This is a genomic window from Simiduia sp. (assembly GCF_058345725.1).
On sequence record NZ_JBTUOC010000013.1, the window covers coordinates 1 to 57,671 of the forward strand.

Here is a 57,671-nt window from a genome sequence, read left to right on the forward strand (position 1 = left end):
CATCGCGGTTTGATCGTAGGAATACTTCTTGAAGTTTGGCATAGCTGAATTCCCTTTAGCGATGCCGAATTCTATCAAAAAACGGCGTTTTTTGGGAGATTTTCTACAGCCTCAACGCCTCAAGCAGGGGCGCGCGTTAGCGCGTCCCGGCCGTAGGCCCTTGCTGCTTTGATTTGTTATGCATTGACTTTGTTAGAATCAGCCATGCCATAGCATATGAGCCTAAAACTAGCAGCGCGGTCTTAATGAAGATGCCAATTAATCTTATTAAAATTACCTTATCTTGAGTGACTGCCGGATCTACAGGTTGCGCACCAGTTTTAGCTGAATATGTTGAAAGATTTTTGATGCATTCGTTAACACCACTCTCTTCAAACGCCTTATTGAAGGAGGCGACGACAACATGCTGCGTTTTATCTACAAAAAACCCTTCAATTTTTGCTACAACAACCAACAGTAGCACTAGCGCAATAAAGGATACAAAGTAGTAGGCCGCTAATTTATGTATATTCATGCTCAAAACTTATGCATAACGCTTCAAGAAGAGGCGCGCGTTGTTTGCGCGTCCTTCTTGCTTGACTTGTTACGTTCTGGGCCTTGCAACAAGCTAAGGCCAAACATAAAGACCACTACTGCAGGGAACCCCAGTATTACACCGAAGAACTGCTGATAGTCCGATGACGATGGGCAGCAACCGTAGGGCTCAGCGACCCACAGGAAACTAAGGCAGCATAATGCCCAGCCCGAGCATACAACAACAAAAGACATTAATTTATGCATGCTTAGCAAGGTAGCTTCTTCGACTGGTGCGCCTTTATGAAAACCTAAATACCCAATACTAAGAAGCGCACACACGGCACTAACTATTCCTGTTATTCCGTTTATTAATTCCCAGTCCATTCAATTTTCTGACTCATGTGTGAACGTAACAGTTTTATTCTACAGCGGTCGCTTGCTTTCACATTTATCATTTGGTGAAACGCATTATTGTAAACCACTGAAAATACTATGATTTTTTAAAAGTGCGACCAGCCAGCATACTCTCACTCTCGTTTTTCTTCCATTTTATGCAGTATAACCATTCAAGAAACATTCTCTAAATCTGCTATATGTTATTGAAAAATATAGATTTTTGTCACGACTTCGCCTGCTAGAGCCAGCGCAGAGTCAAGCGGGCGCTGCTGAACTCAGACTTTTTAACAGGCAATTGTACGGATATCTGCTTGCCGTACACAATCTTGGAGTTAGAAACCATTAATTCTCACCTAGGATTTCGATCAAAGAATTTGGTCACTTTTCCCTCCTAGATTCTGGACTAGATACTAGACTAGTGTTGGATTAGATATTTTTATCGCACTGAGGCTATTCCCCTTAAGGCGTGCGCGTCAACTCAGCGATTTAACGCACTCCGGCCCCTTTCTATTTCATGCATTATCTATTTCTTCATTCCACACATCTTCGTACCCAATCCTTTCCAAATAGCCACCAATAGGGTTGTATAATTTTTCTGTCCAATAATGTGAGTTACTTTCACACGGCAGCGTAATTTCGCATTGCGAGGAGCGACTCACCATAGTCCAAAAAAACTTACTCAAATGTACTGCCTCATGCTTGAAGAATATGTTGCCCGACGCCATTATTTGCCTCGCTATAGAACCTCCCAACTCGTCCGTAAATTACAGCGCAACCATACGCTCTTCCTTACATTTGTATTCAATCATAGGGCTCGCCCAGAATCACATATAACAAACATTTTTCCAGCTATCCACACACAAAAATGGCCACCCAAGGTGGCCATCTAACATGCACGTTATTTCAAAATTACCCTATCTCACAGGCACAGTTTAAACTGCCGGCAGGTGAAGCCGTAGCTCACCGCTTGGCCGGCCTTTTCGAAGTCTGCAGCTGTTTTGCGCGCTGCGCTGCGCTCAAACTTGGCGATGCGCTTGTCTAAGTCGGCCAGCAGTTTTTGTTTGATGTCGTCTTCCACAAAACCGTAGGCGATGGAGTTGCGGCTGAGCAGTTTCACTTCCTCCCATGAGAGGTTGTAGGACTTTACTGCCACAAAAAACTCATCGGTGTAGTTTGAATCCCACATGCCGCGGTCGTCGGTTGACAGGGCCACGGGAATGCCCAGACGCAGAAATTCCGGGAAGGGGTGTTGATCAAAATTCTGGTAGTAATCCAACAGTAGATTGGAGATAAGATTGATCTCTATCAGATAGGGCCCGTGGCGCATTTGGCGCAGTAGATCGCGATCGGTGATCAGGTTCAAGCCGTGGCCAATGCGATCGGCGCCGAGGGCCAGGGTATCGCGCACGTGGGTATTGGGTTCATCCACTTCGCCCGCGTGAATGGCCAAGCGCACGTTGGGATATTGTTTACGGGCGGTGCGGAAAGCTTCGTTAAAGCGCAGCGGGTGGCCAAAGGCATTGTCTTCGCGCCCCACCATATTCACGCCTACCATGATATCGCGGTTGCGGTACACCAAGCCGTGCGAGTCGATCACTTGTTGTTCGGCACTGGGCAAAAAGCGCAGCACATAATCTTGCAGGCGCACGGTCACGCCGGTGGCGCGCGCATCTTTTTGCTGCAGCCGCTGGCGGTATACATCCACCACCTGGTCGGGTGACAGGGGCTCGCCCTTGGCGTTTACAAAACCGCGGGTTTCCACCATCGTTTCCAGGTAGACCAAGCCTTCGGCCTGGTAGGCCTTCATATTGCGCACTAACACCTCAGCCAATAGATGGGGGTTGGCGAGCAGTGCACCCAAGCGCGACCAGTGGGTTTGAAAAAATTCATCGCGGCCCTCGTGGGGTTTATCCAGACGAATACTGTCGAACCAGGCAGCTTTTTCTTTGTCGTTTAATTCGCCCAGTGCTTTGTACTCGCCCTGCTCGCATTTGGGCAACGCATTAAACTGTGCGCGCGAAATATTTTGAAACAGGAGATGGTAAGGCTGAAAGCTAAAGCCGTTTTCGCCATAGTCGCGGCAGTTATCTATGCGCACTTTGGTGTAGTAGTGGTAACCGCGCTCGGCTTGCGCCAGCGCCAGCTCGTACCACCAGTCTGAAAAACCTGCACCGCTCAGGTGATGATGCAGATCGCCACCTTTGGGCATGGCGTAAAGCATTTCGTAGAGTGCTTTATCGTTGCCGCTGGCCTTAAGTTTTTCAAACCACTCGGCGGCATGGGTTACCGGTGCCATCAATATCGACAGCACTCCCAGCAACAGGATGCGCGACAGTACCGTCGCCTTTGGGCCTTGGACATTCAGAGCCATGGGTATCTTCCTCTCTCGCTGTTAATTGTTATTGTTTGAAGCCTATTTAATTCACGCACACTGTGATCTTGTACCATTCTTTTCAGGACGTACGCAGGGCGTTTGCGGGGCGCACGCGTGGCATCAAACTTAATGCCGCTTAACCGTTAACTTAAAAACGACACCGCTTGGCAGTGCTTTCTGGGCGAATGATTCCGTATTTTCTATCCACGAAATCTTGCGCGAAACCTGGGCACTGCTGCAATAAAAAATCCCAGCTGGCAGTAATGCCCGCTGGGATCTGAGTGTACCACTGTTGTGCGATGCGCTTGCAGTAGCTGGCCGGCAAGGGTCTAGCCGGCCTTACGTTTTATCGCACAGCATTAAGCCGTTAGCGACGGCCGCCGCGCTGAGCGCCGGTGCGCGGGTCGTGCCCGGGCGGCATGCGGCCACGGAAGTACAGCTCAACAATTACCGGGTCGTGATCCGAGGCGCGATAGGCGTGCGCGCCGTAGAGGCTGTCTAGGTAGTTGTCGGGCTTGTATTCGCCGTTGTAATCAAACAGTGGCAGCTCGTCGGCATTAATGTGCCAGTGATGCACGCGGCGCACGAAGGGCTGTATGGAGCGGCTGCCCAGGGCGTGGTCGAGATAGCCCAGTTGGCCGTCGTAGGTGTAGCTGTAGCCCTCGTCGCCAAAGCGGCGGTTGAGATCGGTAATGCCGGCGCTGCGGAAGGCCGCAATGGGATCTTCGTAGCGGTAGGCGTTCAGATCTCCCATCACCAACAGGTGTGGGCTAACGGTACCTGTGGGGCGACCCTTGAGCCACTCCAGCGCTACCTTGACCGCCGCCGTGCGCGTGCCATTACAGGTGCCCTGGCCGCGCGCCACATCGTCATCGCCTTCGCCGCAGGAGGAACTCTTGGCCTTCAAGTGCGCCATGGCCAGGGTGAATTCCTTGCCGGTGCGCAGATCGCGGAAGCTTTGCGCCAGCATAGGCCGATGCTTGCCGCGCCCGGTGTTCATCGGGTCTACATAGTCGGGCGTATCCAGCACCGCGTGCTCACCCACCACCAGCGCGCTGGCGGGCTTGTACATAATGCCAACGGTGGCGGCATCGGTGCCCAGGGTGCCGGTATGGATGGCGGCGTAGCCACCGCAGCTGTCGTTAACAGCGCTCACCAACGTATCCAAAGGCGTGGGCGCACTGCTGCCCAAGTTTGGATTTTCCAGCTCGATCAAACCGACAATGTCGGCGTCCATTTCACACAGCGCAGCCACCAATTTGGCCTGCTGGCGGGCCAGCTCGTCGGCGTTATCGGCACCGCGGCAGCCCATGTTGGCATCCGGGCCGCACACGTCTGGGCCCAAGTCCAAGGTGGTGAAATAGTTGAGCAGGTTAAAGCTGGCCACCGACAGCGAATCGCGCCACACCTGGGGCGCTTCGGTGCGCGGGTTATTTGCCAGCAGGGTGTAGCTGAACTGTTCGGGTACGGGCTGTACCGTCCAGTTGCTAAAGCTGTAGTGCAACGGCCCCGTCAGCCCGGCAATGGCATCGCCGGCGCGCAGGTAGTTGGCACCGGTTAAGCCGGGCATGGGGTGCGGCGCAATATCGGGGTTTTGCGCACTGCTGCCGTCATCCAGCATTAAGGTGCGCGCCGCCGTGGCGATTTGGTGGGCTTCAAATCCCTCGGCACTGGGCGGGTTTAAATGGGTAAACTGGTACAGGCGCTGATCGGCCAGCTGCAAAGTGCCGTAGCGGCCCAGGTTGTAGTGCGCCACCACTGTCAACGGTTTTTGCCAGTGCACCAGCATGCCTTCGCGGGCCTCGTAATAGGCGTCGATTTCGGCCTTGGCATCGGCCAGATTGGTGGCCGTCACCGGTACCGGCAGCGTCATAGTCACCGGCGTGGGCAGAGCTTGGCCCGTAGACAAGAGCGTTACATCGCTACTGCGGCTGATGTTGAGCTGGCTCATGCCGAAATATTCCTTTGGCGTACCGGTCACTTGCACCAGGTCGCCCACCGACACATCCACATCGCAGCGGTTGCCGCAGTAGACGTAAATGCCCTCAGAGGTGGCTGGGTTGGCATCGGCATCGGCATCTTCTTCCTGCACGAAGAATGCGCGCAGCTGGTCGTCGCGCTGGTAGTCGCCCACAACAATGCCTTCAATTTGCACGGGGGTGGTAATCGCTATGCTGTCACCGGCGCCCTGCACCTCGTGAATTTTTACCAGCGGCGCTGGCTCTTCGGAACCTGGGTTGGCGCAGCTGCCAAAGTGGCTTTCGGCCGGGCCAGACCAGCTGGTGCCGGTGCGACTGAGCGAAAAACCCGCCGGCGTGGAACCAGACTCGGCCACGCCAATATCGGTACTCATTACCCCGTCGGCCACACCGGTCACGCCCACAAAGCTGCCTTCGTAGCTGATGAACTCCACCAGCGCGCCACTGTCGTCTACCAAGGCAACGCCGTCTGGCGAACCGTTCTGAATGCCGGCGATTTCTGCCACGGCGTAGCCTTCGCCGTCGCAATCGCCACTGCTTTGCAAGGTACCGGCAAAGGTGTGGGTTTTATAGGGCTTACCGGAACTGGACGAGCCGTTGTACAGCACCAGGCTCCAGCCGGTGACATCGGTACCCAGGGGGCCGGCAATTTCGATGGCCTCGCCGGTATCGGCACCGCTGTTATCGTAGTGAATTTCACTGATGCTAACCTGTGCTAAAGCTTCTAGCCCGAAGCCCGCCAGGAGAGCGCCCACACTGAGTGCGCGCAGTGGATGAGAAATCTTCATGATTAGGATGAGCTCCTGCATTATTGTTCTGGATTCTGAGAGTCATGCACGGCAATCGATTGCCATAGCAGAACCTAACGGAAATGGCTTTAGGCGCCAACCATTATCTGTCCAGACAGTTATGTTTTGAATTTAAAAAGTGTGTGAAATGTGATTACATTCTATTTATTGTTTGGCGTTTACGACTTAAGTCTTAACTTAAAAACCTGAGTAGACACCCAACATTTATCAACTCTAACGGCGCCGCATGACGATTGTGTGGCAGGCAGACCCCATAGGCAGACTATGACTGAAGATTATCCACGCGACCTTATCGGCTACGGCGCCCAACCTCCTCTGGTGCAATGGCCCGGCAACGCGCGCCTAGCGCTGCAATTTGTGGTCAATTATGAAGAGGGGGCAGAGAATTGCGTCTTACACGGCGACGCTAACTCGGAGACGTTTTTGTCGGAAATTATTGGCGCCAAACCCTACCCCGCGCGCCACATGAGCATGGAATCTTTGTACGAATACGGCAGCCGCGCCGGCTTCTGGCGCCTGCACCGCCTATTTGAACAATTTCACATGCCCGTGACGGTCTTTGGTGTGGCCATGGCGCTGGCGCGCAACCCGGAAGCCGTGGCCGCCATGCAGGCGGCCAACTGGGAAATTGCCAGCCACGGCTACCGCTGGATAGACCACCAGTTTATGTCGGCCGAAGATGAGCGGCGCCACATTCGCCAGGCCATCGACATTCACACAGAGGTGACCGGCGCCCGCCCACTGGGCTGGTACACCGGTCGCGACAGCCCCAACACTCGCGCACTGGTGCGCGCCGAGGGCGGCTTTTTATACGATGCAGACTCCTACGCCGACGACCTGCCCTACTGGGCGCCGGCCACAGACACGCTGGCGCCCCATTTAATCGTGCCCTACACCCTCGATTGCAACGACATGCGCTTTGCCAGCCCCCAGGGTTTTAACTGCGGCGATCAATTTTACAGTTACCTGAAAGACAGCTTTGATGCGCTCTATGCCGAGGGCGAACACAGCCCCAAAATGTTAAGTGTGGGTTTGCACTGTCGCATTGTGGGCCGGCCCGGTCGCATTATGGCGCTGCAGCGATTCCTGGCATACGTTCAGCAATTTGACGACGTGTGGGTCTGCCGGCGAGCGGACATCGCCCGCCACTGGCACCAACATCACGCGCCGAGCGGTGACAGTTGCTAGCTGTCATCTGCAAGTCACATTAACCGGCAAGGCTTACGGGCACCCACGACAGCTGTTGGAATTATCATGCACACGCTAAAAAATCTGTTTGCACTTTTGTGTATCGCCACCTGTGCCAGTGCCCTGCACGCCGGGACGCCCAGCTCCGATGTTCAAGCCATCAACAAGGCGCCGCAGCGCCTGCTGCTCATTTCTATCGACGGCTACCGCCACGATTACACCGACCTGCACCAGCCGCCGTTTTTAACTAACTTTCGCCAACAGGGCGCCTCGCTGGTGTCTTTGCGGCCGGCCTTTCCCTCGCTGACCTTTCCCAATCACCTCACCTTGGTGACCGGCATGCGGCCCGCTCGGCACGGCATTGTATTTAACAGTTTTTACGCGCCCGATCTGGGCCTTGAATACACCAAGAGTCAACCTGCCTCGGTGTTGAATCCGGATTTTTATTTGGCGCCACCTCTGTGGGTATTGTTGGAGCGGGCGGGCATTAAAACTGCCACCTATTTTTGGCCGGGCTCGGAAGCTGCCATTGGCGGCCACACGCCCAGCACCTACCTGCGTTTTAACAAGGCCACACCGGTGCGTGCGCGCATTGATACGGTGCTCGAGTGGATAGCGCAAACCGGCCCCAAGGCGCCGCGCTTTATGACACTGTATTTTTCACAGGTGGATGATGCCGGTCACGACTTTGGCCCCACCCACCCAAAGACGCGCGCAGCCGTACATGCACTGGACGCCGAACTTGCCCGCCTTTGGCAACAAGCGCAAACCCTGGACCCAGAATTGAACCTGGTCATCGTGTCGGACCACGGCATGTATGCCCGCGTTGATGGGCAACAAGAACCGCTATTTACCAAAGCCACCGAGCACTTAAAAGCGCACTACCGATACCTGGGCTTTGGCCCCACGGCACAGCTGTATCGCGCACACAACCACAACAGAAACTTGCAAGCCGATGCCGAGCTGTTAAATCGCCACAGCCAACACCGCACCTGTTACACCCAGGCCAGCGCGCCCGCGGCGCTCGATTTAGGCGCGCAGGGGCGCATGGGCGATATTGTATGTGTTGCGCGGGCGCGCTGGAATATTGCACTGCCCGGCAAAGATCGCTTTCCCGCAGGCAATCACGGATGGCCGCCCTTTGAAGCAGAAGAACCGGCAGCAAAAGATTTGCACGCCATTTTTTACGCACGAGGCCCGGCGTTTAAAGCCGGTGTCGTACATTCAACCCAGGACAATGTGCATGTGATGCCACTGCTGGCCAAGATTGTGGGTATAGAAGTACCGGAAGATTTAGATGGCCAGCTAAGTGCTATGAGCGAATTGCTCGCCGCACCTTAGTGCTGGAACTCGCACGCAATACTTGCTGTACAGGTAAGTCACGCGCCCCAAGCGAGTCAGGGCGCAATCGCCCTGCTCACTGAGCAGCGGATAGCCAGCGCACCAGTTGCGCGCGCTCTTCCTCGGTCAAACCTGCAAAATTGCCCAGCGGCATATAGTTGGACTGAATGGCCGGCAGCGCCCGCGCCTTTAGCGCGCGCAGTTGCGCTGGCGTTTCGATAATTAAACCGCCGGGCGCCACAGCAAAACCCGCCTGGGTGGGCGCAACACCGTGGCAATTACCGCAGTGGGTTTGCACCAACGCGGCAATAGCTGGCGCACTATCTTCCGCGTGCTTCGCATCCTGTGTTGCATGGGCGGCCGTAGTGGCTGTTTCTGATTTTGGATCTTTGGTAGGTGTTTCTATGGGCGCCGTCGCGTTTGTTGGCGCGGTTGGCGTGGCGCGCAGCAGGTGCGCGTGCGCCATGGCGGCGGCCAACACGACCACGCCGAGCGCTGCGCTGACCAATATCCAAGGCTTGCTGTGGCCCTGGTGTTTTAAATTAAAAAAGTGACGCCCCCAGGCCAACAGCGCCGACAGTATCGCAACGCTCAGCCACGCCTGTGGGTGGCCGTATAAAAATGGCGAGTGATTGCCAATCATGCACAACAACACCGGTAACGTGAGATAGTTGTTGTGCGTTGACCGCAACTTGGCAAATGCCATGGCCGCTTCCGGCAGTGGCTCGCCGGCATCCACGGCGGCAATAAATTTGCGCTGTGCGGGCATAATGCCGAACAACACATTGCCCGCCATTACGCTGCCCATAAAGGCACCCAGGTGCACTAAGGCTGCACGCGCGGCGAACAACTCGAAAGCCAGATAGCTGGCGGCACCGAACAAAACCACCAACAGCGCGGCAAATAATACGCCTTTGTTGACCAGCGGGCTGCGCACCATGGCCTCGTAAATCAACACACCCGAGCCGATAAACAGCACACTGGCGACAATGGATTGGCTACCCGATAAGGGCCCACCCATTTTCATGAGCATTACATCGGCCTGCGCATAGTAAAACAGCACCATTAACGCCGAGCCGCTGATCCAGGTGCTATAGGCCTCCCACTTAAACCAGTGCAAGGTGCCGGGCATCACCTGCGGGCGGGTGTGGTATTTGCTGACCTCGTAAATGCCGCCACCGTGGATCGCCCACAAATCACCTTTAATGCCGCGCTCGGCTTTTTCAGCGGGCGGTTGGCGCAAACTTAAATCCAGCCAAATGAAATAAAACGAGGCGCCGATCCAGGCGATACCGGCCACCAAGTGAAACCAGCGCACAGCCAGATTTAGCCATTCCAACATCAGGGCTTCCATGAAATTCTCCGCTATTTTTTATTGTGGTGCAGGCAACGGCCCAGGGCGTAGGTGCGCGCGATGTTGCGCTCGTCGCCAAGGATCATGAGCGCAAACAGTTGTTCGGCCAAGTTGCTGGTTTGACTTTGGCGCCGCGCCTGCAGGGGCTCGGGGCTTAAATCCAGCACCACAAAGTCGGCCTCTTTGCCCACCGCAAAATTTCCGATGCAGTCGTCGAGCTGCAGACTGCGGGCATTGCCCAGCGTCAAGGCGTAAAACGCGCTGAACGGATGCAGCGACTGCCCTTGCAGTTGCAACACCCGGTAGGCATCGGCCAGTGTGCGCAGCTGTGAAAAGCTGGTGCCGCCGCCCACGTCGGTGGCGATGCTCATAGCCACCCCGGCTTGCGTCAGGCGCGCCATATCCAACAGACCACTGCCCAAAAATAAATTCGAACTGGGACAAAACGCGACGCTGGAACCCGTATCGGCCAGGCGCTGAATTTCGTCGTCACACAGGTGAATGCCGTGGCCAAATACACTGCGCGGCCCCAGCAGGCCGGCGCGATCGTAAACATCCAAATAGTGCTTGGCGTCGGGGTAGAGCGATTTAATCCACGCCAGCTCCGCCAGATTTTCCGACAGATGCGTCTGCATGAACAAACCTTCGTAGTCGCCATACAGGCGACCGGCGGCGGCCAATTGTTCGGGCGTGCTGGTGGGCGCAAAGCGCGGCGTCAATGCATAGTGCAAGCGCGCCCTGCCATGCCACTGCTCAATTAGCCGTCGGTCGTCGCGCTCGCCACTGGCGGCGGTATCCGACAGCGCCGCAGGCGCATTGCGATCCATCATGACGCGCCCGGCGATCATGCGCATGCCGCGCTGCTCGGCCGCGCGAAACAGTGCATCGGCCGAGTGCGCGTGCACCGTAGCGTAGGCCAATGCCGTGGTGGTACCCGCCGCCACCAGGCGATCCAAAAACAGTTCGGACATTTGGGCCGCGTAATCTGGATCGGCAAATTTCATTTCTGCCGGAAAGGTGTAGCGGTTTAACCAGTCGAGTAATTGTTCTCCATAGGAAGCCATAACATCCAGCTGCGGGCAGTGGATGTGGCTGTCGATAAAGCCGGGCATAATCAACTGGTCAGGCAAATGCTCGCAGCGATCGAGATTAAAGCCCTGGGCCCGTATGGCCTCCGCCGAAGCCACCGCGGCAATGCGGCCCTGCTCTACCAGCAGCACACCGTCGTCAAAATATTCCAGGCCCGCGCCCTCGGCAGTGGGCGTGTCGGTAAAATGTAAAATGCGTGCGCGCAGCGCCAGGTCACCGGAAGTCTTAGCGGTTGTGGTCATAGCGAACTCAGCTGCCTCGGTAGGTTGAGTAGCCGTGGGCATTTAACAGCAGCGGCACATGGTAGTGCTGATCGGTGGCCGCCACAGTAAAACTGATGCTGACCTCGGGATAAAAACTTGTGCGCCCCTGGGAGGCAAACCAGGCTGCCACCTCAAACACTAAGCAATAGTCGCCGGCGCTGAGCGTTACGGGTTGCTCCCATTGGGCGATGCGCCCATCGGCATCGGTGGCGCCCTTGGCTAGCAGTGCCTCGCCCTGCCATAGGCTGACGGAGAGGTTGGCCGCTGGGCGGCCGGCATCAAGATCCAATACATGGGTGGTTATGGGCGCTTTCATGGGGGCTTCACTTCCTGCGTTTTTAGTTTTGTTCACGGTCAATGATTTACGACAGGCTGCGCGTTAAACGCAACCGGGTAATGGCCGCCTGTTCGGCGGCGGCATTGCGAAGTTCTTGCTCGCGGCTGTTGTTCAAGCGGGTTTTCAAAATATCCAGCAGTGCCTGGGGTGCACGGCCAGCAGCGCACACCAGATAGATAAACCCAAACCGCTGTTCGTATTCAACGTTTAAACGCGCCAGCTCCGCGAGCGTGTCGGTATCGGCATGCGCAACCTGGCCCTGCTCGCGGGCGGTTTTACCCCCTTTGGCGATGGCCTGGGTATCGCCTATTTTGGCGTGGCCCTGGCAGGCTTCCAGCAGTTGGGCCTCGTCGCCCAGCCAGCATTCTTCAGCGGCCAGCAGTAACTCGGTGCGATCGCGAAACGGCCGGCGCGCCACCATGGCCTCGGCCCAGGCCCGACAGTGGCAGATGCCGTGCAGCCAGGCATAGGCCTGTGCCGCCGGCAGCTGATTAAATTCGGCCACAGTTAGACTGGCTTCCTGGCTCATCGGGATTGCGCCGCCGGATCGGATTGCGCCGCTGGGTCGGATTGTGCCGCTGGGTCGGATTGCTCCACCTGCGGCTGTTGCTCGCGCAGCATTTTTTTAATGGTTTTCCAGCTCTCTGTGGGCGCCTTCGGGCGCGCGACGCCTTGGTAGTAAAGTGATTGTAATTGCGCGGCAATGGACACCGCCACCTCCATGGGGCGCTTGCCCTGCACCTCGGCAAGGCCCACCGGACACACCAGGCGACTCAGGGTGTGTGTATCTATGCCATCGTGCTGCAACCGGCGCCGAAAACGCGCAGCCTTGGTTTGCGAACCAATTAACCCCAAAAAACGCCAGCGCGGTTCGCGCAGCAAGGATAGACACAATTGGTAATCTAATTGATGGTCGTGGGTGAGAATCAATACCCAGCCGTTTTCCGGCAAATTCGCAACCTCCGCCACCGGCGCCTCGCACACATCAAAGCGACAGTTGGCGGGCAGCGGGCCCGTTAGCATGTCCGGGCGCGAGTCGATCACGCGCACCTGCATGGGCAATTCACCCACGATAGCGAGCAGGGCTTTGGCGACGTGGCCAGCGCCAAAAATCGTCAACTGCCAATCGCAGGCGGGAAAGCATTCGAGCATGACAGTCACTGCGCCGCCGCAACATTGGTTGGTTTGCGCGGCAAGGTGAAAAGGCTGCAACACCTGGCTGGCCACATTGCGCGCCAACATCTCGCGCGCCGCCTGCTGCACCAAAAACTCCAGCTGACCGCCGCCCAAGGTATCGTAACTTTGCTCGGTGTCGATCACCATTTTGCTGCCGCCGTCGCGCGGCGTAGAGCCCTGGGCTTGTACTACCGTTGCGATCACATAGGCGCGGCCAGCTTGCTGGCAGTGGTTAATGGCCTGCGCCCAGTTCAGTTTGTTCATTGAGCGCCACCTGTTTGCTTAAAGGCGCGCGCCTGTTGCACGGCCCAATAGACCTGCTCGGGCGTGGCCGGTGCATTCAAGCGCGGGCTCATTTTGTAGTCGGCCACCGACGCACAGGCGTCGCGCAGGGCTGCCCACACAGAGATGGCGAGCATTAACGGCGGCTCACCCACGGCTTTCGAGCGGTGTACAGTGGCCTCGCGATTGGCCTGATCAAACAGCTGCACATTGAATTGCGTGGGTACGTCGTGGGCGGTGGGAATTTTGTAGTTGGCGGGGCTATTGGATATCACCCGGCCCTGGTCGTCCCACAATAATTCTTCAGTTGTTAGCCAACCCATGCCCTGCACAAAGCCGCCCTCAATTTGACCGATATCGATGGCCGGGTTCAGCGAGCTGCCCACGTCGTGCAGAATGTCCACTTGCAGCACCCGGTATTCACCGGTTTCTGTATCGATCATTACCTCGCTAACGGCGGCGCCGTTGGCAAAATATAAAAACGGCCGGCCCTTGGCCGTGGCGCGGTCGTAGTGAATTTTTGGCGTGCGATAAAAGCCGGTGGCCGACAGGGGCACGCGATTGAGGTAGGCCAGCTGAATAAACTCGGCAAAGGCCATACTCTGCTCGCCCAACTTAACTTGGCCTTCTAAGAACTGAATATCGGTGGAGGCAAGTCTGAAATGTTCCACGGCGAAGGCGCGCAAATCTGCCTTCACTTTTTCGCAGGCGTTGAGCGCGGCCATACCGTTCAGGTCGGTGCCAGAGGAGGCCGCCGTGGGCGAGGTGTTGGGTACCTTGTCGGTGCGGGTAGACACCACCGCCACCTGCGACAAGGGCTGACCAAAGGCATGGGCGACAATTTGCTGAATTTTAGTGTATAAGCCCTGGCCCATTTCCGTGCCACCGTGGCTGATTTGCATGCTGCCATCTGTGTATATATGCAGCAGTGCGCCGGCTTGGTTTAAATGCTTGGCGGTAAAAGAAATACCAAATTTTACCGGTGTAAGCGCCAGGCCCCGCTTGGTGATTTGGTGCTCGGCATTGTAGGCGCTGATTTGTGCGCGCCGCTCGCGGTAGCGCGCACTTTTCTCCAGGGTGTCGATTATGGCCGGCAACTGGTGCTGCTCGATGGTTTGGCCGTAAGGCGTTTCGTCGCGCCCGGGTTGGTACAGATTTTCTTTGCGCACATCGAGCGGGTCTAGGCCCAGGTGACGCGCCACATCATCCATCATGCTTTCGACCGCAAGCACACCTTTGGGGCCACCAAAACCCCGAAATGCCGTGTTGGAAACCGTGTGGGTTTTGCAGCGCAAGCCCAAAATGCTGGCGTTATTTAAGAAGTAGGCGTTGTCGGCGTGAAACATGGCGCGATCCACAATGCCGTCGGACAGATCGGCGGAGTAACCGCACTTGCCCGCCAATATCATATCCACACCCTGCAGGCGGCCCCGGTTATCAAAACCCACGTTATAGCGATTGTAGAAATCGTGCCGTTTACCGGTTTGCACCATGTCGTCGCGGCGCGCCATGCGGTAGCGCACGGGCCGGCCGGTGCGCTGGGCAAACAAGGCAGCCAAGCACGCCAGCGGCGCCGCCTGGGTTTCTTTGCCACCAAAACCGCCGCCCATTCGCCGCACCTCGGCCACCACCTTGTGAAAGGGCAAGTCGAGCACTTCGGCCACCAACTTTTGCACTTCGGTGGGGTGCTGCGACGAACTCAAAATGTGCAGCGCGCCATCTTCCAGCGGTGTCGCCTGGCTGATTTGCCCTTCCAAATAAAAATGTTCCTGCCCGCGCACGTAAATTTCACCCGCGAGCTGATGGGCCGCGCCCTCTATCGCAGCCTGGGGGTCGCCCATTAACAATCGGTGTTGCGGCAGCACAAAACTGTCTTGCTCGAGCGCGTCTTTAATTTCCAGCACGGCGGGCAAAACATCGTAGGTAATTTTGGCGCACTTTACCGCCCGCTGTGCCGCGCTAAAACTGGTGGCGGCTACAGCAAAAATAGGTTGGCCCACATGCTGCACTTCGTCGCCGGCCAATAGCGGATCGCCGGAATACACGGGCGCCACATCCACCTTGCCGGGAATATCGGCTTGCACCACCACATCCACTACGCCGGGGCTGTTGCGAACCGCCGACAAATCCACCGACACAATGCGCGCGTGCGCGTGCGCCGACTGGCCCGTGGCCACATAGAGAAGATTTTGCGCCACAGGCGCGTCATCCACATACTGGGCTTGGCCGGTCACGTGTAAATGCGCCGACTCGTGCGGGGTTTGCTTGCCAAGCGACGCCGAACCTTCGTGCGGCCTGCCGGGGCTGGGCTGGCGATCAGCGGGCTTACTTTCAACCAATTTACGCATAGAGCCCGGCCTCCACCTCTGTGCCCAAAACAAATTCTCGACAGGCCTTGCGCAACAAGCTGTGCGCCATGGCTAGGCGGTAATCGCTGGATGCGCGCACGTCGGTCATGGGGGTAAAGTCCTGCGCGAGGTAATCGGCGGCCTGCTCAATAATCGAAGCCCAGGCAGCGGGTTGCTGCCACGCTTGCTGATTAATAAAGGCCTCGGTTTTACGCGCGCGCTTGGGTACCGCCGCCATACCGCCAAAGGCGATGCGCAGCTGGCCATTGGGGTTGATTAAAAAGGCCCCACACACCGCCGAAATATCGTCTTCAAAACGCTTGCTAACCTTGTACAATTTTGCCGGGCACTTCAGCCGCGCGCGACTCAGGCGCACATCGGCCAGGTATTCGCCCGCGGCCAAGGTCGTCTTTTTATAGTCCACGTAAAAATCTTCTAACCGCTCGTAGCGAAAACCCCCTTCGGGTTTGCCGATGATCAGCTCGGCTTCCTGCACCAGTAGCCAAGGGGGCGTATCGGCGATGGGCGAGGCGTTACATATATTGCCCCCCAAGGTGCCGCGATTGCGAATCTGGCGCGAGCCCAGGCGCTGCAAAAAGGCCACGTACTCCGGCGCCAACTCGCCCAGGGCCGCTTCCTGCGCGGTATAGGTGGCAGCGGCACCAATACACAAAGTATCCCCGGCGCTGTCGATTCGGGTCAGGCTGGCGACGCGGTTCACATCTATCAATACCGGCAGCGATTGGTAGTTTTGCGTGACCTCCAACATCAAGTCGGTGCCACCGGCGATCAGCTGAGCCTCTGGGTATTGCTCGAGCAGTGCGCGCAATTCGGTTTCCGAACTGGGTTGGAAATAGCCACCCAGCGGCTCAGCCAGGGCAGGTGTTGCGGCCGACACTTTGTCGGCCACTATCGGCAGCGGGTTGGCCCTGGGCAGTACTTGCAGGCCGGCCTCGACAATGGGCTTGTAGCCCGTGCAGCGGCACAAATTGCCCGAGATGGCATCCAGTACCTGGGCGCGGTGATCGCCGGTGACCGGTTGCTGGTTGACACAGGCCAGCGACAAAGCAAAGCCCGGCGTACAAAATCCGCACTGGGAGCCGTGGGTATCGATCAATGCCTGCTGCACCGGGTGCAACTGGTCGCCCTGCGCCAAGCCCTCCACGGTCAGTAGCTGCCGCCCCTGCACCGCCGCCAACGGCAACAGGCAGCTGTTCACCGCCTGAAAGCCGCCCTCTGGCTGCGACACCAGCAGTGTACAGGCGCCGCAATCGCCGGAGGCACAGCCCTCTTTGGTGCCCAGACTGGCCCGGGACTCGCGCAGGTACTGCAGCACTGTGGTATCAGCCGCCGCGCCTTTGACGTCGGTTTGTTCACCATTCAACCAAAACCGCACCGCTTATCCTCCGTGCCGGGTTATCGTTATCCGGCCATTTAACCAAAAATCTGTCCAAGTGGCCAGCTTTTCAGATGGCGTCTGCTCACCCGCTGTTATTCTCTACGCTAGCACACTCTACCTAGCCCGCCGGCCCGAGAATCTCACCTGCCATGGATGGATATGGTATAAAGTGATTCCGGCATAGGCCCCCTGTTTCTAATCCCATTGAATGAGCGCATGAACAAACCACACATCGACAACGGCCAGGATTTTGACCCTAAAGAAACCCCCACCGGCAAATACAAGGCGGGCAAAATCCGCGAGGACAATCTCGCCAATATTCTGAGCGCCGCCGAAGAGGAGTTTGTACAGCACGGCTTTAAGGGCGCCAGCATTCAAGCCATTGCCGATAGAGCCGGACTGCCCAAGGCCAACGTGCACTATTACTTTAAAAGTAAAAGCAATTTATACCTCACCATACTTAACAACATTATTGCGCTGTGGAACGACTTTTTTGACAACATCAAAGAGGATGATGACCCAGCACTGGTGCTGGACGAGTTTATTCGCAAGAAAGTCGCGCTGGCCTACTCGCACCCCCGAGCCTCCAAACTCTTTGCCATGGAAGTGATACAAGGGGCTCCCCACCTAAAAGACTATTTCCGCTCCGATATGCGGGTGTGGGTGCGCGCCAAGGCGCAGGTAATGGAAAGCTGGATTGCGCAGGGGCGCATGGCGAAGGTCGACCCAGTGCAGGTGATTTTTCTGATTTGGTCATCAACCCAGCACTATGCCGACTTCGACACCCAGGTGCTAACCATCATGAACCGGGCTGAATACGAACCCGACATGGTCGACAATATTGCCAACTTTCTCTGCCAGGTGATTCTCACCGGCTGCGGCCTCACCCCGCCTGCGCGTCAAAGCACCGGACAGCCAGCGGCAAAAGCCTAACGCGGTGCCCGCAGGCACCGCACTACACATCAATTACCCCAGATAGACTGCACGTACTCCGGGTGATCCACAAATGGATTGCGGTTGCCCTGGTAATTGTGGGCCGCCTCATTGCGATCAATTTCTTTTTGGCTCACTGGGTCGGCGTTGTGCCAATCAATCAGCACATTTAGCATCCAGGTTTCAAACACCTGCGCGGAGGTGCCGTTGAGCACCGCATCGCCGTAGCTGCTGTTGTTCTGCCAACCGGCGATCACATTTTCATAGCGCGTGGCCATGTAAAAATAAGCGCGCGCCACATCACCTTTAAACTCGTCGATGGGCTCAAAGACCGTTCCCGTGTAACCCTGGCTGAGTTGACCATCACCCAGCCTGCTGCCATTGAGCGAGGTGCTGGTGATACTGGCCACTTCGCCAAAGGGGTAGCTGCCGCGCATGGCGTTTACATAGCCGTCGGTGGCAAAAATGTGGTGTACGTCGGAGTTCATCGGCTCGATAGCGCCGCCAAACCAGGAGCGGGGAAAACTGTGTTCGCGGTTATAACAGTGCCCTTCGCCAGAGTAGTTGCCACACTGCTGACTAATAGCCGTGTAATTGTAGGGATCATTCGCGGTCGGTTTTTCCGAATAGATATCCAGAATGCTGCCATCGTTTTCGTAGTAGGTGTCCAGCTCGTGTGCGGCATAAAAACTCCACAGCGCGCTGTAACCCTGGGGGTTGTGGTCTTTAATTAAATTGTGCAGTGCGGTTTTTAGCGCGTAGCCGCTTAAGCCCTGAACCGAATCATAGTAGCCACCCGCGCCACCGCCGGTTCCACCGCCCGAGCCACCACCCGTTACCGGGCCATAATCGTCCACGTAAACGATTTCAGAGCCATCGAAACCCGGCTGGTCGTAAAACCGTAAGCCCACCTCTATGCTGCCGCTACTGGCGGCCGAGTAGCTGTAACTCAATTGTTGCCACTGATTCGTCAAGCCGTTGTCGGAATAATCCAGATAACCGTTGACGTAAAGCCGCGCCTTGACGTTGCCCTCTGTGTGCCTGATCCACACGGAAAAGTTGTAGGTTTCGCCGGCCACAACATTTACCGTCTGGCGAAAATCCGTGGACGCCTGGCTGCCCGTGTTGACGCTGATAGAAGCCGCCGCGCTGCCGCCGTGTACGATGCTGGTACTTTTTTGCACCACTATGCCGCTGTCTTGCGTGGTCCAGCCATCTGGGCTTGAGCCGGTCCAGGATTCGAAATCCCCATTGGCCACGGTGGCCCATACCGGCGCGGTAACCAAAAACGCAGCGAGTAAGAGAAGAGCAGAAAATAACTTGGATTTATTCATGGTCAAATGCCTGAGTTAAGTTAATACCGGGCGTCGGTATACCTCACTACATCCACAACGCCTGTGCGATTACAGATACAACATTTACTACCGGGTACCTATCGCTGCAATCCACTGTCTAGACCGCCAACAATGTATCGCAACACCGGCTAGTGCAGGTTTTGACCGAACACTAGCAAGTTTAAAAAACAGCAATATGACACAGCTGTTTTATTCTGAATCAACTTATTAAACCTAAAAAAAACCCCGACACAGGGCCGGGGTATTGAAGGGTCTACGAGACGATATTAAAACTCGTACCGAACGCCAACTTTCAGCGCCCAGGTGGATGCTTCTGCATCGTAGGTGTCCCAATTACTAACATCGGTACCGCCAAAAGCTTCGCGATATTCGTACTGGCCGTTGACTACGTCGTAGTCGACAACTGCGCGATCGTTAAAGCGCTTGTAGCGAATGCGGCCCAGATCATTCTTATAGACGCCCGTGTCGTTCAGGAAGTCCAGAACATTGTTCATGGTCAACTCAAGCACGCCGCGATGACCATCCATCAAGCCGGGAATTTCCTGGGTAAATTTCAGATCCATCTGTGTTTGCCAGGGCTGAGTGCCCACGTTCTTCGGTACATAACCGCCGGCGTATTTGCTGATACCCGCTTCGTCAAAGATCTCCATGATCTGATCGTAGCTCAACAAACTGCCTGTACCGTCGCCGAAGGACATGGCTGGATCATCCGCACCCGTGGGTACGTATGGCAGATAGTTGTTAATGCTGTAGAACTTAGATTGGTCACCCAAATCGCCGTCTCTGTAAGCACCCAGGGTATAGCTGAAGGGCTTGCCCGACATGCGCTGCATGTACAGGTTCAGCGTTGAACGGTAACCTTCAACAAACTCCGTGTTGTAGTTCAGGCTCAACACAAAACGATGTTCCACCTCGTAATTACCGCGACCCATCATCACTTCGTTGCGGTTAATTGCGGGTGCATAGCGGAAGTTGGAGTGCGCCGTAGAGCTGCCGCCGTAAGTACCTTCATCAATGTTTTGATGGGTGTAGGAGAAGTTGGCGGCCAAGCCGTTGTCCCACTGCTTGAACATCGAAGCAGAGAAAATCTGGCTTTCGCCTTTTTCGCTGGCGTTGGTCAGCATCAGGTCGTAGTTATCGCCGCGGGTAGGGGCATAAATCTTACGACCACCATCTACGGTTGTGCCAATTTCTTCGCGCGCAAGATCTACCCACTGCACCGCACCGTCTTGTTTGATGTAGGTGTAGCTCGCGTTCAAGTCCACGTCGTAGGGCAGCACATAGCTCACATCCAACCCGGCGCGCCAGTCGGACGGTAAATCGAAGCTTGGATCGATAACGTTGGTAGAACCGTTGCCGCGATCCGTTTCATCTAACAACAGATCTGCTGGGATTGCGAATGAAGACAAGCCAGTGTAGTCATTGTCGCCAGCGCTGACATAGGTGACGCCGTCATTGCTCCAGGAGTTTGCCAACCAGACGTTGGGCTGACCGCCAGAGAAGCGGCCCACGCCACCTTTCAAACGCAGGTCTTCCTGGATGTCCCAGGTAAAGCCAATACGGGGCAGAATGATAGAGGCACCGTCCAGGTTTTCCTGGTTGGAGAAACCGTAAGTGCCCTCGAAATTGGTGTTTTCCGCAGGCGCTTCGTCAGCGCTGATTTGTTCGTAACGCACACCGTAGGTTAACTCAAAGTCGTGACTCAATGCCCAGGTGTCTTGAATAAAGAGACTGGTGGTTACCATGCTCAGGTTAGCGCCGGCGTCGTCTTTGTTGTTGGTGTAGGCGTTGGCATAAGATACGTTTGCGTTACCGGCCTCCACGTCTGCCACGCTATCAAATTCAAAAGTACCGTTGGCGTTATACACATAGAGGTTAAACGCATCCATTTTGTCGTACTTGGCACCGAAGGACAGGGTGTGGTCGTCCATCAGCAACTCACCCACCCACTCCAGGCCCATGCGCTCATTGGTCAACTCATTGCCGTGACGATTTGGATCAGAGCCCAAGAAGACTTCTGTATTTTCGTGAAACACCACAATGCTTGGCAAACCATCGTTGAGAGACACCTGCTGAGTAACTACATCTTTGTAGTTAAAGCTCAACTCAGAGGAAAAATTGTCGCTCCAGTTTGAGTAAAGCTGTACCGCCCAGTTTTCCAAGGTTTCGGTTTTATTGTAGGCGCCACCGGCGCTGTAAAATTCGTCCGCACGCGAGCTGCTGAATTCCAGCGAGTTACCCTCTGTGTACTGGTAGGTTACCGAAGCGCGGTGATCGTCGTTGATATTCCAATCCAGTTTACCCAGGAACTTCTCGTCTTCTTCCTCGGGGCTGGCGCGCCAATCGCCCACATCTACGCTAAATTGTTCGTCGATGGCATCCGTAATCGCTTTATAGCCGGCATTGCTCAGGTTAACGCTATTGGCCAGACCGCCGTCGGAGGTACCCCATTCCTGCGCGGTGGGCGCAGTGTATTTTTCATAGCTGGTAAAGAAAAACAGCTTGTCCTCGAGGATTGGGCCGCTAAAGGTTGCGCCCCAGTTGGTTCTTTCATAATCCAGATCAATTTTTTCGCCCTTGGGGCCATCTGGTTGTGCGGTACCGCCCAATGTGTCGGAGCGGGTCTCGTAAAACGCCGAACCGTGAAACTCGTTGCTGCCCGACTTGGTCACCGCATTGATTTGGGCGCCAGAGAAGCCGCTGGCACGCACGTTATAAGGTGTGGTATCCAGCGAAATCGCTTCCAATGCCTGGGTTGAGATTGGCGAACGACGGGTGGGATAACCATTGTAGTTAAGACCGAAATCGTCATTCTGGCTGATGCCGTCAACAGTCAGGCTATTGAAGCGGGGGTTCATACCGGCCACAGACAATTCGTTGTCGGCACCTGGGTGAACAACGGCCATTGGGTTCAAGCGCACCAGATCTTTGATGTCGCGATCCATGGAGGCAGTCGTGGCGATGGCATCGGCACCAAAAACGCTGGACGTACCTGAATTGCGCTCGCGCAGCAGCTGCTCTGCCGTCACCACTACCTCCTCCAGATTACCGGCCTGCAGGGCGGCAGAGAAGCGGTAAGTCTCATCCAGGTTCAGGTAGATGTCTTTGTATTGGGCATCCTGGTAGACATTGGAATCCACCACAATCTTGTAGGGACCACCCACGCGCAACCCGCTAGCGGTGAAACGGCCAGATTCATTGGTCATAACCTCAGTTATGCCATTTGACGGCTCGTGCAGGATGATGACTTTGGTATTGGCCGCCGCACTGCCATCCGGCCCAGTAACCAGGCCGCGAATACCGGAAGAGGTATCCTGCGCCAGGGCATCGGTGCCACACAGTGCCAGAAGCACGCTTAACGCAAGCGGCTTGCGTGAAAATTTGGAGAAGCTCATGGTAGATCAACCTCTGAGTATGCTTGGGTTTGGTTTGTCAGGCCTGATACAACTGCCCATTTCGTATTTTTTATAATGACCAGGTATACAAGCGAGCGGCCCTTAAGCCCTCCTACCTGCGGGTTTCAGCGAATCTCTCCTTTCGCCTGCCCCCTCGCTCCGCAGATACATCTCACGAAGCCAATACCTGACCACATGGTCAATGTTATGTCAAGACGTGGATTGTGCCGCGCCAACATGACAGACGTATGACGGCGAGGTTTTATCAATAAAAACTGCGCCATTTTTGTGGTTATTTGTGACCGCGCAGTATTTTGACCAATTGGTTAAAACAATTTAATGCTTTTGGCGTAATTTTGCCCCAAAAGGGTGCCACTTCGCGCTGTTTAGCGCCCTATTCGGCGTTACTTTCGGATGCATCCGCGGGTATCGTGCGGTAGGTGCAACACTTGGCGGGCGATATTGCACCGAGGGAAACCCCACCATTAGGTTAAAAGTCGGCCTGCCCAATACCGGGCCACATAGCGGGCACGCGCAGGCATTGCGTGTACCTGTGTCACGTGCCACCACAGGCCCAACAAAGACCAAACCAATCAGACAGGAATTTAATGACAGGCAAGCGACAGGCGCGCACAATTCCGATAAAGCCGTACAAATCGGCTAAGATTTATTGCGTCAACTGCGCAACTGACGCAGACTTTGCGCTTATTTTTGGCAAGTGATTGCTTTTTGACCACACTGGTGTAAATTCGCCGCTTTTTTTCCGAGGGAGCCTCCATGGAGAAAACCTATATCAGCGCCCAACAATTGTTGGTCGACTCGTTACAGCTGGGCCTGCAGATATACGAAAGCGGCTACCGCCCTAACTACATAGTGGGCGTTTGGCGCGGTGGCGCCCCGGTGGGTATTGCCGTACAGGAAGTACTGGATGTACTGGATGTCAAAACAGACCACATTGCCATTCGCACCTCGTCGTACACGGGGATTGGCGAGCGCAGCCGCACGGTGGTTGTACACGGTTTGAACTATTTGGTGCAGAAAGTAAACGCCGAGGATTCCGTGTTGTTTGTGGACGACGTCTACGACTCGGGCCTGAGCATACAGCAGGCCATTAAGGATCTGAAGGGCATGTGCCGCCGCAATACGCCCGATATCAAAGTGGCCACACCCTACTTTAAGCCCGCCAATAACCAAACGGGCCAAGACCCGGACTTCTATATCCACAAAACCGATCAATGGCTGGTGTTCCCACACGAACTGCACGGCTTAACTCTGGAAGAAATTCGCGATCACAAGCCCGAGCTGGGCCAGGTAAAAGAGCAGCTACTGCAATTGATGCAGGCCCGCGCCGAATCCTAAGCGATACCTGCCCCGCTAGGATGAGCGGGGCACAATCCCGTAAAACAGAATCCGCTTGGTATTTTCAACGGCGGCCTGATAGAAGGCTTTGTCTTTGATCGTCTTGCCCGTGACCGCATCAATTTGCGCCGAAAAATCGGCATAGGTTTGCGTCACGGCCCAAATCATGAAAATAAATTGTTCCGGGTGGATGGGCGCCAATAATCCCTTCGCCTGCCAGGCCTGCAGCACCGAGGATTTGCGCTCCACGATATCGCGCAAACCGGTTTGTAGCATGGGCCTTACAGCCTCGGCGCCACTGATAATTTCATTGGCCCACACCTTGGAGGCCAACGGGTGGGTGCGCGAGAACTTCAGCTTGGTTTCTATGTAGCTGGTCAGCTCTGCCACCGGGTCCATGTCTTCTTGCAGTTCTTCCAGCGGCGCTAGCCAACGGCTCATGATGGACTCCAACACTGCCAGATAGAGCGCACGCTTGGTGCGGTAGTAGTACAGCAGATTGGCCTTAGACATATCCGCCGCGCTGGCAATCTGATCGATAGTGGCGCCGCGATAGCCGTACTGTGCAAACACCCCAATGGCGGCTTGCATGACCTTGCCGCGATTCTGCAATTGAATACGGGTGGGTCTTGCCGGCTCTTGCGCATCGGGCGCCAGCGCCGATGAAGCCTCGTGTAAGTCCTCGGCGCTCGAGTCACCGGCCTTTGACTTGCTCATGAAACCTCCGAACTTAATTCGGCGGCCACTGTAGCGCAGGAGCGGTGTAGAACACTAGCCGGTAGACGATCAAATGGCCGCCTCGCCCGGCGGGTCGCACCCGGCCCCATTCCAGGCCGTTAAGTCGACTTTTCACTTGACACCTCGCTGGCAGCTCCATAACTTAACCAACCAGACAACTTTTTAGGGCAATGATGGCAAAGCCCTAGGCCCCGCTCCATCACTGGAGCGGCAAAAATTGCTGCGCTCAGCTACACCTTTACGCACAGCTTAAATTAAGGCGCCAATCGCTGAATTTTCAGCTTCACCTGTTCTCTCACAATAACGACAACGAGGTTGCCACATGTATATCAAGCCACTCACCGCCGGTATCGCACTGGCCCTGCTATCCAGCGCCAGCTGGGCACAAGCGCCCGAGGGCGAGTCATTCTTTGAAGAGGTCGTGGTCACCGCGCAAAAGCGCGAGCAAAGCATTTACGAGGTGCCAGTTGCCATCAGCGCCTTCTCTGCCGACACCATGGAAAAGCAGGGCATTAGCGACCTGACCGACATCGGCAAATTTGTTCCCAACCTGAACATTACCGGCTTTTCCGCCGGTCACACTTCGTCGAATAACGCGTTCATTCGCGGCATCGGTCTGCAGGATCACCTGATCACCACAGACCCCGGCGTGGGCGTGTACGTGGACGGGGTCTACCTGGGTCGCCAGGTCGGCCAGAACTGGAGTCTGTCTAACATCGAGCGCGTCGAGGTGCTGCGCGGACCGCAGGGCACGCTTTACGGCCGCAACTCCATAGGCGGCGCCATTAACATCATTACGCGCGGCCCCGGCGAAGAACCAGAACTGCACCTGGGCACACAAATCGGTACGCGCGGGCGACTCAATGCCGACATCTACGCCAGCGCGCCGCTGACGGATACCTTGGCGCTGTCTGGCAGCCTGGCCTACCAAAGCCGCGATGGCATCGGTGAATTTACCAATCTGCCCGAGGCCGATATGGACGTGGGTGAGCTGCAAGATTTTTCCGGCCGCGTCGCTGTCCGCTGGACGCCCACCGATCGACTGTCCGTATTATTTGCCGCCGATGGCAACGACGGCAAAAATGGCCTGCGTCCCTACACCACCTTAATCGACGAACTGCCAAATGGCGCCGTGTACCAAGCCGGTTACCGCAACAGCGACCGCGCTGCCGACCCCTACGACAACGCCACCGGCCAGCTCAACCAAACCGAGGTGACCAACAAAGCCGCTGGCTATTCCATCACCATGGATTACGAGTTCTCCGACAGTCTACACGGCAAGGTGCTCTACAGTGATCGCCACTCCGAGTACACCTCTGGCCTGGACGACGACAGCATTGAAGCCGACTTTCTGTCGTTTCCCGAAGCGGGCGAAGCGGACCAGCGGTCGGTGGAATTTCAGTTAGATGGCGAAATGGGGAGCTGGGATTTTGTCACCGGCCTCTACTACTTTGAGGAAGACGGCCACAACTTTCAGGACGACACCGTCTTCAACGGCGGCGCGCCCAGCGATTTCTTTTTGGAGCAGAGCCTGAAGAGCAAGGCTATTTACGGCAACCTGGGCTATCACGTCAACGACGAGCTGCGCGTTTCAGGCGGCTTGCGCTACACCCAGGACAAGAAAACCGCACACACCATTTTATTTGAAACCATCGAGGAGACCAATTCGCGCGATTGGAACGAAACCAGTTGGGAGTTGGCCGCCAACTACGACATCAGCGACAACTTAAACGGCTACGCCACCATTCAAAGCGGCTACACCTCGGGCCAATACCCGGCCCGGCCCTACTGCCTGATTGGCAGTTTCAACTTTGGCACCGGCGAACTCAGCCGCCCCAACTGTTTTGAAGCCAACGATAACGTGACGGCGCTGAATTACGAAGTGGGTATTAAAGGCACGCCGCTCAACAATCTGAAAATGAGCCTGTCGCTGTTTCACACCATCTATTCCGATTTGCCGTATCAGGTCAGCACCACCAGCGGCGGCGGTTTTGAAACCCGCAACCTGCTGGTCGACCAAACATCGCAGGGCGTGGAATGGGAAAGCAGCCTGGCCATTACCGATGCCTTTGTGTTGCACACAACCCTGGGTTACATAGACGCCGATGTGGACGATCCCAGTGCCGCGGCGCCGCTGACACCCGAACTCACCGTGTCGATCAGTCCCGAGTACACTATCGCCATGGATAGCGGCGAACTGAGCCTGCGCGCCGACTGGTCTTACCGCAGCGAAATGTACGGCGAGCCCAGTAGAGACCCGGGCCGGTTTACGCAGCTCGACAGTCGAGCGCTATTAAACCTGGACATCACCTACCGCAACGACGTCGACAACTGGTCCGCCAGTTTATACGGCCGCAACGTCACCGACGAACGCTACGACAACGCCCGCCTGAACACCGGCGACTATGTGCTGGTGATGCTCAGCAACGACGCCAGCGAGTTTGGTGTCAGGCTCAGTAAAGATTTTTAACTGATCGCCATGCACTGCTAGACCTTTCATTGCTCGACCTTCTTTGCCCCGCGCACCGGGGCTTTTTTATGCCTGGCCATTGGCAAGTGCAAAGCCGCCGGTGCGCACCCACTGCGCCAATGCAAGCGACACGCGCGTTTCCAATGGCTCCAGGTCTTTGCCACCAAGCACTTCAAAAACATGACCTCGGGCGCCCAAGAAACTCCAGGCCCTCTACCTATCGAGAGGGTTGCGCTTGGCAAAATAACGGCGCCCGATTCGACGCCAGAAAAGCGAGACCCGGCACACAAATGCTAGTCATTTTCCATAAAAAAAGGCCCGGTTAACCGAGCCCTTTTTAGTTGCTTTCAGCCTTAGAAATCCATGCGGAAATCTACGCCAAAGGTACGCGGCTCATTCACAAAACCGGTGTTGTTGTTAAAGTCGATAAAGCCCTTAACATTTTCTTCGTCGGTTATGTTGCGTCCGTAGAGGGCCACTTCATAACCGCTGTTGTCATTGATATAGCCTAAGCGCAAGCCACCTTCAAATTGGCCATCAGTTTGAAATTCTGCGGACTCGTAAAGCGCCATATTGGTATCGCCTTGATAGGCCCAATCAGTAAAGGCATAAACTTCACCCGTGCTCACCGGAATGCCGTAACGCAGGGTTAAGTTGGCGGTCAGCTCTGGCGCCGCCTGAAAGGGGTTGCCGTCCAAGAGTGCATTGCCACTAGTATCCAATGGATCGAGAACCGTACACTGACCAGAACCACAAGGCGCTGTAGTCAAGTCGCTATCTTGCAATTCTGTCTTGGCGTAGCCCAATCCAGCGGTGGCAAAAAAGTTATCAGTGACAGCGAACTCCACATCAAATTCAAAGCCGTAGCCCACACCCTTATCGGCGTTCAGAAGGCTATTGCCGTTATTGGCGCCACCGATAGCCGAAAGCTGAATATCCTCGACGGTGTAGTAGAAGCCGCCAAAGTTCAGCCGCATGCGGCGATCCAGTAAATCGGCCTTGTAGCCAAATTCGTAGGACGTGATGGTTTCGGCATCGGCCACAGAGGGGTTGCCCTCAAAGGCCACATCGCGCGCCTGAATGGACTGGGCGCGGAAACCGTTGGCAATGCGGCCGTAGAGGCTGCTGTGATCTGACAATTGGTAGTTGGTAGACAATTCCCAACCCAACTGGTCATCGTCCACCTCTATAGGCTCATAGGTTTGAATCGACGCCGCATTAATCACCAGGGCAAAGCCGTCCACATTCTGCTCGCCCACCGTCAGCGATTTTTCATCGTAGGTGTAGCGCAAGCCGAGCGATACATCCCAATCCTCGCTCATGTCGTAGGTGCCCTGGCCAAACAGTGCCCAGGTGGTGTTGTCGTGGGTGACGGTGGTGCGGCCGAAAAAGCCATCAACGGTGGTCACATCCAAGGACGAGTCGTAATAAAAGCCACCGGCCTGCCAGTTAAAGTTGCCGTCGTAGTCGCTGGCAATGCGCAGCTCCTGGGTAAACTGGTACACGCCGGCGCGGTCTTCAGTAACAGCCTGAAAGGGAATAAAACCTGGGCCGGTGGGATTGCCGCCATCGATATCGCCCTTACTAAAGCTGTCGGCGCGCTGGTAGGCGGTAATCATGGTTAGCGCGGTTTCGCCAAAGTCCCACTCCAGTTTCAAACTGGTGCCCGAACCGTCTACACCTTGCGGATTGTTATCGCCATCGTCGTAGAACACTTTATCGCGATCAAAGTTTTCGTTGAGCCCCGATTGACCGGTGGTAAATACGTTTGCGCGGAAGATAGAAGAGGTACCGCTTAGATCGCGATCCTGGTGGCTTAACAGGGCGCTGAAATCGTCTGTGGGCGTCCACAACAACTGCGCGCGAATGGCGTTTTCAGTAAAGCCGCCCATGGCGTCTTTTTCGTTGGTGTAGCCGTTATCGATGTAGTCTGCACGCTGCTGCGACAAGACCGACACCCGCGCAGCCAACTTGTCTTCCACCAGCGCACCGCCGTAGGCAGCTTCCAGATTGCGCGTGCCCAAGGTGCCCGCGGTCAAATTGACAAAACCTTCGTTTTCAAAGGTGGGGCGTCGGGTGTCAAACTTCACCACGCCGGCTGTGGTATTGCGGCCAAACAGGGTGCCCTGCGGACCGCGCACCACTTCCACCTGGCGCACGTCAAACAGCGGGAAGCTTTTAAGCACCACGTTTTCCATGACCACGTCGTCCATTACTACCGACACGGGTTGTGAGGCCGCCAGATCGAAGTCCACGTTGCCCAGACCGCGAATGTAAAAGCGCGGCGAGGCGCGACCGTTGGAAGACTCGGCGTACAGGCCAGGCACGCGCGCGGCCAGGGCCATAATATCGGAGCCGTCACTGAAAATGGCGTCCATGCGATCACCCGACAGGGTGGCCACTGAGATAGGAACTTCCTGCAGGCCCTGAGGGCGCTTTTGCGCGGTGATAATCACTTCCTCTAACACCAAGTCTTGGGCATACACAGGGGCCGTGCCCAAACCGGCAGCGATTGCGGCGCCCAGTGTCGCCAATTTATATCCCCGTGCGCTACGTCGATGGCTGCTCATATTCTCGTCCTCGTTATTGTTGGTCTTCATCATGCTGAACTCACCTGCAGGCATTTAGTTAAACGGTTAACTTTCTACCATCTGGCCCGCGCCCAAACAAGCAAACAGGCCCGAAGGCCTGTGAATTAAGTTGAATTTAAGCTTACTTTTCCCGGTCTTGCCTCATTAGTAACCACCGCCGGTTTGAATGGCATCACCGTAGGGCACCCAAATATTCTTCACCTGACAGGCCTCCTGCAAGAAGCGCTGGCCTTGGGTGTCGGGCGCAAACCAGTCGTATTCGGCGCCGCCTTGGGCCCAAGTGCGCTTGAGATTCGCCACAGAAGCCAGCTCCACCAGCGCGTTGCCGGCAGCGGTGCCGAAGTACCAAAGTGCATCCACCTGCAGGTGCTCGGCCAACACTTTAGCAAGGGTATCGCGCTCGCCAGTGACAATATTCACCACGCCACCCGGCACGTCGGAGGTCTCTAGCAGCTGGTAGAAGTCGGTGGCGATCAGTGGGTGTTTTTCCGACGGCAGCAGCACCACGCGGTTGCCCATGGCGATAGCGGGCGCCAACAGCGATACCATCGACAACAAGGGCGAGTTGTCGGGACACACCACACCCATCACGCCAAAGGGCTCGTTCATGGCCAGGGTAATGCCCTTCATGGGCGGCTGGTGCACGCGGCCCTCGTATTTGTCGGCCCAGGCGGCGTAGTAAAACAAGCGTTCAACCGTGGCATCCACTTCGCGCGCACAGCGATCGGCCGCGTGGCCGGTGCTCAGTTGCAAGCGACGGGCGAACTCCTCTGCGCGGTAACTCAAATTTTCCGCCAAAAAGTACAGGATTTGCGCGCGGTTGTGGCCACTGGCGCCACTCCAGCCGCCTGCGGCATTCGCCGCTTCTACCGCGTTGCGAATATCTTTGCGGTTGCCATCGCCCACCAGGCCAAGCACCGAACCGTCGGCGCCCAGCACCGGCAGACTGCCACCGCCGTCGGGGCGCACTTGTTTGCCACCTATGTAAAACTTGGTGGTTTGATCCACCGGCGGTAAGATCGCGTTCTGCTTGGCCACAACCGCGTTGCCCGCAGGCTTTTCATTGGCCAGCGTAAACGACTGCGGCTTCAGGTATTCGTACAACCCCTCCAGACCGCCCTCGCGCCCCAGGCCAGATTCGCGATAGCCGCCAAAACCACAGGAGGCGTCGAACAGATTGGTGCTATTGACCCAGATCACGCCGGCTTTAATTTGCGGGGCCACATCCAGCGCACGGTTAATATTTTCTGACCAGACACTGGCGGCCAAACCGTAGCGGGTGTTGTTGGCCAGCGCCACGGCTTCTTGTTGGGTGCGGAAGGTCAGCACCGACAGTACCGGGCCAAAAATTTCCACGTTGGCGACGGTGTTGCTGCTGTCCACATTGGTGAGCAGCGTGGGCGGATAAAAGCAGCCATTGGCGGGCAGTTCGGTATCGGGTTGCCAGAGGGTGGCGCCCTCGGCCACACCCTGCTCTACCAGCTTGGCAATTTGATTGCGCTGGCTGTGATCCACAATAGCGCCCATGTCCACCGCTTTGTCTAAGGGATCGCCCACGCGCAGGGTTTGCATGCGCGCGCGCAGCTTTGCGATGACCTGTTCAGCCACGCCCTCTTGCACCAACAGGCGCGAACCGGCGCAGCACACCTGGCCCTGATTAAACCAGATGGCGTCTACCAAGCCTTCCACGGCGCTGTCGAGATCGGCATCGTCGAACACGATGAAAGGCGATTTACCGCCCAGCTCGAGCGTCAGTTTCTTACCGGTGCCGGCGGTTTCGCGGCGCAAAATGCGGCCCACTTCCGTAGAGCCGGTGAACGCCAGCTTGTTAATGTCCTGGTGTTTCACAATCAGCTCGCCCGTGCTGCCATCGCCGGTGATGATATTCACCACGCCCTTGGGCAGGCCGGCCTCGGCGCACAGCTCGGCAAACATCACCGCACTCAGGCTGGTAAACTCCGCGGGCTTTAACACCACGCAGTTGCCCGCCGCCAGCGCCGGCGCAATTTTCCAGGCCAGCATTAACAGCGGAAAATTCCAGGGAATAATCTGCCCGACCACACCCACAGGCTGGTGGTTTGGCAACTCTGTCGCCATCAACTGGGCCCAACCGGCGTGGTGGTAAAAGTGGCGAATTGCCAGCGGCACATCGATGTCGCGGGTTTCGCGAATTGGCTTGCCGTTGTCCATGGTTTCCAGCACCGCCAGCTTGCGCGAGTGCTTTTGCAACAAGCGCGCGATGGCGTACAGGTAGCGGGCGCGGCCGTGACCGCCCAGTGCCTGCCATTCGGGTTGCGCGGCGCGTGCGGCGGCGACGGCGGCATCCACATCTTTGCCATTAGCCTGCGCCACCTTGCCCAGCTTCTCGCCGGTGGCGGGGTTGATGCTGTCAAAGTATTTTCCGGCGGCGGGTTTCTGCCATTGGCCGTCGATGTACAAGCCAAAGCCCTTGCTGTGTTCGGCAAGCCAGCTGACAACTTTTTTATTATCTTCGGGCGCGGGTCCGTAGCTCATATCGTTAAAGATCTGTTCAATGTTCATGGGAAATTCCTAGGCGATTGGGTGGCGGTGGCTGGCGGAGTAGCAGCCGGTAACCTGGTGTTCCAGCTGGCGCTCGATATCGCCCAGCAGACTTGAGGCCCCAAAGCGATAGAGCGCGGCGTTCAACCATTGCACACCCAGTTCTTCTTTAATCATCACCAGATAATCCAGTGCATCTTTCGCTTTACTGATGCCGCCGGCGGGCTTAAAGCCCACTTTGAAACCGGTCAGTTCATAGTACTTGCGAATCATGCGCACCATGACCAAGCTCACCGGCAAGGTGGCGTTCACCGATTCCATACCGGTAGAGGTTTTAATGAAATCGGCACCGGCCATCATGCACACCATGGACGCCTTCGCCACGTTGGTGAGCGTAGCCAACTGGCCGGTGGAGATGATGGTTTTCATGCGCGCCTCGCCGCAGGCCTCGCGATAGGCGCACACTTCTTCGTAGAGTTTGTCCCACTGCTGATTGAGCACGTAGCGGCGCGAAATCACGATATCAATTTCCGCCGCACCGGCGGCCACCGAGGCGCGAATTTCCGCCAAGCGCGTTTCAATCGGCGCCATACACGCGGGAAAACCCGTGGACACGGCGGCCACGGGGATGCCGCTGCCGGCCAATGCCGCCACAGCTTCTTCGACCATTACGTGATAGACACACACGGCACCGGTGGTGATATTCAGCGATTGCGCACCCAGGGCCTCGATCAAATCGGCGCGCACTGGGTTGCGCGCTTTGGCACACAGGCGGCGTACGCGGCCCTCGGTGTCATCGCCCGACAGGGTGGTGAGATCAATGCAGCTGATGGCCTTTAACAGCCAGGCGGATTGCCAGGCTTTTTTCACCGAGCGCCGCGCTTTCATGGTGGCCACCCGGCGTTCGACGGCGCTTTGGTTGACGGCAATATCCGTTAGCCAGTGGGCATTAAACTCGGTACCGGGGTTGCGCTCGGCGATGGCGCGCGATGCAAACATCGGTGTCACCACCTTGGCGCCAGACGTGCGTTTTTTAACGCCGCCGGTTTTTTTCTTCACAGCTGTCATGATGCTCTCTCTCGTGCCCGCTGGCAGTGCGGGCTATCTGTTCTGATTGTCAGTCCAACACACCGATGTGCAGCGCCTTAGCCAATGCGCTGCAAAATCACCGAGCCTGTCTCAACCGGCGCGTCGCTCACGGTGATGGCCGCGCGGATGCGCGCGCAGGCAGCTTCGGCCGATTTGTCGTCGCGCGCATGCACCCATGCGATGGGTGCATCTGGGCCGAGCTGTTGACCCAGATGGGCAACCTCGGTTAATCCCACCGCCGGGTCGATGCGATCTTCAACGCGCCGACGGCCGCCGCCCAATTCCACCACCGCGTTGCCCACCGAGCGGGTATCCATGGTGGCGAGGTAACCCGCTTGTTCGGCGTAAACCGGCACAACCACAGGCGCCTTTTCCAAATAGGCATCGGGCTTTTCCACCAGATCGGCCGGACCACCCAAGGTCGCAACCATCTGCGCAAAAATTTCCGTGGCGCGGCCATTGTCCAGGCTGGCCTGCAATTGCTGGCGCGCGCTGTGCGCATCGGGGGCCAGTTTCGACAACACCAACAGGTCTTCGCCGAGCGCCAGTACATTGTCGTGCAGGCGCTGTTCCCGCTGTTTACCGGTCAGGTAGTCCAGGGTTTCGCGCACTTCCAAGGAGTTGCCGGCGGTGGTGCCCAGTACTTGCGACATATCGGTAATCACTGCGGCAATGGGCAGGCCTAAACCTGTGCCAACTTTGACAATGCGACCGCCCAGGTCTTGGGCTTTTGCCAAGGTGTCGGCAAAGGCGCCACTGCCGGTTTTAATGTCCATCACCAAACCGTCTAAACCGGCGGACAATTTTTTCGACAAAATCGAGGCGGTGATCAGTGCCAGCGCTTCCACCGTGCCGGTCACATCGCGGATGGCGTAGAAGCGGCGATCGGCCGGTGCCAGGGTTTCCGTTTGGCCCACAATGGCGCACCCCACCTCGGCCACCACCTGCTGCAGCCGCTCATTGCCGGGTACCGAGTTGTAGCCGGGAATGCTGTCGAGCTTGTCGAGGGTACCGCCGGTGTGACCCAGTCCCCGACCCGACACCATCGGCACATAGGCGCCGCAAGCCGCCAACATGGGCGCCAACATCAACGACACCTTGTCGCCCACGCCGCCGCTCGAGTGTTTGTCCAGCACCGGGCCATTTAACCCCAGCGAGCCCCACTGCAGGGTAGTGCCCGAATTCAACATGGCGCGCGTGAGCGCCACATTCTCATCCAAGTTCAGATCGCGAAAATAAATGGCCATGGCCAAGGCTGAAACCTGGCCCTCTGAAATGCTGCCGTCGGTTAGACCGCGCACAAAAAATTCAATTTCCGCCGCCGTCATCGGCTGGCCGTCGCGCTTGCGACGAATGATATCTTGCACCAACATGTTGCTGTCCTTATTAGAATAGATTGACCTGCGTGCCCACCCCTACCCGGGGCGCGTTGCACCGGCACGCCTGAGCACCGCCGAAATTAGGCGCTACTTGGTTCCGAAAATCTTATCGCCGGCATCGCCTAAGCCGGGCAGGATGTAACCCTGTTCATTCAAACCGTCGTCGACACTGGCGGCAAAAATTTCCACATCCGGGTGCAGCTCATTTACCTTTTGCACGCCCTCGGGCGCGGCCACTAACACCAACGCGCGAATGCTGGTGCAACCGTGTTTTTTCAACAATTCAATGGTGGCAATCATGGAACCGCCAGTGGCTAACATGGGGTCCACAATGAGCGCCAATCGATCGCTGATGTCCGGCGCCAGCTTTTCAAAATAGGTGACCGGCTCCAGAGTTTCCTCGTTGCGGTAGATACCCACCACAGAAATTTTGGCGTTGGGCACCAGTTCCAGCACGCCATCGAGCATGCCCAGGCCCGCGCGCAAAATGGGCACCACGGTAAATTTTTTGCCCTTGATGCGCTCCACTTCCACCGGGCCATTCCAGCCGTCGAGCTCGTAGGACTCCAGCTCCAGGTCGCGCGTGGCCTCGTAGGTCAGCAGGGCTCCTACTTCACCGGCCAATTGGCGGAAGCGCAAAGTGCTGATACCGCCCTCGCGCATTTTGCCGAGCTTGTGGCACACCAGCGGGTGTCGGATTTCATGTACGTTCACGGCTTAGTCCTCCTGCAGCGCACTTTCCAGCGCCAGCTCAATCATGTCGGTCAGTGATGTCTGGCGATCGGCTGCGGCCATGGCTTCGCCGCGCACAATGTGATCGGTGACGGTGCAAATGGTGAGCGCCTTGGCACCCATTTCGGCAGCCACGCTGTACAGGCCTGCGGCCTCCATTTCCACACCCAGCACACCGTACTTGGCCATCACTTGGAACATCTCTGTGTCCGGCGTGTAAAAAAGATCTGCTGAAAACAAGTTACCCACCCGCACCGGCAATTGGCGTTTACGCGCTGCATTTACCGCTTTTTCCAGCAAGCCATAATCGGCAATGGCGGCAAAATCGTAGCCCTTAAAGCGCACGCGATTAACGTTGGAATCCGTGCAGGCACCCATGCCGATCACCAGGTCGCGCAGTTTGATGTCGTCGCTGACGGCACCGCAGCTGCCCACGCGGATAATCGATTTCACGCCGTACTCGGCCATGAGTTCGCGCGCGTAAATCGACGCCGAGGGAATGCCCATACCCGAGCCCATGACGGAAATGCGCTTGCCCTGGTACTCGCCGGTGAAGCCCAGCATGTTGCGCACATCGGTCACCTGGCGCGCGTCCTGTAGAAAACTGTCGGCGATGTATTTAGCGCGCAGCGGGTCGCCGGGCATCAATACGGTTTCGGCAAAGTCGCCTGCCTTGGCGTTGATATGGGGAGTCATGCAGGGGTTACCTCAGATTCAGTGAAAGGTGTGGATGGCTTGTGGCCTAAAAAACTGGTGCCGTGCGCCAAGGGCGCCAGACCAAAATGTGCAGCCAGGGTCTGGCCCATGTCGGCAAAGGTGGTGCGCCGCCCGAGCGAACCCGGTGCCATGCCGGCGCCGTACACCAGCACCGGCACGTGTTCGCGGGTGTGGTCGGAACCGGGCCAGGTGGGATCGCAGCCGTGGTCGGCGGTGATGATTAACAGATCGTCTTTTTTCAATTTCGCCAGCAGTTCCGGCAGTCGCCCGTCAAAATATTCCAGCGCCGCCGCGTAGCCGGGCACATTGCGCCGGTGGCCAAATTCGGAATCAAAATCCACAAAGTTGGTAAACACCAGGCTGCGATCGCCCGCCTCGTCCATGGCGGTCAGCGTCGCATCGAAAAGACCGGGCAAACCCGTGGCTTTAATTTTTTTGCTAATGCCCTGACCGGCATAAATGTCGTAGATCTTGCCGATTCCCAGCACCTCGCCGCCATCGGCAACTAGGCGGTCCAAAAGCGTCGGCGCCGGCGGCGTCACGGAAAAATCGCGCCGGTTGCCAGTGCGCTTGAAGCTGGCCGCATCCTCGCCCACAAAGGGCCGGGCGATCACGCGGCAAATGTTGTACTCGTCCAACAACTCAAAGGCGATTTGCGAAATTTCCAACAAACGATCTAAACCAAAGCTTTCCTCGTGCGCGGCAATCTGAAACACGCTGTCGCTGGAGGTGTAAACGATGGGCTTGCCGGTGGCGCGGTGTTCTTCGCCCAGACGGGCAATGATTTCAGTACCTGATGCGTGGCAGTTGCCGAGCACGCCAGGCAGCTTGGCGCGGGCGATAAATTCGTCGAGCAAGGGCTGCGGAAAACTGTTTTGCTTGTCGGTGAAATAACCCCAATCAAACATCACCGGCACGCCCATCATTTCCCAGTGGCCCGAGGAGGTATCTTTGCCGCTGCTCATTTCAGCGGCGTGACCAAAGGCGCCCTCAACACGCAGCTGAGTATCGGTGCCTGCCGGAAAATCACCGCGACTTTCGCGCGCGGCGTGCATGAGTCCTAGGCGTGTAAGATTCGGCAGCTTAAGGGGACCCGCCCGGCCGATATCCGCCTTGCCCGCTGCGCATTGCTCGGCGATGTGCCCGAGGGTGTCGGCACCCTGATCGCCAAACCGGGGGGCATCTTCCGTAGCACCTACACCAAATGAATCCAACACCAAAAATATTGCGCGTTTCATGCTTACCTCCTGGCCGATGCCCATGGCACCGACCTCTTACCACTTACGCCAGGCTGATGAACAAGCCCGCCAAGGTGGCACTCATTAAATTAGACAGGGTGCCCGCCGCTACGGCTTTGAGCCCCATGCGGGCGATGTCGTGGCGGCGCTCCGGTGCCATTCCGCCCAGGCCACCCAACAAGATGGCAATCGACGACAGATTGGCAAAGCCACACAGGGCAAAGGTGGCGATGACCTGGGTTTGCGCCGATAGCGTGTCGCGCACGCCGATCAGGTCGATATAGGCCACAAATTCATTGAGCACGAGCTTCTGGCCCACCAAACTGCCCATGGCCACGGCCTCGCTCCAGGGCACCCCCATCAAGAACGCCAAGGGTGCCAACAACCAGCCTAGCAGCTGCTGCAGGGTCAGATTTTCTATACCCACCCAGCTAGCCATGCCACCCAGCATGCCGTTTAGCAGCGCGATCAATGCAATAAAGGCCACCAGCATGGCGCCGATATTCATAGCCAGTTTCATACCGGTCAGTGCGCCACCGGCGGCGGCATCAATCACATTTTCGGGTTTGTCATCGTCGTCAAAGGAGGCCGACACCACATCGTCAACTCTGGGCGCCTCGGTTTCGGGTTTGATGATCTTGGCCATCAACAGGCCGCCCGGCGCCGCCATAAAACTGGCGGCAATCAAGTACTTAAGCTCGACCCCCATGGCCGCATAGCCGGCCATCACCGCGCCGGCGATGGACGCCAAGCCACCGGCCATGACCGCGAACAGCTCGGAGTCGGTCATCCGGCCAATGAACGGGCGTACTACCAAGGGCGCCTCTGTCTGACCCATGAAAATATTCGCCGCCGCCGACAGAGATTCCGTGCGCGAAGTGCCCAGCAAGCGCTGTACCGCGCCACCTAAATACTCAACGACTCGCTGCATCACACCCATGTAATACAGCACCGACATCAGCGCCGATAGGAACACGATGACCGGCAGCACGCGGATGGCAAAAACAAAGCCAATGCTGTCGCTGGCCAGCCCCCCAAACAGGAAGTTGATACCGTCATTGGAATAGTCGATTACGTGCTGGATCGAGGCTGCGGCGCTAGCGAGCGCTTCCTTACCCCAGGGTACATAGAGCACCAACGCCGCAAAACACGCCTGCAGTGCAAAGGCGCCACCCACAGTGCGCAGGTTAATGGCCTTGCGGTTGTCCGACAGTAAATAGGCAATCGCCAGTAGCGCTACCACTCCTAAAATGCCCATCACATCACCTTATTATTTTGAATATATTTGAAGTTTTTAGGATTGAAATCACAGCGCGACTTAATCGTTTAAGCCAAAGGGTATAGGCTCGCCCTTTAGGTGTCAACCAAGGCGTATTGCGGTAGGATGGCCACCGATTTAACCACCCGACCGCTTGCCACCAAGAGCCCGCCCCCATGGACGCCAAATCTATCCAGGCGCTGATGCGCCCAGACGCCTTTAACCACCCCGTGACCAAGCTGCAGTTGTTGGAAACACACATATCCTGGGTCATCCTCACTGGCGACTATGCCTACAAGATTAAAAAGCCCCTGGATTTAGGCTTTCTGGACTTTAGCACCCTGGCGCTGCGCCAGCAGTTTTGCGCCGAGGAAATACGCCTGAACCAGCGCTTTGCCCCCGAGCTCTATTTGGAGCAGGTGGCTGTGACCGGCACCGAGCAGGCACCGAGCCTGGGCGGTGCGGGCGCGCCCCAAGACTATGCGGTAAAAATGCGACAGTTTGATCAAGACCAATTGCTCGACGCCATCTACCGGCGCGGCGAGTTGGACGCATCGCTGATCCGCGCCATTGGCCGCCAATTGGCAGACACCTACCGACAGCTGCCATCGCTCTTTCCAGACAGCGGCGCCGGTACGCCGGCCACCCTTAAGGCCGCCATGGATCAAAACTTCGAACAGATTGGCGCCTACCCACTGCCAGATGCCGAGCGAGCGCAACTCAATCAACTGGCCGAGGCCACCTGCGCTCGCTATGCCGCGCTCGAACCCCGCATGCAGCAGCGTTTACAAGACGGCTTTGTGAAGGACTGCCACGGCGATTTGCACCTTGGCAACATAGCGCTGGTGGACGGCAATATTCGCTTTTTCGACTGCATCGAGTTTAATCCCGGTTTTCGCATTATGGACACGGTGGCGGAGATTGCGTTCATCACCATGGACATGGTGGCGCGCGGTGCACAGGACGAAGCCCGACGGCTGCTCAACGCCTACCTGGAATACAGCGGCGACTACCAGGCCTTAGCGCTTCTGGATCTGTACCGCTGCTACTACGCCACCGTGCGCGCCAAAGTTACCCTGATGCAGTTTAACCCCGACGATCGCGCGCTACTGGCGTCGCCGGTGTTCGATACCTTCCGCCATTACTTAACGCAAGCACTGAACTATACCGGCGAGCAAACGCCCAGCTTAACCTTGATGTTTGGCGTATCCGGCACCGGCAAAAGCACCATCGCGGCGCAACTGTGCGAGCGCACCGGGGCCATTGCCATTCGATCGGATGTAGAGCGCAAGCGGCTGTTTGGCCTGGGGCCGGAAGAGGCCAGCAAGCCCGAGCAAGACATTTACTCGGCCAGCGCCAACGCCCAAATGCTTGCGCAATTAATGCAGCAGGCCCGGCAGGTGCTGCAAGCGGGCTTTAGCTGCATTCTCGACGCCACCTTTCTGCGCGCCAGCGACCGCGATCCAGCCGTGGCCCTGGCACAAGCGCTGGCCCTGCCCTGCCATATCCTAGCTTGCGAGGCACCCGAGGCCGAGCTTCGCCAGCGCCTGACGCTGCGCCAAGCCGAAGGTCGCGATGCATCTGAAGCCGGGGTTGCCGTCATGGAGCAACAGCGCCAGATCCTGGAACCGCTCACCCAGGCAGAACTGGCCCTGACCACAACCGTCGACACTACACAGCCCATCGACGACGCACTGGTGGCAACACTGACCGGCAAGTGAGGGATAACAACGGAATCTATTGGGCGGCTGCTTTATGCCACCCTTTCCCCAGACAAAGGAATGAGCAACACTCGCTCAACTGCGGGTATTTACCTGCACCAACGCAACGTTGAATCGTTGGTTTAAACCATGAATGCTCACCAAACCCCGGGCTTGCCGGCTGCATGAACGCGCTTGAACTCGGCTTTTTGGCGCTGGTGCTGGCGGCCGCCCTGTCTATTGTGTGGAGCACGCTGCGCACCGGCATTTCCCCCATGATGAGTACCAGCGCGGCCACGCAAGCCATGCTGAATGCAATAGCCGAACCGAAAGGCCCTATCATTGATCTCGGTTCTGGCTGGGGCACACTGGTGGTCGCCGCCGCGCGCCAGTACCCAGCACAACAGGTGATTGGCTACGAATTGTCCTGGCTTCCCTGGCTTGTCTCATGCCTTCGAAAACGCTACTTGCGGCTTGATAACCTGACGCTGTATCGCAAAGATTTTAACGAGGCCGACCTCAGCCAGGCCGCTATTTTATTGTGCTACCTGTTTCCCGAGGGCATGACCGCCCTTGCAGAAAATTTAACGCGCCAACCGTCCCGCGCGGTCGACATCGTTAGCAACACCTTCGCGCTACCCGCCTGCCAAGCAACACAAACCATTAGGCTGAACGATTTCTACAAGACGCCCATCCATCTTTACCGTTGGCGCCACTAACTGCACACACCCGCAGCTAAGTGGCAAAAACCACGGCCAACCTTAACTTGACTTAAACGATTAAGGGCTTTATTAATAGCGGCTGGCTGTTGGGCGCACCTGCGCCTCACCCTCTATTCCAATAATTCGAAGGACTCCCCATGGCCGATTACTTCGCGCAATTACAGGCCCTGCAGGCCAAGGCGCACGCGCCCTACTCCCATTTTCAGGTAGCCGCGATCCTGGTGTTGAAAGACGGCCGCGAAGTGCACGGGGTCAATGTGGAGAACGCCTCTTACGGCGGCACCATTTGTGCCGAGCGCTCGGCCTTTGTCAGCGCGGTATCCCAGGTGGGCGCAGCGGCGGAGTTTGCCGCAATCCACCTGCTGGCCGGCAAGAGCGAAAAATTTGTCATGCCCTGTGGCATGTGCCGCCAGGTGATGAGCGAATTTGTGGCCGCTGATTTTCCCGTGCATTTGTATAACGTCCAGGGCGAACACCAGCAAGTGACCATGGGAGACCTGCTGCCCTTTGCCTTTGGTCAGGCAGACCTGTAACTCGCCATGGCCACACTCAAAGATGTCGCCAAAGAGGTGGGTGTTTCCGTCGCCACTGTCTCTTACGCCCTAACCGGGCGCGGCTCAGTGAGCCCGGCCATGCGCGACAAAGTGCTCGCGGCAGTGGAGCGGCTGGGCTATCAACCCAACCGCAAAGCCCAGGCCATGCGCACCGGCATTACCCGCTGTATCGGCCTGATTATCCCAGACCTCACCAACCCCTTTTTCCCGCAGCTGGCGCAAAAAATCGAGTATGAAGCTCGGGCGGCGGGCCTGTCTGTGTTTATGGTGGACTGCCAAAACCAGGCTATTCACGAGGAAGAGGGCTTGGATTTAATGGAGCAGCAGCAAGTGGACGGGGTGATCTGGTGCCCCACCGGCAACCGCTCCACCCAGCGCTTGGCGCGGCTGCGCTGCCCCGTAGTTTTGGTGGACAGACCTCTGCCCGGCTTTGATGCCGTGCACTCCGACTACCGCGCCGGGGGCCAGCTGCTGGCCCAACACGCCATTGAGCTGGGCCACCGCAGCGTGGGCTTGCTGAGCGGCCCCCAGGAAACCGAAAGTGCGCGCTTGCGCCGTGCCGGTTTTGTGGAAGCGGCCCAGGGCAAGCTCGACATCGCCTGGGAAGAAGAGGTGCCCTTTTCGTCCGAATTGACACCCGCCGCCCGCCAAGCGCTGGCCCATAACCGGGCAAGTTTAGTGGTGGCTGCCAACGACTTAATTGCCGTGGGCGCCCTGGACGAGCTGAAAAATCTCGGCCGCCGGGTACCGGAAGACGTCTCGCTGGTGGGCTTCGACGATATTCCCTGGGCCGCGCTGATCACGCCCAAATTGACCACCATTCGCCAGCCCATTGCCGCGCTCGCACACGAAGCACTGTCACTTTTGACCGCTAAAATGCAAGACCGGCAACGCCCCGTCAGCACCCGCGTGGTGGGCGTGTCGCTGGTGGCCCGAGCGTCGGCCATTCCACTGAATTCTAAATTACCTTAGTTCGCACTCATCTGGCGGGCCCGCGCGCTCGCCCATAAGGAAATAGCTATGACTTTGCGTCTACTCTCCTCATTGCTTTGCCTTCTGGCACTGCCGGCCTGCGCCAACCCTTCCGACCAGGCCGACCAGCCCTTGAGACTGGTGAGCTGGAATATCGAACACTTGGCCGAGCGCGATGGCGCCGGCTGTCGCCCCCGTCAAGCGAGCGACTATGCCCAGTTGCAGCGCTTCGCCGCAGAGCTGAAGGCCGATGTGGTGGCGCTGCAGGAAGTGGAATCTAAGGGCGCCGTTGCGCGCGTGTTTCCCGAGCGGGACTGGCACATTATCGTGTCGCCGCGCGCAGCGAGTAGCCAGTACGACTGCCGTGGCAGTGCGCAAAAGTCTACGCAGCAACGCGTGGCCTTTGCCATTCGCAAAGGGGTTGCCTTCGACTACCAACCCGAGCGCAATTTACAGGCACTGGGCCTAAAAGAAGACGGTTTGCGCTACGGACTGGCGGTGACCTTAACGGCCACGTCGCCCGCCACCGAGCTGCTGGCCGTGCACATGAAAAGCGGCTGTTTTGTGGCCGACTACCGCACCGCCACGGACAAGCGCGCCTGCGAACTGTTCAGCCGTCAGGCGCCCATTTTGGATCAATGGATCGAAACGCACCTGGCTAACAACACGCCCTTTGCCGTTTTGGGCGATTTTAACCACCGCCTGCTGGCGACCGACAACCATCTTTGGTCTGAGTTGGTTAGCCGTAATGGCCAGCCGGCTATGCTCGTGAACGCCATGCAAGGCCTCAAGAGTTGCCACCCTAAATACCCGGACTTGATAGACCACATTCTGCTGGGCGGGCCCGCCGCCCTTGGCTTTAAAGCCTTTAGTGCGCGTAGTCACCGCTTTGCGGGCGCCACGATGCTGAGCGATCACTGCCCCATCAGCGCTCAGCTGACGCGCACCCTGCCCACTCAAGCGGGTTCTGCCACACCCTTGCCCGCCAGCACCGCCGTTACCTGGACGCGCCAGTCGGTCGAATACTCGCTCATAACCCAGGCGCTCTACGCGCAAACGCAAACGCACCTGCGCACTGTGGCAGCACAACAAAAACAACCCTGGGTGGTGTTCATGGACGTGGACGAAACACTGCTGGACAACAGTGCCTACAATTTAGCGCGCGAGCAAATGGGATTGGGCTTCACCCCCGATAGCTGGGCCGATTGGGTCGCCGCCGAGCAGGCCACCGCGGTGCCGGGCGCCCGCGACTTTGTGACCGAGGTCTTGCAGGCCGGCGGTAAAATTGCGCTGATCACCAACCGCGAGCGCAGCCAGGACCCACACACCTGGGCCAATCTGCGGGCGCTGGGCTTTCCCATCGAGCCACACAATACCTGCATTCTCGGGCGCAGCCAGGCCGATAAAGACGCCGTCGGCCAGCCGGGCATCATCAACGACAAAGATTTGCGCCGCCAGCAAGTCCGCAAAGGCACTGCCGCGGCCTGCCAGCAAGCCTCAGCCAAGGCACCAAAACACTGGCAGACACCTTTGCAGCTGGTGTTGGAAGTGGGCGATAACATTCAGGATATTTCCGGAGAACTGCAACAGCAAGCCGACGCCGCCGCATTGGCCGCGCGCCAGGGCAAAGATATCTTGATTTTGCCCAACGCCATGTACGGCTCTTGGCACTGAACGCCCATAGAGGCGGGGCGACCCGGAAAGCAGGCGGCTGAGCGCCGCTCAGCCAGATTCTGCCAATTGGTGAATAGGCCTGGGTTCGGCGAAAAAATAACCCTGCGCATAGTCCACGCCGATCGTCTGCAATAACGACAGGACTTCGGCGTTTTCTACGTATTCGGCGACGGTTTTTAGGCCCAGCACACCGGCCAGGTGGTTCATGGTACTGACCATTGCAAAGTCGGTGGAGTCGGGTGTCATAGCCCGCACAAAGCTGCCGTCAATTTTCAGGTAGTCCACCGGCAACCCTTTCAGGTAAGCCAGCGACGACAGGCCGCTGCCAAAATCATCCAGATAGAATTGGCAGCCCAGCGCCTTTAATTGGGCCATTAAACGCACCACCGCCGACAAATTACCCATGGCCGCGGTTTCGGTAATCTCAAAGTGCAATCGGCGCGCATCGATGCCGCTGGTGCTCAACTCGCTCAAGACAAAGTCTGCAAAGCCATCGTCACTTAAGGTAGTGCCCGACACATTGACTGCAAAGCTTTGGGTTGAATGCGGATGCTCGGCAATAAATTCAATTACCTTCATCAACACGGTGCGATCAATTTCATCCATCAATCCAAAGCGCTCGGCGGCCGGTAAAAACTGCCCCGGCGGAATCACGCTGTCGCCGTCGCGCATGCGCACCAGCACCTCAAAGTGCTGCGCACAGGCTTCGGGCTGCTCAACGGAAACCACGGGCTGAACATATAACAGCAGCCGATCTTCCGCCAAGGCCGAAGTGATTTTATTCACCCACTGCATTTCCGTGCGGCGGCGCTCCACTTCCGCCCGGTTTAAACTGTGGTGCAAATGAATACGGTTGCGACCATTTTCTTTGGCAGCCTCACAGGCGGCCGTGGTGGCCGCCAAGGCCTGGCACTCGGACTCAACTTCGGAATTAATGGTCATGGCGCCCACGCAGATGGCCGGCTTTGTGCTGCGCCCCTGCCAGACAAACTCTTCTTTTTTGACGGCCTCGATCAACATGTCGGCCACCCGTTGGGCACCCGCCACCGTCGCCCCGCGCAACAAGATGCCAAACTCATCGCTGCCAATGCGCGCCAATAGATCCTGACTGCGCAGGACTTTGGCAAACACCTGCGCCAATTGAATTAACAGCTGATCCCCAGCGGCCTGTCCAAAGGTTTGATTCACCACCCGGAATTGATAGATATCCACCACTAGCAACCCGTGGGTGCCATTGCCCGCCTTGGCGCGCCCCACCTCCCGAGCCAGTTCGGTTTCGAAGTGTACACGGTTGGGCAGTTGGGTCAGGCCGTCGTGTTCGGCCTGCCAATTCATGCGCGCAGATACGCGCCGGTTACTGGAGGTGTCGCGAAACACCAGCACACAACCCTCTATCTGCCGCTGACTGTTGCGAAAGGGCGCCGCCACTGCAGAGACCGCCACAGGAGAATCTCCACTGACATACAATGCGGCGCCGTCCGCCACATACGCCAACCGACCGCGGCGCAATGCCTCCTGTACCGGGCAGTCCAGCGGTTTGTTGGATTCACCGTCGAACAGGGTAAATAACTGCGTCAGCTCGACCCCCAGGCCTGCATGGCCCGACACTTTTAGCAGATTGCGCGCTGTGGGGTTCATAAACTGGATAGTGCCGTTGGCATCTGTGGTGATTACGCCATCGGTCACGGCAAATAGCGCCACCTGCATTTGTTCGCGCAGCGACACCAGCTCGTCTCGAAAGGGCTGCGTCATGCTGGCGTCCTTAAGCAGCAGCCGGAAGCCCGCGCGGGTCATTTCTGTTCCCACCCACTGCAGCGACAACTCGCGCTCCCACGGGTTGCGGCCGCGCAACATTAAACTGCCCTCGCGGTAAAAGCGCGCCACCAGATCGCCAAAGACTGAATCGGCGTCGCCTACCACCGCCAGCCCCAGCACCTGATGCAGCGGCTGCCCCAGTAAATGGGTGGGGTCGCCCTTGGCGCCGACTAACAGACGCTGGCCGGCGAGATTTACCGCCGTTAGACAGCCCTGCTCGGTCACGGTCAACACGCAGTCGCTGCAACTGTCCAGCAAGGGCTGGTCAGCGGCAGCAAGGTCCAGTGACGGGGCAAGATTGTTCAAGAAGCGTTCCAAGCAAAAGTGACGTACGTCGCCTAAGTATAGAAATGAATGGCTGGGATGCTTAGACCGGATTGGACTTAACAGGCGGTAAATTGCCCAGCCTTTATAGTCTTTTGTTCAATTTGACAAGAATTACCAAAGCGACTGCTGAGCATCCACCAAGGCGCGGAAGTTGCCGCCAAAATAGGGCAGTATGGCTTCGGCCACCGGTTGCAGCTGCCGCTCCACATAGTGACCGTAGTCCAGAGGCGATTGGCGCAGCGCTTCGGGCTCCGGCCCATTCACGGTCATCCAGTAGCGAATCCAGTCGCCGCGTCGGGGAGACTGCCCGGCGGCGGCCAGTTTGAGCGCCGCCTGCACATGGGGCGGACGGTTTTTCGCGTAGTCGGACAGCCGCCGGCGCAGGCGCTTTCGATACAAGAGTTGCTGATCCCGCGCACCGGCCATCAGCGACGCGACCCAATCGCGCACCCAGTCGGCATAGGGCTCGCCGTGAAACAGTTTCCAGTAGAGCTGTGTTTGGAACTCCCGCGCCAAGGGCGTCCAATCCGTGCGCACGCTTTCCAGCCCCTTAAAAACCAGTTTAGGCGCACCATCGGCACCGGCCACTAATCCGGCGTAGCGCTTTTTGCTGCCCTGCTCGGAACCGCGAATCGTGGGCATAAAAAATTGTTGGAAGTGGGTTTCAAATTCAATCTCCAGGGCGCTCTCGATACCGTGTTCCTCGCGCAGCAGCACCTGCCACCATCGATTGAGACCGAGGGCCAATTGCCGACCGATCGCTGCGGCATCCAAGGATGCCGCAGCGTCCTGCTTAATCCAAACAAACACGGAATCGGTGTCGCCGTAAATGACCTCGTAGCCCTGCTGTTCTATCCAGTCGCGCGAGCGTTGAATGATTTCGTGCCCGCGCAAAGTGATAGAGCTGCATACCCGCGGATCAAAAAATCGACAGCCCTCGGAGCCGAGCACACCGTAAAAGGAATTCATAATAATTTTAATGGCGTGCGACAGCGGCTGATCGCCGTCGCGCTTAGCCCGGTCGCGTGCGGCCCACAATTTTTCGATAATCCCCGGCAATAGGTGGCCGCGCTGCACAAAGCGAGCACCGTTAAAACCCTGCACCTGCTCGCGCTCATTAAACGCTTGCCGGCGGGCCAACCAGAATCCGCAGGGATCGATAAGAAAAGTGCGAATAATCGATGGGTACAAACTTTTGAAGTCCAGCACCACCACGTCGCGGTAGACACCTGGGCGCGAATCCATCACATAGCCACCCGGGCTCACTATATCCGATTGCACCTCACCCAAATTGGGTGCAACAAAACCGGCGCGATGCAACAAGGGCAAGTAGGCGTACTCGAAGGCAGCCACAGAGCCGCCCACTCGATCCAGCGGCAAGCCCGTTAAACGCGCGCGCGCAACCGCAAAATCCAGCAATTTTAATGTGTCGAAAATATCCGACACCAATTGGCAATCCTGCAAGTTGTAGGCCGCAAGCGCCGGCTTATCTTCGCGAAACAGGCGCAGAATTTCTTCGCCACGATCATCGCTGTGGATAAGTTTGCCGGCGCCCAGTACCTGGCGCGAAACCGCCTGCAAACTGTAGCTTTCAAAGGTGTGGGCGGCCGCTTTTAACAGGTCGATGCCATCCAGCGCCACGCGCCCGGCAATGTGTATGTAGCGGCGTTCGCTATCGCCGCCCTCTTCGCGCCAGCGCGGGGCTCGACCATCGCGGCCAAGGGCAAACACCATGCGCTCTTGATCGCAGAATTTCTGCAGCATCCACAAATCAAACCCCACCAGATTCCAGCCGATCAGAATGTCTGGGTCCAATAGTCGCAAGGCGCGCAGAAACTTATCTAAACAATCGCGCGCCGACTGACAGGCAACCACTTCCAAGTCTGTCTGGTGCGAATCCTGGCCGCCCACCATGTACACCCGCCGCACGCCCAGGCCTTGAACGCCAATGGAAAACAGCTGCCGGCCGTCCAGCGATGTTTCGATATCTATGGACAACACCCGCAGTGCTAACACTGCCGGCGGCGCGGCGCTCACACGCCTGGGCGCCACAAAACCGCGACTTTCCGGGCCCGGCTCAAAGCGCAGATCGGCGGTGATAAATCGCTCCATTAGGTAGCGATCAGCGGGGCGAATATCGGCCTCCCAGGTAATTACGTCTACCGCCGACAACCGCTGCAAAGCCTCGCGCTGTACCCGCTGCTGACGGCAATAAAGCCCCATGACAGCCGCGTTATCGTGGGTGGTTAACTGCAAAGGCTGGGTGCGCCAACCGGCGAGATTGGCGAGTGCTGATTGTAATTTGGGCAGATCGACGCTGCGAAAAAAGCACACGCTCTCTTGACTGGTTACGCGCAAAGCCTTGGGCCCCGCTGCGGTGTGCAACCAAAACTCCAAGGCGATACCGGCGCGCGTATCGCGCCAATCGCGCGTCAATAAAAAACCGCAAGATTCGTCGGGCGGGCGGTTGGGGGGAGATACCACGGACTACCTCGGGGCTGCGCTCATCCCTGTGCCAGAAGTTCGCGCAAATCGATAATGGCCGCATTGGCGCGCGAGATGTAGTTGGCCATCACCAGCGAGTGATTCGCCAACACGCCAAAGCCCGAGCCATTCAGCACCATGGGACTGCGCAGCTTCTCCTGCGTCGCCTCCAGTTCGCGAATAATTTGCTGCAAACTGACGCGTGCGTTTTTCTTGTCCAGCACATCGGCAAAATCCTGCTCGACGGCCTTTAACAGATGCAACAATGCCCAAGCCGTACCGCGCGCCTCGTAAAACACATCGTCTATTTCCAGCCAACTGGTTTTAACGACGAGCTCGCGCGGGACCGCGGTGGATTGCTGTGCGCCCAAATCGCCTGCCAGATCGGTATTGATGCGCACCTGTTCCACGCTGGCCGACAGCCGCTGCGACAAGCTGCCCAAACGCGATTCCACCGTGCGCAGCCAGTAATTGAGGTTATCGGCGCGCGCATAGAATTGCGCATCCTGTGCCTGATCGTCCACCAGCCGTGTCAAATAGCGATTGAGTTTGTCGATTCCCTCGGCGTATTGCGATTCGGTGGAGGGCCACACCCAGCTGTTGTGGTCAAAGTTGAAGCGCGGCTCGGCCAGCGTCAGGTCTTTGTCTTCACGCGATTGCGACTGCGAGCGACTAAAGGCCTCGCGCAGGGCTTTGCTCATGTCGCGCACCTGGATCAGCACCCCGTATTCCCAGCTGGGAATGTTATCCATCCAGGCACCGGGCGGCGCTACGTCATTGCTTAAATAGCCGCCTGGCTTGTGCAGCAGATGATCGGCAATCTCGATGAGCGCCGCCGTAGTGACCGCACCCACAGGGGGCTTTGCCCGTTGATCTTGCACGGGAATCCGCTTGGCGGCCACCGCCGCCACGTCGAATACGGCTGGCTCACCGCTCCAATAGAAGCCGAGGCCCGACACCGCCAGTAACAAGGCCACAACAACACCGGCCAGCCAGCGGCCGGTGCGGCCGCCATCGGCCCAATCTTCGCGCACGTCGGCGCTGTAATCGGCCAGTGTGCGCCGGCGCTTAAGCCAAAAACGTTTTACGCTATTCCACGCCATGGGCGTTGTTTCCTTTTCTAAATTATTCGCTAGTGATGGTGCGAGTGCTCAGCGGTATCCTGGTGGAGCGATTGCCCCATGCCCAACACTTTTGCCTCAGTGCGCACTTTGTCGCCATTGCTAAACTGAAAGGTGACACCCACGCTAGTGTCGGCGCGCAGCGGCTTGCTCAATTGAAATAACATGACGTGGTAACCGCCGGGTGCCAGCGTCACCGTCGCGCGGGCACCAATGTCAATGGACGCCACGCGCCGCATTCGCATCATGCCGCCCGACTCTTTATGGGCGTGCAATTCGGCCTTTTCGACGCCATCCACCTGAACCGCCACCAACTGAATGCTTTTGAGCGCGGTATTTTCCACAGTGGCAAACAGGGCCGAGGTATTGGTACCGGGCACGGTCTCGCGCGCCCAGGCATCCGTCACCTGCAGCTCGGCGCGCACCAACGGCGCGCACACCAACAATAACAGCAATACAGCGTTTTTCATGGTCAAACCCTAACACGTCATTATGATTATTGCGGCGCGCTCAACTGCCGCCGTCGAGTTGAGCCGCCGGCCGCCCCAACAGGTAGCCCTGGGCACCGTCCAGCCCCAACAATTGCAGCGTGCGCCACTCCTGCTCCGTTTCGACACCCTCGGCAAGCAGCAGCATGTCGCAACTGTGCGCAATCTGAGCCAGCGATTTTACGAAGAATTGATTGTCTTGACGACCGTCGATACCGGTAATAAAGCTGCGATCGATTTTCAGGCTGTGCAGGGGCAGCGTTTGGAGGTAGTTAAAGGCACCACCGGCGAGCCCGAAATGATCGAGCGCCACTTTGACGCCACGGGCATTCACCTGCGCAACCAACGCGTGCAGTGCATTGCCGTGACTGACCACCACCGACTCAGATACTTCGAGCACCAAGCGCTTTGCCAGCGCGGGATGATCTTCCAGAAAGTTCTCTAGCCACTCGCGGAAACTGGGCAACGCCACCGAGCGCGGCGAAAGGTTTACGCAGTAGTCGACATCGGTTGCCAGAGTTTGGGCCGCCAGCATTTCCAGCACCTGCCGATCGAGTGCATCGGCCAATGCAAAGCGCTCAACCTGTGGCAAAAAACTGCCGGCATTTTGCAGCTGGCCGTCGATGTCCATGCGCACCAGCACTTCCGCCTGCACGCGCTTATTCTGCCGATCAAACACCGGCTGGAAATAGAGCTGTAACAAGCCCTCTTCGATAATACCGCGCAATAATTTGCGCCATTCGCCCGCCGGACGCGCGCTCTTCGCTTGCTGCGCCAACAGGTGCCAGGGCACATCGGATTGATGCTGCGCTGTGCGCAGCGCGGTATCCGCGCGACTGAGCAGCTGGCTACTCAGCGTGACCGAAGGTTCGTGGGCAGCACCCACATGCACCGGCAGCAAGCCGTCGGGCCAATCCAAGGACTGAATATTTTCCACCACCTGCCGGCACAAGTCCTCCGTTTGCAGGCGGTCGATGGACGGCACGAAGAGGCAGAAGTCGGCGCCGCCGCGGCGCGACACAATAGCGCCCGGCCACTCCAGCAGCAGCGGTTTTAACTCATTGGCGATTGCAGTTAGCAGGCGGTCGCCGGCCTCGCGGCCCAGTTTTTGATTGTAGGTTTGCAGGTCCGAAATCTGTGCCAATAGCAGTGCGCCCTCACCGCCGCCGCGCTCGGATTTAATAAAAGCCTCTAAACGTGCATCGAAGTCCAACCGGTTCGACAGGCCCGTGACCGGGTCTTGATGAGAGGCTCGGTGCAGCGATTCGGTGAGCTCAATTTGCTCGGCAAACATGTCCCGAATTTTGGCCACCATGCGATTCATGGCCTGCACCATACTGCGCAACTCGCGCGTGCGCGGCAATTGCTGCTGCTCGGGAAACTCGCGCCGGCAGATGGCCTCGGCCTGACGCTCCACCTTTTTCAACGGCCGCATCAGGAAGTGGAGCGATACCCCGGCCATGCCGTAGGCCAGCACGGCAGTAAAGGCAAACAGCCACAACTGCTCGCGAAACACCCGCCACAAATCCCGGTAGGCGAGCCCAGTGTGACCCACTACCTGAATTTTACCCAGTCGAAACCAGCCGTTAATCACTTCAGACTCGCCCTGGGGCTGGGGAATTTCGATGAGGCGAATAAACCACTGAGGCACATCTTCCACCTGCAGCTGGGTTTCGCGCACTACTGGCTGCTCGCCGTCCAGGCTGGTGTAGCTAATGCGCTGGTAGTAACCCCGGTCGAAAATGACGTCCACCATGGAGCCGATGAGCACCACGTCTTTGTCCTGCGCCGCCTGGGAGATGCTGAATCCCAATGCCGTCGCCGTATCTTGGGCGTGCACCTGCATCTGCTCGAAAAAATGGGTGCGCGCATTAAACACACTCACCGACATGTTACCGGCCAGCAGGATCATGACCAGCAGCGTAATCGCCATTATCAATTGACGCAGTAGACTCACACTCGCTCCTTATGCTTGTTGTGACTGCCGGATACACCGTTGTGGATACCCTAACAGAATAGCAGCCACACCCGCCTGCAAATCCGGCAGGCGGAAGAAACTTCAACCTAAATCTAGACGGAGGCAGGTACCCGAATAATACGTGGCGACGCCGATAAACCGGTACTGGCCATAACATAGAGATCGGGCTTGGCCCGCTTAATTTGGCTGTAGACCCAGCGCGCCTCGGCATCGGTGCGCGTATAAATCACGATCCGCTCACCGGTCTCCGCCAACTCGGCAGCCAGCTGCCCCAAGCGCTCGGCCAGTGTCTCCCGGCGCTCGTCCAAGGCGTCGGCATCCAATTCGATCACTGTGGCCTGCCCCATCGCCAGCAGCCACTGCTCCTGCTGCACCAATCTCAATTTCAGTTGGCGCGCGGCCCGGTTGTCGGGGTTCAGACTCACGGCTCGATCTAGCAGTTTGTAAGCCCGCTCAAAGTTGCCCTTGCTCAATGCTGCATTGGCCAGCGCCACAAAGCGCCGGTCGGCCATGGCCAAGCCGCGCTGGGCCCGCGTGTTATCCGGATCTAGCGCCAGCGCGCGCCGGTACAACTGCACCGCGCTATTGCGCCAAGGGCGGCTGAGCTGGTCGCGGGCCAGAGCCAGATCAGCCGCCGCCACATACTCCAGCGCCTGGGCCGCCGGGGTGCTGGCACTGGGCTGAAACTGCGCCGGCCGAATGCGCTCGGCCACCTGGGCACAGCTCACCAGCACACCCAATCCAAGACCGAGCAACACCCGCCCCAACGCCCGTCGCGTCACTGAAAATCCAGACAAACTTAATCCTGCTAATACAACAAATCACCGTTGGCGCACGGTTTTAGCGCCAACCTTAATGTTATCCTTGGCCGGTTGCGCCAGCGCGCAGCCCTTAAAGACAGCATCCTTTGCCAAACTCAACTGCCAACCCGAGAGAGCCGACCGAACATGCCGACCGCCTCAACGCGCGCACAGTGTGCCTTAACCGCCTCGCCCCTGCCAAGCTTGAAGTACCTGATTTTGCTGGTGTTATTGCTCTGCCAACCGGCGCTGGCGCAGTTTGGCAATAGCAGCAGCCTAGACCAGAGCCCCGAGTTTTTAGCCGTCGAGGACGCCTATCAAAGCTTGCCAACACTGGGCGCCGACGGCCTGCGCGTGCAATGGCAGATCAGCCCCGGCTACTACCTTTATCAGGAGCGCTTTGGCTTACAGCTGGAGCAAGACGGCCAAGTGACTCAGCTCGCGCCCCAGTGGCCCACTGGCAAGCGCAAGTACGACGACTATTTTGAGAAAGAGCTCGAAGTCTATTATGGCCAGGTGGCGGTCACCCTGACCGATGCACCACTAAATCCCCAGCGCAACTTCACCCTGCACCTGGTCTCCCAGGGCTGCGCCGATCTAGGCCTGTGCTACCCACCGCGCAACCAGTCCTTTGGTTATGATGCCGCCAGCCAGACCTTTACCGAACTGCCGCCACTGCTGCCCTCCCAAGCGGCCGCCACACCAGGCGTTGCGCCCGCCCTGCCCGCCAGCAACACCAGCTGGCTGCTGGCGGTTTTGCTGGCCATGTTAGGCGGCACCATCTTGAATCTGATGCCCTGTGTGTTTCCGGTACTCTCCATTAAGGCCCTGAGTCTGGCCAACAGCGGCGAAGACGCCCAACACCGACGTCTGCACGGCTGGGCCTACACCGCCGGTGTGGTGCTGTCCTTCGTGGCCATCGCTGGCGCGCTACTGCTGGTTCGGGCCGGCGGCGAAGCGGTGGGCTGGGGCTTTCAGTTGCAGTCGCCGCTGCTGGTGGCGGGCCTCGTCTACCTGTTTTTTATCCTCGGCCTGGCGTTGTTGGGAATGCTCGAATTAGGTGCCGGGCTGGCCAATTTGGGCAGCGGGCTGGCCAGCAAGGGCGGCCTGAAGGGCTCCTTCTTTACCGGCACCTTGGCCACCCTGGTGGCTAGCCCCTGCACGGCGCCGTTTATGGGCACCGCACTCGGCTACGCCATGACCCAGAGCGCGGCCGCCAGCCTGTCGGTGTTTGCCGCCCTGGGGCTCGGCATGGCATTGCCGTTTTTGGCGTTGACCTATATTCCCAACCTGCACCGCTGGCTGCCCAAACCCGGCGCCTGGATGGAAACCTTTAAAGAGCTGCTGGCCTTCCCCCTGTTGCTGACGGCCATCTGGTTGCTCTGGGTACTGGGACGACAGACCGGCGTGGATCAACTGATCATGACCTTGTGCGGCCTGCTCAGCCTGGGCTTCGGTATTTGGCTCTGGCGGCTCACAGGCTGGCCCGCCCGCCTGCTCGCGCTGGCCGCCGTGGCACTGGCCATTTACCTGCCCGCCTCGGCCAAACCCAGCCCCAGCGACGACGGCTGGGAGCGCTACAGCGCCGCCGAGTGGCAATCGCTGCGCCAGCGCGGCCAACCCGTATTTGTCAACGTCACAGCCGATTGGTGCCTGACCTGCCTCGCCAATGAAAAGCTGGTATTCAGCCAGCGCGCCGTGCAAATAGACATCGCCGACGCCGACCTACTGCTGGTCAAGGCAGACTGGACCAAATACAACCCGGAAATTACCGCCCTGTTGGCGCAATACCGTCGCAATGGGGTGCCGCTGTACCTGATGTTTCCCGCCGACCCCACCACCGAGCCGGAAATTTTGCCGCAATTATTGACGCCAGATATCTTTAGCGATGCGCTGCGCCGCGCTGCACCCGATTTTTAGCAGCAAATTCAAAGAAAATGCCGCCAAAAGGCGGCATTTTTACAGAACTTCCTTAAAGGCGTCGACTTTTGAGCCCATTTGAACGAATTAGGCGCAAAACATGTCGCTAACGTGCATCGTATATTGATACCTCCTTTAAATAAAACAAGCGTTTTGATGCTAACTTCCGCGAACTAGCTGCTAAATATCCAGAAATTAACATTTTGCCCTCTGCAGCGTGGACATGGAGTCACAATTGGGGCAAACTCGCGCTCTGTCTGTGGTCAGCTATCCTGTTTGCTGGATTTTTGACGACGTTCCACCATTGTTCGCAGCTTGATGAGGTGAAAACCCCACAATGGCAACCATTCTGGTGTTACACGGCCCCAACCTAAACCTGCTCGGTACACGCGAGCCCGAGGTCTACGGGGCCACCACCCTGGCCGATATCAATCAGCGTTTAACCGAGCGCTGCCTGACCAGTGGCCATCACTTGCAGGCGCTGCAAAGCAACGCCGAGTACGAGTTGATCGAGCGCATCCACGACGCCAAGCGCGAGCAGGTGGATTTTATTCTGATCAACCCGGCCGCCTTTACCCACACGAGTATCGCCCTGCGCGATGCCTTGTTGGCAGTCGATATTCCGTTTATCGAGGTGCACCTGTCCAATGTGCACGCGCGCGAAAACTTCAGACACCACAGCTACTTTTCCGATGTAGCCGTGGGTGTTATCTGCGGGCTGGGAGCCCAAGGCTACGAACTGGCACTGGAAGCCGCACTGACTCAACTTGCTTAAAACTTTTAACTTTTCCTTAAGAACAGCCGTAAGGCCCAACACAAAGTGAGAGTGTGATGGATATTCGCAAAATTAAAAAATTGATTGAGCTGCTGGAAGAATCTGACATCGGCGAAATCGAAATTAAAGAAGGTGAAGAATCAGTACGTATCAGCCGGGGCAGCAGCCACCAACCCATGATGCCCATGCAGTACGCCATGCAGGCCCCCGCGGCAGCGCCAGCGCCCGCCGCACCCGCCGCCGCGCCCAGCGCAGAGGCGCCCAAAGCCGAGGCCGCCACCAATGGCCACTCGGTGAAATCCCCCATGGTGGGCACCTTCTACCGCAGTCCAAGCCCAGGTTCCGCTGCTTTCGTTGAAGTGGGCAAGCACGTGAAGCCCGGCGACGTTATTTGCATCATCGAAGCCATGAAAATGATGAACCAGATTGAAGCCGATAAAGCCGGTGTCATTGAAGCCATACTGGTGGAAGACGGCGAGCCTGTGGAATTTGATCAACCACTAGTCACCATCGTTTAAACGGCCTCTGGCACACACACGACTGACTAGCAGGAGTTGGTTTCATGTTTGAAAAAATTCTGATCGCAAACCGTGGCGAAATCGCGCTGCGCGTATTGCGCGCTTGCAAAGAGCTGGGCATTAAAACCGTGGCCGTGCACTCGCTGGTAGACCGCGACCTAAAGCACGTTCGACTGGCCGACGAAACTGTCTGCATTGGCCCCAACCCATCGCCGCAAAGTTACCTAAACATTCCGGCCATTATTTCCGCCATGGAAATTACCGATTCCGTGGCCGTGCACCCTGGCTACGGTTTCCTGGCAGAAAACGCCGACTTCGCCGAACAAGTGCAAAAGAGCGGTTTTGTTTTCATCGGCCCAGATCCGGATGTGATTCGCATGATGGGCGATAAAGTGTCGGCCATTGCCGCCATGAAAAAAGCCGGCGTGCCCACCGTGCCCGGTTCCGACGGCCCACTGCCCGACGACCGCGAAGCCTGTCAGGCCATTGCCAAGCGCATTGGCTACCCGGTGATCATCAAGGCCGCTGCCGGTGGCGGTGGCCGCGGAATGCGCGTAGTGCACACAGAAGCCGCACTGATTAACTCCATTCAGGTGACCAAGTCCGAGGCCAAAGGCGCCTTCGGCGACGCCACTGTTTACATGGAGAAATTCCTGACCAATCCCCGGCACGTAGAAATCCAGGTGATGTCCGACGGTCAGGGCAACGCCATTCACCTGGGCGACCGCGACTGCTCGCTGCAGCGCCGCCACCAGAAAGTCTTGGAAGAAGCGCCCGCGCCCGGCATTCCCGACGACGTGCGCGCCGAGGTGCAGGCCTCCTGTGTTAAAGCTTGCGTCGACATCGGCTACCGCGGCGCCGGTACCTTCGAATTTTTGTACGAAGACGGCCGCTTCTATTTCATCGAGATGAACACGCGGATTCAGGTTGAACACCCAGTGACCGAAATGGTGACGGGCGTGGATTTGATCAAAGAGCAAATCAGCGTTTGTGCCGGCAATAAACTGTCGCTCAGGCAGGAAGATATCGTGATCAAGGGTCACTCCTTTGAGTGCCGGGTAAACGCCGAAGATCCGCGCACCTTTATGCCCTGCCCGGGCAAGGTGAATACCTTCCACTGCCCCGGTGGCTTGGGCGTGCGGGTGGATTCGCACATCTACGGTGGCTACACAGTACCGCCCAACTACGACTCGATGAT

General features: G+C 57.4%; 42 protein-coding genes (1 of these 42 running past the window's edge). 14 read left to right on the forward strand and 28 right to left on the reverse strand.

Annotation, left to right across the window (positions count from 1 at the left end; all coding sequences use genetic code 11):
* Positions 1-136: 136 nt before the first annotated feature.
* The 3 genes from ACW8F6_RS03265 to ACW8F6_RS03275 form a co-directional block, all read right to left on the reverse strand.
* Positions 137-514: a hypothetical protein gene (locus ACW8F6_RS03265; protein WP_491574410.1), complete on the reverse strand. Its 378-nt coding sequence runs from the start codon at positions 512-514 to the stop codon at positions 137-139.
* A gap of 1,317 nt (positions 515-1,831) precedes the next feature.
* The gene (locus ACW8F6_RS03270; RefSeq protein ID WP_491574411.1) at positions 1,832-3,283 is read right to left on the reverse strand and encodes an adenosine deaminase family protein; all 1,452 of its coding nucleotides are present in this window, start codon (positions 3,281-3,283) and stop codon (positions 1,832-1,834) included.
* 370 nt (positions 3,284-3,653) lie between these two features.
* Positions 3,654-6,053, reverse strand: coding sequence for an ExeM/NucH family extracellular endonuclease (locus ACW8F6_RS03275; RefSeq protein WP_491574412.1), 2,400 nt, complete (start codon positions 6,051-6,053; stop codon positions 3,654-3,656).
* Positions 6,054-6,338: 285 nt separating this feature from the next.
* On the opposite strand from ACW8F6_RS03275, the gene puuE reads away from it, so the two are divergent.
* Both puuE and ACW8F6_RS03285 read left to right on the forward strand, forming a co-directional pair.
* On the forward strand, positions 6,339-7,262 hold the full coding sequence (gene puuE / locus ACW8F6_RS03280; protein ID WP_491574413.1) for an allantoinase PuuE: 924 nt from the start codon (positions 6,339-6,341) through the stop codon (positions 7,260-7,262).
* Positions 7,263-7,328: 66 nt separating this feature from the next.
* Positions 7,329-8,603, forward strand: coding sequence for an alkaline phosphatase family protein (locus ACW8F6_RS03285; protein ID WP_491574414.1), 1,275 nt, complete (start codon positions 7,329-7,331; stop codon positions 8,601-8,603).
* Between the two features lie 76 nt (positions 8,604-8,679).
* Here ACW8F6_RS03285 and ACW8F6_RS03290 read toward each other — a convergent pair whose 3' ends face one another.
* The 7 genes from ACW8F6_RS03290 to xdhA are packed head-to-tail and all read right to left on the reverse strand — an operon-like array spanning position 8,680 to position 16,848.
* A complete protein-coding gene (locus ACW8F6_RS03290) occupies positions 8,680-9,957 on the reverse strand; it encodes a urate hydroxylase PuuD (protein WP_491574415.1) in 1,278 nt (425 codons plus the stop codon).
* 11 nt (positions 9,958-9,968) lie between these two features.
* Positions 9,969-11,288: a guanine deaminase gene (guaD, locus tag ACW8F6_RS03295; protein WP_491574416.1), complete on the reverse strand. Its 1,320-nt coding sequence runs from the start codon at positions 11,286-11,288 to the stop codon at positions 9,969-9,971.
* A 7-nt stretch (positions 11,289-11,295) separates the two neighbouring features.
* Positions 11,296-11,625, reverse strand: coding sequence for a hydroxyisourate hydrolase (gene uraH, locus ACW8F6_RS03300; RefSeq protein ID WP_491574417.1), 330 nt, complete (start codon positions 11,623-11,625; stop codon positions 11,296-11,298).
* A 46-nt stretch (positions 11,626-11,671) separates the two neighbouring features.
* A complete protein-coding gene (gene uraD / locus ACW8F6_RS03305) occupies positions 11,672-12,175 on the reverse strand; it encodes a 2-oxo-4-hydroxy-4-carboxy-5-ureidoimidazoline decarboxylase (RefSeq protein WP_491574418.1) in 504 nt (167 codons plus the stop codon).
* Complete coding sequence (gene xdhC / locus ACW8F6_RS03310; RefSeq protein ID WP_491574419.1) at positions 12,172-13,086, reverse strand: xanthine dehydrogenase accessory protein XdhC; 915 nt, start codon at positions 13,084-13,086, stop codon at positions 12,172-12,174. Before xdhC ends, uraD begins: the two co-directional genes overlap by 4 nt.
* Positions 13,083-15,452, reverse strand: coding sequence for a xanthine dehydrogenase molybdopterin binding subunit (gene xdhB, locus ACW8F6_RS03315; RefSeq protein WP_491574420.1), 2,370 nt, complete (start codon positions 15,450-15,452; stop codon positions 13,083-13,085). The genes xdhC and xdhB overlap by 4 nt, the downstream gene beginning before the upstream one ends.
* Positions 15,445-16,848 carry a xanthine dehydrogenase small subunit gene (gene xdhA / locus ACW8F6_RS03320; protein ID WP_491574421.1) on the reverse strand — a complete coding sequence of 468 codons (1,404 nt, stop codon included), beginning with the start codon at positions 16,846-16,848 and terminating at the stop codon, positions 15,445-15,447. Before xdhA ends, xdhB begins: the two co-directional genes overlap by 8 nt.
* Before the next feature lie 219 nt (positions 16,849-17,067).
* Between xdhA and ACW8F6_RS03325 the strand changes: the two genes are divergently transcribed.
* Entirely contained in the window at positions 17,068-17,784 is a 717-nt protein-coding gene (locus ACW8F6_RS03325; RefSeq protein ID WP_491574422.1) for a TetR/AcrR family transcriptional regulator, read from the forward strand.
* A 29-nt stretch (positions 17,785-17,813) separates the two neighbouring features.
* Here the strand turns inward: ACW8F6_RS03325 and ACW8F6_RS03330 are convergent, their stop codons facing one another.
* Together ACW8F6_RS03330 and ACW8F6_RS03335 are read right to left on the reverse strand one after the other, a co-directional pair.
* Positions 17,814-19,118, reverse strand: a complete 1,305-nt coding sequence (locus tag ACW8F6_RS03330; RefSeq protein WP_491574423.1) for an endonuclease — start codon at positions 19,116-19,118, stop codon at positions 17,814-17,816.
* Between the two features lie 287 nt (positions 19,119-19,405).
* The gene (locus ACW8F6_RS03335; RefSeq protein WP_491574424.1) at positions 19,406-22,534 is read right to left on the reverse strand and encodes a TonB-dependent receptor; all 3,129 of its coding nucleotides are present in this window, start codon (positions 22,532-22,534) and stop codon (positions 19,406-19,408) included.
* Between the two features lie 777 nt (positions 22,535-23,311).
* Between ACW8F6_RS03335 and ACW8F6_RS03340 the strand changes: the two genes are divergently transcribed.
* Positions 23,312-23,893 carry a phosphoribosyltransferase gene (locus ACW8F6_RS03340; RefSeq protein WP_491574425.1) on the forward strand — a complete coding sequence of 194 codons (582 nt, stop codon included), beginning with the start codon at positions 23,312-23,314 and terminating at the stop codon, positions 23,891-23,893.
* Positions 23,894-23,908: 15 nt separating this feature from the next.
* Here the strand turns inward: ACW8F6_RS03340 and ACW8F6_RS03345 are convergent, their stop codons facing one another.
* Positions 23,909-24,610, reverse strand: coding sequence for a TetR family transcriptional regulator C-terminal domain-containing protein (locus tag ACW8F6_RS03345; protein WP_491574426.1), 702 nt, complete (start codon positions 24,608-24,610; stop codon positions 23,909-23,911).
* Positions 24,611-24,953: 343 nt separating this feature from the next.
* Here ACW8F6_RS03345 and ACW8F6_RS03350 point away from each other — a divergent pair, with 343 nt between their 5' ends.
* Positions 24,954-27,101: a TonB-dependent receptor gene (locus ACW8F6_RS03350; protein WP_491574427.1), complete on the forward strand. Its 2,148-nt coding sequence runs from the start codon at positions 24,954-24,956 to the stop codon at positions 27,099-27,101.
* Positions 27,102-27,167: 66 nt separating this feature from the next.
* Here the strand turns inward: ACW8F6_RS03350 and ACW8F6_RS03355 are convergent, their stop codons facing one another.
* The 9 genes from ACW8F6_RS03355 to ACW8F6_RS03395 all read right to left on the reverse strand — a co-directional run bounded on the left by ACW8F6_RS03355 (position 27,168) and on the right by ACW8F6_RS03395 (position 38,625).
* Complete coding sequence (locus tag ACW8F6_RS03355) at positions 27,168-27,299, reverse strand: hypothetical protein (RefSeq protein ID WP_491574428.1); 132 nt, start codon at positions 27,297-27,299, stop codon at positions 27,168-27,170.
* Positions 27,300-27,454: 155 nt separating this feature from the next.
* Complete coding sequence (locus tag ACW8F6_RS03360) at positions 27,455-29,704, reverse strand: TonB-dependent receptor (protein ID WP_491574429.1); 2,250 nt, start codon at positions 29,702-29,704, stop codon at positions 27,455-27,457.
* Positions 29,705-29,836: 132 nt separating this feature from the next.
* Positions 29,837-32,233, reverse strand: coding sequence for an aldehyde dehydrogenase family protein (locus ACW8F6_RS03365; protein ID WP_491574430.1), 2,397 nt, complete (start codon positions 32,231-32,233; stop codon positions 29,837-29,839).
* 9 nt (positions 32,234-32,242) lie between these two features.
* Positions 32,243-33,280 (reverse strand): deoxyribose-phosphate aldolase, encoded by a 1,038-nt coding sequence (deoC, locus tag ACW8F6_RS03370; protein WP_491574431.1) that lies wholly within the window; start codon positions 33,278-33,280, stop codon positions 32,243-32,245.
* A gap of 77 nt (positions 33,281-33,357) precedes the next feature.
* On the reverse strand, positions 33,358-34,674 hold the full coding sequence (gene deoA / locus ACW8F6_RS03375) for a thymidine phosphorylase (protein ID WP_491574432.1): 1,317 nt from the start codon (positions 34,672-34,674) through the stop codon (positions 33,358-33,360).
* A 93-nt stretch (positions 34,675-34,767) separates the two neighbouring features.
* Positions 34,768-35,394 carry a uracil phosphoribosyltransferase gene (gene upp, locus ACW8F6_RS03380; RefSeq protein ID WP_491574433.1) on the reverse strand — a complete coding sequence of 209 codons (627 nt, stop codon included), beginning with the start codon at positions 35,392-35,394 and terminating at the stop codon, positions 34,768-34,770.
* Positions 35,395-35,397: 3 nt separating this feature from the next.
* The gene (deoD, locus tag ACW8F6_RS03385) at positions 35,398-36,108 is read right to left on the reverse strand and encodes a purine-nucleoside phosphorylase (protein ID WP_491574434.1); all 711 of its coding nucleotides are present in this window, start codon (positions 36,106-36,108) and stop codon (positions 35,398-35,400) included.
* Entirely contained in the window at positions 36,105-37,367 is a 1,263-nt protein-coding gene (locus tag ACW8F6_RS03390; RefSeq protein WP_491574435.1) for a phosphopentomutase, read from the reverse strand. Before ACW8F6_RS03390 ends, deoD begins: the two co-directional genes overlap by 4 nt.
* 43 nt (positions 37,368-37,410) lie before the next feature.
* A complete protein-coding gene (locus ACW8F6_RS03395) occupies positions 37,411-38,625 on the reverse strand; it encodes a NupC/NupG family nucleoside CNT transporter (RefSeq protein WP_491574436.1) in 1,215 nt (404 codons plus the stop codon).
* A gap of 176 nt (positions 38,626-38,801) precedes the next feature.
* Here ACW8F6_RS03395 and ACW8F6_RS03400 point away from each other — a divergent pair, with 176 nt between their 5' ends.
* The 5 genes from ACW8F6_RS03400 to ACW8F6_RS03420 all read left to right on the forward strand — a co-directional run bounded on the left by ACW8F6_RS03400 (position 38,802) and on the right by ACW8F6_RS03420 (position 44,247).
* Positions 38,802-40,346, forward strand: a complete 1,545-nt coding sequence (locus tag ACW8F6_RS03400) for a bifunctional aminoglycoside phosphotransferase/ATP-binding protein (RefSeq protein ID WP_491574437.1) — start codon at positions 38,802-38,804, stop codon at positions 40,344-40,346.
* Positions 40,347-40,510: 164 nt separating this feature from the next.
* Positions 40,511-41,044: a class I SAM-dependent methyltransferase gene (locus ACW8F6_RS03405; RefSeq protein WP_491574438.1), complete on the forward strand. Its 534-nt coding sequence runs from the start codon at positions 40,511-40,513 to the stop codon at positions 41,042-41,044.
* Positions 41,045-41,184: 140 nt separating this feature from the next.
* A complete protein-coding gene (cdd, locus tag ACW8F6_RS03410; protein ID WP_491574439.1) occupies positions 41,185-41,580 on the forward strand; it encodes a cytidine deaminase in 396 nt (131 codons plus the stop codon).
* A 6-nt stretch (positions 41,581-41,586) separates the two neighbouring features.
* Positions 41,587-42,573 carry a LacI family DNA-binding transcriptional regulator gene (locus ACW8F6_RS03415; RefSeq protein ID WP_491574440.1) on the forward strand — a complete coding sequence of 329 codons (987 nt, stop codon included), beginning with the start codon at positions 41,587-41,589 and terminating at the stop codon, positions 42,571-42,573.
* 48 nt (positions 42,574-42,621) lie between these two features.
* Positions 42,622-44,247 (forward strand): HAD family acid phosphatase, encoded by a 1,626-nt coding sequence (locus tag ACW8F6_RS03420; protein ID WP_491574441.1) that lies wholly within the window; start codon positions 42,622-42,624, stop codon positions 44,245-44,247.
* A gap of 48 nt (positions 44,248-44,295) precedes the next feature.
* On the opposite strand, the gene ACW8F6_RS03425 is transcribed toward ACW8F6_RS03420, so the two are convergent.
* The 6 genes from ACW8F6_RS03425 to ACW8F6_RS03450 all read right to left on the reverse strand — a co-directional run bounded on the left by ACW8F6_RS03425 (position 44,296) and on the right by ACW8F6_RS03450 (position 53,257).
* Complete coding sequence (locus tag ACW8F6_RS03425) at positions 44,296-46,368, reverse strand: putative bifunctional diguanylate cyclase/phosphodiesterase (RefSeq protein WP_491574442.1); 2,073 nt, start codon at positions 46,366-46,368, stop codon at positions 44,296-44,298.
* A 132-nt stretch (positions 46,369-46,500) separates the two neighbouring features.
* Positions 46,501-48,873, reverse strand: a complete 2,373-nt coding sequence (locus tag ACW8F6_RS03430; RefSeq protein WP_491574443.1) for a DNA polymerase II — start codon at positions 48,871-48,873, stop codon at positions 46,501-46,503.
* 20 nt (positions 48,874-48,893) lie between these two features.
* Positions 48,894-49,976, reverse strand: a complete 1,083-nt coding sequence (locus ACW8F6_RS03435; RefSeq protein WP_491574444.1) for a DUF2333 family protein — start codon at positions 49,974-49,976, stop codon at positions 48,894-48,896.
* 29 nt (positions 49,977-50,005) lie between these two features.
* Positions 50,006-50,464 carry a copper chaperone PCu(A)C gene (locus tag ACW8F6_RS03440; RefSeq protein WP_491574445.1) on the reverse strand — a complete coding sequence of 153 codons (459 nt, stop codon included), beginning with the start codon at positions 50,462-50,464 and terminating at the stop codon, positions 50,006-50,008.
* Positions 50,465-50,504: 40 nt separating this feature from the next.
* A complete protein-coding gene (locus ACW8F6_RS03445) occupies positions 50,505-52,439 on the reverse strand; it encodes a bifunctional diguanylate cyclase/phosphodiesterase (protein WP_491574446.1) in 1,935 nt (644 codons plus the stop codon).
* Positions 52,440-52,552: 113 nt separating this feature from the next.
* Positions 52,553-53,257, reverse strand: a complete 705-nt coding sequence (locus tag ACW8F6_RS03450; RefSeq protein ID WP_491574447.1) for a tetratricopeptide repeat protein — start codon at positions 53,255-53,257, stop codon at positions 52,553-52,555.
* Between the two features lie 150 nt (positions 53,258-53,407).
* On the opposite strand from ACW8F6_RS03450, the gene ACW8F6_RS03455 reads away from it, so the two are divergent.
* The 4 genes from ACW8F6_RS03455 to accC form a co-directional block, all read left to right on the forward strand.
* The gene (locus ACW8F6_RS03455) at positions 53,408-55,180 is read left to right on the forward strand and encodes a protein-disulfide reductase DsbD family protein (protein ID WP_491574448.1); all 1,773 of its coding nucleotides are present in this window, start codon (positions 53,408-53,410) and stop codon (positions 55,178-55,180) included.
* Between the two features lie 337 nt (positions 55,181-55,517).
* Positions 55,518-55,955, forward strand: a complete 438-nt coding sequence (gene aroQ, locus ACW8F6_RS03460) for a type II 3-dehydroquinate dehydratase (protein ID WP_491574449.1) — start codon at positions 55,518-55,520, stop codon at positions 55,953-55,955.
* A gap of 56 nt (positions 55,956-56,011) precedes the next feature.
* Complete coding sequence (gene accB / locus ACW8F6_RS03465; protein WP_491574450.1) at positions 56,012-56,473, forward strand: acetyl-CoA carboxylase biotin carboxyl carrier protein; 462 nt, start codon at positions 56,012-56,014, stop codon at positions 56,471-56,473.
* Between the two features lie 44 nt (positions 56,474-56,517).
* Positions 56,518-57,671, forward strand: partial view of an acetyl-CoA carboxylase biotin carboxylase subunit gene (accC, locus tag ACW8F6_RS03470; RefSeq protein ID WP_491574451.1) — the 5' portion only. The gene runs 193 nt beyond the window's last position; the window shows 1,154 of its 1,347 coding nt (coding positions 1-1,154); the start codon lies at positions 56,518-56,520; its stop codon lies off the right edge, out of view.

Coding starts and splice junctions, on each gene's coding strand:
- guaD (WP_491574416.1), bottom strand. CDS start 11,288: ATGACCACAACCGCTAAGACTTCCGGTGACCTGGCGCTGCGCGCACGC.
- ACW8F6_RS03330 (WP_491574423.1), bottom strand. CDS start 19,118: ATGAATAAATCCAAGTTATTTTCTGCTCTTCTCTTACTCGCTGCGTTT.
- ACW8F6_RS03455 (WP_491574448.1), top strand. CDS start 53,408: ATGCCGACCGCCTCAACGCGCGCACAGTGTGCCTTAACCGCCTCGCCC.
- xdhC (WP_491574419.1), bottom strand. CDS start 13,086: ATGAACAAACTGAACTGGGCGCAGGCCATTAACCACTGCCAGCAAGCT.
- ACW8F6_RS03400 (WP_491574437.1), top strand. CDS start 38,802: ATGGACGCCAAATCTATCCAGGCGCTGATGCGCCCAGACGCCTTTAAC.
- aroQ (WP_491574449.1), top strand. CDS start 55,518: ATGGCAACCATTCTGGTGTTACACGGCCCCAACCTAAACCTGCTCGGT.
- deoC (WP_491574431.1), bottom strand. CDS start 33,280: ATGACAGCTGTGAAGAAAAAAACCGGCGGCGTTAAAAAACGCACGTCT.
- ACW8F6_RS03285 (WP_491574414.1), top strand. CDS start 7,329: ATGCACACGCTAAAAAATCTGTTTGCACTTTTGTGTATCGCCACCTGT.
- puuE (WP_491574413.1), top strand. CDS start 6,339: ATGACTGAAGATTATCCACGCGACCTTATCGGCTACGGCGCCCAACCT.
- ACW8F6_RS03405 (WP_491574438.1), top strand. CDS start 40,511: ATGAACGCGCTTGAACTCGGCTTTTTGGCGCTGGTGCTGGCGGCCGCC.
- ACW8F6_RS03350 (WP_491574427.1), top strand. CDS start 24,954: ATGTATATCAAGCCACTCACCGCCGGTATCGCACTGGCCCTGCTATCC.
- cdd (WP_491574439.1), top strand. CDS start 41,185: ATGGCCGATTACTTCGCGCAATTACAGGCCCTGCAGGCCAAGGCGCAC.
- uraH (WP_491574417.1), bottom strand. CDS start 11,625: ATGAAAGCGCCCATAACCACCCATGTATTGGATCTTGATGCCGGCCGC.
- ACW8F6_RS03345 (WP_491574426.1), bottom strand. CDS start 24,610: ATGAGCAAGTCAAAGGCCGGTGACTCGAGCGCCGAGGACTTACACGAG.
- ACW8F6_RS03365 (WP_491574430.1), bottom strand. CDS start 32,233: ATGAACATTGAACAGATCTTTAACGATATGAGCTACGGACCCGCGCCC.
- ACW8F6_RS03270 (WP_491574411.1), bottom strand. CDS start 3,283: ATGGCTCTGAATGTCCAAGGCCCAAAGGCGACGGTACTGTCGCGCATC.
- uraD (WP_491574418.1), bottom strand. CDS start 12,175: ATGAGCCAGGAAGCCAGTCTAACTGTGGCCGAATTTAATCAGCTGCCG.
- ACW8F6_RS03340 (WP_491574425.1), top strand. CDS start 23,312: ATGGAGAAAACCTATATCAGCGCCCAACAATTGTTGGTCGACTCGTTA.
- ACW8F6_RS03420 (WP_491574441.1), top strand. CDS start 42,622: ATGACTTTGCGTCTACTCTCCTCATTGCTTTGCCTTCTGGCACTGCCG.
- xdhB (WP_491574420.1), bottom strand. CDS start 15,452: ATGCGTAAATTGGTTGAAAGTAAGCCCGCTGATCGCCAGCCCAGCCCC.
- ACW8F6_RS03265 (WP_491574410.1), bottom strand. CDS start 514: ATGAATATACATAAATTAGCGGCCTACTACTTTGTATCCTTTATTGCG.
- ACW8F6_RS03440 (WP_491574445.1), bottom strand. CDS start 50,464: ATGAAAAACGCTGTATTGCTGTTATTGTTGGTGTGCGCGCCGTTGGTG.
- ACW8F6_RS03360 (WP_491574429.1), bottom strand. CDS start 29,704: ATGATGAAGACCAACAATAACGAGGACGAGAATATGAGCAGCCATCGA.
- ACW8F6_RS03390 (WP_491574435.1), bottom strand. CDS start 37,367: ATGAAACGCGCAATATTTTTGGTGTTGGATTCATTTGGTGTAGGTGCT.
- accB (WP_491574450.1), top strand. CDS start 56,012: ATGGATATTCGCAAAATTAAAAAATTGATTGAGCTGCTGGAAGAATCT.
- ACW8F6_RS03290 (WP_491574415.1), bottom strand. CDS start 9,957: ATGGAAGCCCTGATGTTGGAATGGCTAAATCTGGCTGTGCGCTGGTTT.
- ACW8F6_RS03275 (WP_491574412.1), bottom strand. CDS start 6,053: ATGAAGATTTCTCATCCACTGCGCGCACTCAGTGTGGGCGCTCTCCTG.
- ACW8F6_RS03395 (WP_491574436.1), bottom strand. CDS start 38,625: ATGGGCATTTTAGGAGTGGTAGCGCTACTGGCGATTGCCTATTTACTG.
- ACW8F6_RS03325 (WP_491574422.1), top strand. CDS start 17,068: ATGAACAAACCACACATCGACAACGGCCAGGATTTTGACCCTAAAGAA.
- ACW8F6_RS03415 (WP_491574440.1), top strand. CDS start 41,587: ATGGCCACACTCAAAGATGTCGCCAAAGAGGTGGGTGTTTCCGTCGCC.
- deoA (WP_491574432.1), bottom strand. CDS start 34,674: ATGTTGGTGCAAGATATCATTCGTCGCAAGCGCGACGGCCAGCCGATG.
- ACW8F6_RS03435 (WP_491574444.1), bottom strand. CDS start 49,976: ATGGCGTGGAATAGCGTAAAACGTTTTTGGCTTAAGCGCCGGCGCACA.
- ACW8F6_RS03335 (WP_491574424.1), bottom strand. CDS start 22,534: ATGAGCTTCTCCAAATTTTCACGCAAGCCGCTTGCGTTAAGCGTGCTT.
- deoD (WP_491574434.1), bottom strand. CDS start 36,108: ATGACTCCCCATATCAACGCCAAGGCAGGCGACTTTGCCGAAACCGTA.